This window comes from Marinomonas sp. TI.3.20 (genome assembly GCF_038155025.1).
Taxonomy (GTDB): Bacteria; Pseudomonadota; Gammaproteobacteria; order Pseudomonadales; family Marinomonadaceae; genus Marinomonas; species Marinomonas flavescens.
In genome coordinates, this window is sequence record NZ_JBAKAS010000019.1 from 1 (window position 1) to 57,671 (window position 57,671).

The 57,671-nt window shown below is 44.8% G+C and carries 64 protein-coding genes (1 of these 64 running past the window's edge); 7 read left to right on the plus strand and 57 right to left on the minus strand.

The features are described from left to right. Window positions 1–281 precede the first annotated feature (281 nt). The 6 genes from ispH to murJ all read right to left on the minus strand — a co-directional run bounded on the left by ispH (window position 282) and on the right by murJ (window position 7,645). Window positions 282–1,232: a 4-hydroxy-3-methylbut-2-enyl diphosphate reductase gene (gene ispH, locus V6259_RS16250; RefSeq protein ID WP_341585461.1), complete on the minus strand. Its 951-nt coding sequence runs from the start codon at window positions 1,230–1,232 to the stop codon at window positions 282–284. After that, window positions 1,229–1,660 carry an FKBP-type peptidyl-prolyl cis-trans isomerase gene (locus V6259_RS16255; RefSeq protein ID WP_341585462.1) on the minus strand — a complete coding sequence of 144 codons (432 nt, stop codon included), beginning with the start codon at window positions 1,658–1,660 and terminating at the stop codon, window positions 1,229–1,231. Before V6259_RS16255 ends, ispH begins: the two co-directional genes overlap by 4 nt. After that, window positions 1,657–2,163 carry a signal peptidase II gene (gene lspA / locus V6259_RS16260; protein WP_133013025.1) on the minus strand — a complete coding sequence of 169 codons (507 nt, stop codon included), beginning with the start codon at window positions 2,161–2,163 and terminating at the stop codon, window positions 1,657–1,659. Before lspA ends, V6259_RS16255 begins: the two co-directional genes overlap by 4 nt. Continuing rightward, complete coding sequence (ileS, locus tag V6259_RS16265; protein ID WP_341585463.1) at window positions 2,163–4,985, minus strand: isoleucine--tRNA ligase; 2,823 nt, start codon at window positions 4,983–4,985, stop codon at window positions 2,163–2,165. The genes lspA and ileS overlap by 1 nt, the downstream gene beginning before the upstream one ends. 39 nt (window positions 4,986–5,024) lie before the next feature. Then, entirely contained in the window at window positions 5,025–5,948 is a 924-nt protein-coding gene (ribF, locus tag V6259_RS16270; protein WP_341585464.1) for a bifunctional riboflavin kinase/FAD synthetase, read from the minus strand. Between the two features lie 128 nt (window positions 5,949–6,076). Continuing rightward, window positions 6,077–7,645 (minus strand): murein biosynthesis integral membrane protein MurJ, encoded by a 1,569-nt coding sequence (murJ, locus tag V6259_RS16275; RefSeq protein ID WP_341585490.1) that lies wholly within the window; start codon window positions 7,643–7,645, stop codon window positions 6,077–6,079. 227 nt (window positions 7,646–7,872) lie between these two features. Here murJ and rpsT point away from each other — a divergent pair, with 227 nt between their 5' ends. After that, window positions 7,873–8,136: a 30S ribosomal protein S20 gene (rpsT, locus tag V6259_RS16280; RefSeq protein WP_115898992.1), complete on the plus strand. Its 264-nt coding sequence runs from the start codon at window positions 7,873–7,875 to the stop codon at window positions 8,134–8,136. 54 nt (window positions 8,137–8,190) lie between these two features. On the opposite strand, the gene V6259_RS16285 is transcribed toward rpsT, so the two are convergent. The 5 genes from V6259_RS16285 to rplU all read right to left on the minus strand — a co-directional run bounded on the left by V6259_RS16285 (window position 8,191) and on the right by rplU (window position 11,686). Then, window positions 8,191–8,553 (minus strand): diacylglycerol kinase, encoded by a 363-nt coding sequence (locus V6259_RS16285; RefSeq protein ID WP_341585465.1) that lies wholly within the window; start codon window positions 8,551–8,553, stop codon window positions 8,191–8,193. A gap of 66 nt (window positions 8,554–8,619) precedes the next feature. Then, the gene (gene proB / locus V6259_RS16290; protein ID WP_133013020.1) at window positions 8,620–9,744 is read right to left on the minus strand and encodes a glutamate 5-kinase; all 1,125 of its coding nucleotides are present in this window, start codon (window positions 9,742–9,744) and stop codon (window positions 8,620–8,622) included. Between the two features lie 29 nt (window positions 9,745–9,773). Beyond that, complete coding sequence (cgtA, locus tag V6259_RS16295; RefSeq protein ID WP_133013019.1) at window positions 9,774–10,967, minus strand: Obg family GTPase CgtA; 1,194 nt, start codon at window positions 10,965–10,967, stop codon at window positions 9,774–9,776. A gap of 106 nt (window positions 10,968–11,073) precedes the next feature. Further along, the gene (rpmA, locus tag V6259_RS16300) at window positions 11,074–11,346 is read right to left on the minus strand and encodes a 50S ribosomal protein L27 (protein ID WP_133013018.1); all 273 of its coding nucleotides are present in this window, start codon (window positions 11,344–11,346) and stop codon (window positions 11,074–11,076) included. A 31-nt stretch (window positions 11,347–11,377) separates the two neighbouring features. Further along, window positions 11,378–11,686 (minus strand): 50S ribosomal protein L21, encoded by a 309-nt coding sequence (gene rplU, locus V6259_RS16305; protein ID WP_133013017.1) that lies wholly within the window; start codon window positions 11,684–11,686, stop codon window positions 11,378–11,380. 283 nt (window positions 11,687–11,969) lie between these two features. Between rplU and ispB the strand changes: the two genes are divergently transcribed. After that, complete coding sequence (ispB, locus tag V6259_RS16310) at window positions 11,970–12,950, plus strand: octaprenyl diphosphate synthase (protein ID WP_341585466.1); 981 nt, start codon at window positions 11,970–11,972, stop codon at window positions 12,948–12,950. Between the two features lie 59 nt (window positions 12,951–13,009). Here the strand turns inward: ispB and V6259_RS16315 are convergent, their stop codons facing one another. Beyond that, window positions 13,010–13,927 carry an alpha/beta fold hydrolase gene (locus V6259_RS16315; RefSeq protein WP_341585467.1) on the minus strand — a complete coding sequence of 306 codons (918 nt, stop codon included), beginning with the start codon at window positions 13,925–13,927 and terminating at the stop codon, window positions 13,010–13,012. Window positions 13,928–14,197: 270 nt separating this feature from the next. Here V6259_RS16315 and fabA point away from each other — a divergent pair, with 270 nt between their 5' ends. Both fabA and fabB read left to right on the plus strand, forming a co-directional pair. Next, complete coding sequence (gene fabA / locus V6259_RS16320; protein WP_133013014.1) at window positions 14,198–14,713, plus strand: bifunctional 3-hydroxydecanoyl-ACP dehydratase/trans-2-decenoyl-ACP isomerase; 516 nt, start codon at window positions 14,198–14,200, stop codon at window positions 14,711–14,713. A 26-nt stretch (window positions 14,714–14,739) separates the two neighbouring features. Then, a complete protein-coding gene (gene fabB / locus V6259_RS16325; RefSeq protein ID WP_133013013.1) occupies window positions 14,740–15,954 on the plus strand; it encodes a beta-ketoacyl-ACP synthase I in 1,215 nt (404 codons plus the stop codon). Window positions 15,955–16,062: 108 nt separating this feature from the next. On the opposite strand, the gene V6259_RS16330 is transcribed toward fabB, so the two are convergent. From V6259_RS16330 to smrA, 4 genes are all read right to left on the minus strand, one after another. After that, entirely contained in the window at window positions 16,063–16,803 is a 741-nt protein-coding gene (locus V6259_RS16330) for a lysophospholipid acyltransferase family protein (RefSeq protein WP_240537152.1), read from the minus strand. Between the two features lie 17 nt (window positions 16,804–16,820). After that, on the minus strand, window positions 16,821–17,927 hold the full coding sequence (locus tag V6259_RS16335) for a 1-acyl-sn-glycerol-3-phosphate acyltransferase (protein WP_341585468.1): 1,107 nt from the start codon (window positions 17,925–17,927) through the stop codon (window positions 16,821–16,823). Between the two features lie 35 nt (window positions 17,928–17,962). Further along, on the minus strand, window positions 17,963–20,884 hold the full coding sequence (locus V6259_RS16340) for an insulinase family protein (RefSeq protein WP_341585469.1): 2,922 nt from the start codon (window positions 20,882–20,884) through the stop codon (window positions 17,963–17,965). A 151-nt stretch (window positions 20,885–21,035) separates the two neighbouring features. Then, window positions 21,036–21,617 carry a DNA endonuclease SmrA gene (gene smrA, locus V6259_RS16345; protein WP_341585470.1) on the minus strand — a complete coding sequence of 194 codons (582 nt, stop codon included), beginning with the start codon at window positions 21,615–21,617 and terminating at the stop codon, window positions 21,036–21,038. A gap of 204 nt (window positions 21,618–21,821) precedes the next feature. Between smrA and V6259_RS16350 the strand changes: the two genes are divergently transcribed. Both V6259_RS16350 and V6259_RS16355 read left to right on the plus strand, forming a co-directional pair. After that, window positions 21,822–22,346: a TetR/AcrR family transcriptional regulator gene (locus V6259_RS16350; RefSeq protein WP_341585471.1), complete on the plus strand. Its 525-nt coding sequence runs from the start codon at window positions 21,822–21,824 to the stop codon at window positions 22,344–22,346. 13 nt (window positions 22,347–22,359) lie between these two features. Next, entirely contained in the window at window positions 22,360–23,430 is a 1,071-nt protein-coding gene (locus V6259_RS16355) for an alcohol dehydrogenase family protein (RefSeq protein ID WP_341585472.1), read from the plus strand. Window positions 23,431–23,520: 90 nt separating this feature from the next. Here V6259_RS16355 and cspE (V6259_RS16360) read toward each other — a convergent pair whose 3' ends face one another. From cspE (V6259_RS16360) to V6259_RS16380, 5 genes are all read right to left on the minus strand, one after another. Beyond that, entirely contained in the window at window positions 23,521–23,727 is a 207-nt protein-coding gene (gene cspE, locus V6259_RS16360) for a transcription antiterminator/RNA stability regulator CspE (RefSeq protein WP_133013008.1), read from the minus strand. A gap of 186 nt (window positions 23,728–23,913) precedes the next feature. After that, on the minus strand, window positions 23,914–24,120 hold the full coding sequence (gene cspE / locus V6259_RS16365; protein WP_133013008.1) for a transcription antiterminator/RNA stability regulator CspE: 207 nt from the start codon (window positions 24,118–24,120) through the stop codon (window positions 23,914–23,916). Window positions 24,121–24,402: 282 nt separating this feature from the next. Beyond that, window positions 24,403–24,774: a VOC family protein gene (locus V6259_RS16370; protein ID WP_341585473.1), complete on the minus strand. Its 372-nt coding sequence runs from the start codon at window positions 24,772–24,774 to the stop codon at window positions 24,403–24,405. Window positions 24,775–24,868: 94 nt separating this feature from the next. Further along, entirely contained in the window at window positions 24,869–25,591 is a 723-nt protein-coding gene (ssb, locus tag V6259_RS16375; RefSeq protein ID WP_341585474.1) for a single-stranded DNA-binding protein, read from the minus strand. Between the two features lie 33 nt (window positions 25,592–25,624). Continuing rightward, window positions 25,625–26,983 carry an MFS transporter gene (locus V6259_RS16380; RefSeq protein ID WP_133013005.1) on the minus strand — a complete coding sequence of 453 codons (1,359 nt, stop codon included), beginning with the start codon at window positions 26,981–26,983 and terminating at the stop codon, window positions 25,625–25,627. Window positions 26,984–27,143: 160 nt separating this feature from the next. On the opposite strand from V6259_RS16380, the gene uvrA reads away from it, so the two are divergent. Further along, window positions 27,144–29,981, plus strand: a complete 2,838-nt coding sequence (gene uvrA, locus V6259_RS16385; RefSeq protein WP_341585475.1) for an excinuclease ABC subunit UvrA — start codon at window positions 27,144–27,146, stop codon at window positions 29,979–29,981. A 117-nt stretch (window positions 29,982–30,098) separates the two neighbouring features. Here uvrA and rplQ read toward each other — a convergent pair whose 3' ends face one another. The 36 genes from rplQ to rplJ form a co-directional block, all read right to left on the minus strand. Then, entirely contained in the window at window positions 30,099–30,476 is a 378-nt protein-coding gene (gene rplQ, locus V6259_RS16390; RefSeq protein WP_133013003.1) for a 50S ribosomal protein L17, read from the minus strand. A gap of 42 nt (window positions 30,477–30,518) precedes the next feature. After that, window positions 30,519–31,523, minus strand: coding sequence for a DNA-directed RNA polymerase subunit alpha (locus tag V6259_RS16395; RefSeq protein ID WP_133013002.1), 1,005 nt, complete (start codon window positions 31,521–31,523; stop codon window positions 30,519–30,521). 33 nt (window positions 31,524–31,556) lie between these two features. Beyond that, complete coding sequence (rpsD, locus tag V6259_RS16400) at window positions 31,557–32,177, minus strand: 30S ribosomal protein S4 (protein WP_133013001.1); 621 nt, start codon at window positions 32,175–32,177, stop codon at window positions 31,557–31,559. Window positions 32,178–32,193: 16 nt separating this feature from the next. Continuing rightward, window positions 32,194–32,586 carry a 30S ribosomal protein S11 gene (gene rpsK / locus V6259_RS16405; RefSeq protein ID WP_012071913.1) on the minus strand — a complete coding sequence of 131 codons (393 nt, stop codon included), beginning with the start codon at window positions 32,584–32,586 and terminating at the stop codon, window positions 32,194–32,196. A 65-nt stretch (window positions 32,587–32,651) separates the two neighbouring features. Then, complete coding sequence (gene rpsM / locus V6259_RS16410) at window positions 32,652–33,008, minus strand: 30S ribosomal protein S13 (RefSeq protein WP_133004488.1); 357 nt, start codon at window positions 33,006–33,008, stop codon at window positions 32,652–32,654. Window positions 33,009–33,128: 120 nt separating this feature from the next. After that, complete coding sequence (gene rpmJ, locus V6259_RS16415; protein ID WP_133013000.1) at window positions 33,129–33,242, minus strand: 50S ribosomal protein L36; 114 nt, start codon at window positions 33,240–33,242, stop codon at window positions 33,129–33,131. An 18-nt stretch (window positions 33,243–33,260) separates the two neighbouring features. Continuing rightward, window positions 33,261–34,592 carry a preprotein translocase subunit SecY gene (gene secY, locus V6259_RS16420; RefSeq protein ID WP_133012999.1) on the minus strand — a complete coding sequence of 444 codons (1,332 nt, stop codon included), beginning with the start codon at window positions 34,590–34,592 and terminating at the stop codon, window positions 33,261–33,263. Then, window positions 34,593–35,027 (minus strand): 50S ribosomal protein L15, encoded by a 435-nt coding sequence (gene rplO, locus V6259_RS16425; protein ID WP_133012998.1) that lies wholly within the window; start codon window positions 35,025–35,027, stop codon window positions 34,593–34,595. A gap of 1 nt (window position 35,028) precedes the next feature. After that, the gene (rpmD, locus tag V6259_RS16430) at window positions 35,029–35,214 is read right to left on the minus strand and encodes a 50S ribosomal protein L30 (protein ID WP_012071918.1); all 186 of its coding nucleotides are present in this window, start codon (window positions 35,212–35,214) and stop codon (window positions 35,029–35,031) included. A gap of 6 nt (window positions 35,215–35,220) precedes the next feature. Continuing rightward, window positions 35,221–35,721 (minus strand): 30S ribosomal protein S5, encoded by a 501-nt coding sequence (rpsE, locus tag V6259_RS16435; protein WP_133012997.1) that lies wholly within the window; start codon window positions 35,719–35,721, stop codon window positions 35,221–35,223. Window positions 35,722–35,732: 11 nt separating this feature from the next. Beyond that, window positions 35,733–36,083 carry a 50S ribosomal protein L18 gene (gene rplR, locus V6259_RS16440; protein ID WP_341585476.1) on the minus strand — a complete coding sequence of 117 codons (351 nt, stop codon included), beginning with the start codon at window positions 36,081–36,083 and terminating at the stop codon, window positions 35,733–35,735. Between the two features lie 10 nt (window positions 36,084–36,093). Continuing rightward, window positions 36,094–36,627, minus strand: a complete 534-nt coding sequence (gene rplF, locus V6259_RS16445; RefSeq protein ID WP_341585477.1) for a 50S ribosomal protein L6 — start codon at window positions 36,625–36,627, stop codon at window positions 36,094–36,096. A gap of 8 nt (window positions 36,628–36,635) precedes the next feature. Continuing rightward, window positions 36,636–37,028 (minus strand): 30S ribosomal protein S8, encoded by a 393-nt coding sequence (rpsH, locus tag V6259_RS16450; RefSeq protein WP_133012994.1) that lies wholly within the window; start codon window positions 37,026–37,028, stop codon window positions 36,636–36,638. 128 nt (window positions 37,029–37,156) lie between these two features. Then, entirely contained in the window at window positions 37,157–37,462 is a 306-nt protein-coding gene (rpsN, locus tag V6259_RS16455; RefSeq protein ID WP_036163133.1) for a 30S ribosomal protein S14, read from the minus strand. Window positions 37,463–37,474: 12 nt separating this feature from the next. Next, window positions 37,475–38,014: a 50S ribosomal protein L5 gene (gene rplE, locus V6259_RS16460; protein ID WP_133012993.1), complete on the minus strand. Its 540-nt coding sequence runs from the start codon at window positions 38,012–38,014 to the stop codon at window positions 37,475–37,477. A gap of 17 nt (window positions 38,015–38,031) precedes the next feature. Next, window positions 38,032–38,349, minus strand: a complete 318-nt coding sequence (gene rplX / locus V6259_RS16465; RefSeq protein ID WP_133012992.1) for a 50S ribosomal protein L24 — start codon at window positions 38,347–38,349, stop codon at window positions 38,032–38,034. A 17-nt stretch (window positions 38,350–38,366) separates the two neighbouring features. Further along, window positions 38,367–38,735, minus strand: a complete 369-nt coding sequence (rplN, locus tag V6259_RS16470; protein ID WP_133012991.1) for a 50S ribosomal protein L14 — start codon at window positions 38,733–38,735, stop codon at window positions 38,367–38,369. A 52-nt stretch (window positions 38,736–38,787) separates the two neighbouring features. Continuing rightward, window positions 38,788–39,048, minus strand: a complete 261-nt coding sequence (gene rpsQ, locus V6259_RS16475) for a 30S ribosomal protein S17 (RefSeq protein WP_341585478.1) — start codon at window positions 39,046–39,048, stop codon at window positions 38,788–38,790. Window position 39,049: 1 nt separating this feature from the next. Beyond that, complete coding sequence (gene rpmC / locus V6259_RS16480) at window positions 39,050–39,241, minus strand: 50S ribosomal protein L29 (protein ID WP_133012989.1); 192 nt, start codon at window positions 39,239–39,241, stop codon at window positions 39,050–39,052. Continuing rightward, window positions 39,242–39,655, minus strand: a complete 414-nt coding sequence (gene rplP / locus V6259_RS16485) for a 50S ribosomal protein L16 (protein WP_036163123.1) — start codon at window positions 39,653–39,655, stop codon at window positions 39,242–39,244. A gap of 10 nt (window positions 39,656–39,665) precedes the next feature. After that, window positions 39,666–40,346 (minus strand): 30S ribosomal protein S3, encoded by a 681-nt coding sequence (rpsC, locus tag V6259_RS16490; protein WP_133012988.1) that lies wholly within the window; start codon window positions 40,344–40,346, stop codon window positions 39,666–39,668. 14 nt (window positions 40,347–40,360) lie between these two features. Then, a complete protein-coding gene (gene rplV / locus V6259_RS16495; RefSeq protein ID WP_341585479.1) occupies window positions 40,361–40,693 on the minus strand; it encodes a 50S ribosomal protein L22 in 333 nt (110 codons plus the stop codon). Between the two features lie 14 nt (window positions 40,694–40,707). Further along, window positions 40,708–40,983 (minus strand): 30S ribosomal protein S19, encoded by a 276-nt coding sequence (gene rpsS, locus V6259_RS16500; protein ID WP_115898955.1) that lies wholly within the window; start codon window positions 40,981–40,983, stop codon window positions 40,708–40,710. 15 nt (window positions 40,984–40,998) lie between these two features. After that, window positions 40,999–41,823: a 50S ribosomal protein L2 gene (gene rplB / locus V6259_RS16505; protein ID WP_133012986.1), complete on the minus strand. Its 825-nt coding sequence runs from the start codon at window positions 41,821–41,823 to the stop codon at window positions 40,999–41,001. Window positions 41,824–41,837: 14 nt separating this feature from the next. Continuing rightward, a complete protein-coding gene (gene rplW, locus V6259_RS16510; RefSeq protein ID WP_133012985.1) occupies window positions 41,838–42,134 on the minus strand; it encodes a 50S ribosomal protein L23 in 297 nt (98 codons plus the stop codon). Next, complete coding sequence (gene rplD, locus V6259_RS16515; protein WP_133012984.1) at window positions 42,131–42,736, minus strand: 50S ribosomal protein L4; 606 nt, start codon at window positions 42,734–42,736, stop codon at window positions 42,131–42,133. The genes rplW and rplD overlap by 4 nt, the downstream gene beginning before the upstream one ends. 12 nt (window positions 42,737–42,748) lie before the next feature. Continuing rightward, the gene (gene rplC, locus V6259_RS16520) at window positions 42,749–43,387 is read right to left on the minus strand and encodes a 50S ribosomal protein L3 (RefSeq protein WP_133012983.1); all 639 of its coding nucleotides are present in this window, start codon (window positions 43,385–43,387) and stop codon (window positions 42,749–42,751) included. 127 nt (window positions 43,388–43,514) lie between these two features. Further along, on the minus strand, window positions 43,515–43,826 hold the full coding sequence (gene rpsJ / locus V6259_RS16525) for a 30S ribosomal protein S10 (RefSeq protein WP_012071937.1): 312 nt from the start codon (window positions 43,824–43,826) through the stop codon (window positions 43,515–43,517). A 207-nt stretch (window positions 43,827–44,033) separates the two neighbouring features. Further along, window positions 44,034–45,257, minus strand: a complete 1,224-nt coding sequence (gene tuf, locus V6259_RS16530; RefSeq protein WP_341585480.1) for an elongation factor Tu — start codon at window positions 45,255–45,257, stop codon at window positions 44,034–44,036. A 35-nt stretch (window positions 45,258–45,292) separates the two neighbouring features. Continuing rightward, the gene (gene fusA, locus V6259_RS16535; protein WP_341585481.1) at window positions 45,293–47,386 is read right to left on the minus strand and encodes an elongation factor G; all 2,094 of its coding nucleotides are present in this window, start codon (window positions 47,384–47,386) and stop codon (window positions 45,293–45,295) included. A 21-nt stretch (window positions 47,387–47,407) separates the two neighbouring features. Then, window positions 47,408–47,881: a 30S ribosomal protein S7 gene (gene rpsG, locus V6259_RS16540; RefSeq protein ID WP_133012980.1), complete on the minus strand. Its 474-nt coding sequence runs from the start codon at window positions 47,879–47,881 to the stop codon at window positions 47,408–47,410. 99 nt (window positions 47,882–47,980) lie between these two features. After that, window positions 47,981–48,355, minus strand: a complete 375-nt coding sequence (gene rpsL / locus V6259_RS16545; RefSeq protein ID WP_012071941.1) for a 30S ribosomal protein S12 — start codon at window positions 48,353–48,355, stop codon at window positions 47,981–47,983. 137 nt (window positions 48,356–48,492) lie between these two features. Then, the gene (gene rpoC / locus V6259_RS16550; protein WP_341585482.1) at window positions 48,493–52,698 is read right to left on the minus strand and encodes a DNA-directed RNA polymerase subunit beta'; all 4,206 of its coding nucleotides are present in this window, start codon (window positions 52,696–52,698) and stop codon (window positions 48,493–48,495) included. A gap of 66 nt (window positions 52,699–52,764) precedes the next feature. Next, window positions 52,765–56,865 carry a DNA-directed RNA polymerase subunit beta gene (rpoB, locus tag V6259_RS16555; protein ID WP_341585483.1) on the minus strand — a complete coding sequence of 1,367 codons (4,101 nt, stop codon included), beginning with the start codon at window positions 56,863–56,865 and terminating at the stop codon, window positions 52,765–52,767. A 188-nt stretch (window positions 56,866–57,053) separates the two neighbouring features. After that, window positions 57,054–57,422, minus strand: coding sequence for a 50S ribosomal protein L7/L12 (gene rplL / locus V6259_RS16560; protein ID WP_133012977.1), 369 nt, complete (start codon window positions 57,420–57,422; stop codon window positions 57,054–57,056). An 82-nt stretch (window positions 57,423–57,504) separates the two neighbouring features. After that, a protein-coding gene (gene rplJ / locus V6259_RS16565) for a 50S ribosomal protein L10 (RefSeq protein ID WP_133012976.1) crosses the window boundary here: on the minus strand, window positions 57,505–57,671 show its final stretch. 334 nt of this gene lie beyond the right edge of the window; the window shows 167 of its 501 coding nt (coding positions 335–501); the start codon falls outside the window, past its right edge — the gene reads right to left on this strand; its stop codon occupies window positions 57,505–57,507.

The following is a 57,671-nucleotide window of genomic DNA, read 5'->3' on the forward strand; positions in this document are numbered from 1 at the left end:
TGTAGACTCTCGTAAGACTTCAATTTTTTTGATCAACTACCTTCCGGTAAAACCGAACGGCGATGATCTTCTGAAGACTCCAGCGAGCGCCCACACAAATTATCTGATTATCTATTTTAAAGAGCGTCTGACGTGTCGGTCGACTTACTTAGCAAGCTAAGTTGCAAACTGTTGTTTGTTTCGTTGTCCGTGTCAGTGGGTGCGTATAATACATCGTAAAAATTCTAGCGCAAGGGCTTTTTAATAAAAGATTCATTTTTTTAGAATAAATCTGAAAGAAACTATAATTCAACGATCCGAAGCTCTTTGGGCATAGAGAAAGATACATTCTCTTCTCTACCTTTAAGCTCTTCTGGCGCACTGCCGCCTTCTTGTATAAGGCGATCGATCACTTCATTAATCAACACCTCAGGAGCGGATGCACCTGCGGTAACACCGACACTACGAACACTGGCCAACCAATCGCTTTGGATCTCGTTCGCATTATCAATCAAATGGGCTTTTGCTCCCATTCTTTCTGCCAACTCCCGCAGACGATTTGAGTTCGAGCTATTTACCGAACCAACGACGAGCACCAGTTCCGACTCTTTCGCTAGTGTTTTCACTGCATCTTGCCGATTCTGAGTTGCGTAACAGATATCGTCCTTCTTTGGGCCTTTAATATTAGGAAAGTAATGACGTAAGGCATCAATAACGACAGAGGTGTCATCCATTGAAAGCGTCGTTTGCGTAACAAAGGCCAACTTATCAGGATTTTCTACCGTTAGCTTCGCCACATCATCTGGATTTTCCACAAGGTAAATAGCGCCGCCCTGTTTATTATCATACTGCCCCATGGTCCCTTCAACTTCAGGATGACCATCATGACCAATCAAAATACACTCTGCACCATCGCGAGAGTAGCGCACTACTTCTAAATGCACTTTCGTCACTAACGGGCAAGTGGCATCAAATACTTTTAACCCACGCTTATCCGCTTCATCTCGTACCGCTTTAGACACACCGTGAGCACTAAAAATAACAATGTTGTCATCCGGCACTTCATCTAATTCATTAACAAAGACAGCACCGCGCGCTTTAAGAGACTCAACGACAAACTTGTTATGCACCACTTCGTGACGCACAAAAATAGGCGCCTCGAACAAATCCAAACATCGATTTACGATATCGATGGCTCTATCAACGCCAGCACAAAAACCGCGAGGATTGGCTAATTGAATGGCAAAGCTCATGCGACCTCCTCTACCATGACGATTTGAACTCGATAGGTTAGGGTGCGACCAGACAACGGGTGATTGAAATCCACCAGCACTTCGTTATCACTGATCTCTGCAATTACGCCTGGCAATTCATTTTTGCTCGCATCCGCAAATGACACAACCATGCCCTCTTCTAAATCCATCGCGAATTGAGAGCGCGGCATACGCTGAATATTATTTTCATTACGCGCACCAAATGCTTGCTCTGGTGACATATCAAAACGGCCTTCTTGCCCAGCACTCATGCCAACCAGCACTTCTTCAAAAGCGGGCAGCAAGTTACCATCGCCAAAAACAAAACGCGCAGGTTCATGGGAAAAATTGGAATCGACTATTTGACCGTCTTCTAAAGACAACTCAAAGTGCAACGTTACCTGACTATTAGTGGTAATTAGATTCATTCTTTTGGGCCTTTTTGTGGCTTCGCCAGCACACTTTCTAACAACATCAAAATAACACCAATGGTGATCGCACTATCCGCCACGTTAAAGGCAGGGAAATACCAAGACTGATGCCAATGAAACTCTAGAAAATCGACAACGTGACCATAGACTAACCGGTCGTATAAATTGCCAACAGCACCACCTAAGATCAAACTTAAGGACAACGCTTCCCAACGATTTGTCGCCGCTACTTTTGCTAATCGCCAACTAATGCCGACAACAACCGCTAAGGCGATAAAAGAAAAGAACCATCGCTGCCAACCACCTGCATTTGCCAAGAAGCTAAAGGCTGCACCTGTGTTATAGCGTAGCGTTAAATCAAAGAAAGGAAGCACAGGAACAGTCTGACCATAAGCAATGCTCGCTTCGATGCATTGCTTAGTCAGCCAATCCACTGCAAATATAACAAGCGCCAGCGCCCACCAGCGCTGGACTTGTTGCCATACAAAACGAATGGTCATTAAGCGTAAAGGCGTTGTTCACCTTCCCCATCTGGCAAGTTAGAGATACAGCGATCACACAACTCTGGATGCTCTGTGCGCTGACCCACTTCTGGGCGGTGATGCCAACAGCGAACACACTTTGTGTATTTGCTTAGCTCAACATGAACTTTAAGCCCTTCAAGATCGGTTGCTACTGCATCGTCTCCGGCTTGCGCCAATGGCAATACTTTCACATCAGAGGAAATCAGTACGAAGCGTAACTCATCATCAAGACGACTCAAGGTCGTTTGCAAAGCGTCATCGCAATACAAAGTAATTTCTGCGCTTAGGCTGGCTTTCATCTTGCCTTCGCTACGCGCTGCTTCTAATACTTTATTAGTAGCCACTTTGGCTTCCAGTACATGCTTCCAGAAATCACGACCCATAGGCTCATCGCCGGCCAATGTTTCTAAACCTTCGTACCATGTTTCTAGGAAGACAGATTCACTTCGCTCGCCCGGCATTGCCTGCCATAACTCATCTGCCGTAAAGCTCAAGATTGGCGAGATCCAGCGAGTGAAGGCTTCCATGATATGGTACAAAGCGGTTTGTGCAGAACGACGCGCCAAGCTATTAGGCTGCGTGGTGTACTGACGATCTTTGATGATGTCTAAATAGAAACCACCTAGATCCACAGAACAGAAGTTTTGAATTTTCTGATTCACTGTGTGGAACTGGTATTCGTTGTAAGCCGTATCCAACTCTGTTTGTAACAAAGCAGCACGATCGACAATCCAACGATCCAACGCCAACATATCACTGCTTGGAACCACATCTGTCGCTGGGTTAAAGCCAGTTAAGTTAGACAACATAAAGCGCGCCGTATTACGAATACGACGGTATGAGTCTGCAACACGCTTCAGAATCTCATCAGACACGGTCATTTCAGTGGTGTAATCGGTTGCCGCTACCCACAAACGAATGATGTCCGCACCCAAGGTATCCATCACTTTTTGCGGCGACAAGACATTACCTAATGATTTCGACATCTTGCGACCATCGCCATCTACCGTGAAACCGTGCGTTAGTACTTGTTTGTAAGGTGGCACACCGCGAATCGCGATAGACGTTTTCAATGACGATTGGAACCAACCGCGATGCTGGTCAGAGCCTTCCAAATACAAATCGGCAGGGAAGCTTAACTCTTCGCGTTGATCGATAACGGAATAATGGGTGACACCAGAATCAAACCATACATCTAGCGTATCCGTTACCTTGCTGTATTTTGCCGCATCATCACCCAATAGGGTTTCAGCGTCCATTTCGAACCAAGCATCAATGCCTTCTTGTTCGATACGCTTTGCTACTTCTTCAATCAAACGTGGTGTTTCTGGGTGCAATTCTTGTGTTTCTTTGTTGATAAACAAAGCAATCGGCACGCCCCAGGTACGTTGACGGGAGACACACCAGTCAGGGCTGTTATTCAACATCCCTTCCATGCGATTTTGTCCCCAGCTTGGCACCCATTTAACACCTTCAACCGCATGCTTAGCAGCATCAAGCAAACCTTCTTTGGTCATACTGATGAACCACTGTGGCGTTGCACGGAAGATCAATGGTGTTTTAGTACGCCAGCAATGTGGGTAACTATGGAAGATTTTCGATTCGAACACCAAAGCGTTGTTGCGGTTTAGCGCATCCAGCACGGCACCATCGACCTTGTAAACATGCATGCCAGCAAACTCACCAGCCGCGTCTGAATAGACACCATTGTCTTGCACTAAATTAATGGTACCAATGCCATTTTCACGGCCAACGTTGAAATCGTCTACGCCATGATCTGGTGCAGTATGTACACAACCAGTACCAGCTTCTGTGGTTACGTGCTCGCCCAAGATAATGGGGATATCACGATCCAAGAATGGGTGATTCAAAACAGTGTCTTTTAACTCTGCACCAACCGTGCGACCAACAATAGCAAAGTCTGTCACACCGTAGCGTGCCATCAAACCTTCGACCATGTCTTCTGCAACGATCAAGCGCTCTTTACCTAAGCCCATATCCACTTCGACAAGAGCGTAGTTAAATTCAGGGTGTACAGAAACGGCTTGGCTCGCTGGAAGCGTCCAAGGCGTGGTTGTCCAAATAACAACAGACACCTTGCCTTCGCCCGCTACATCAGAGAATTTCGCCAATAACCCAGCTTCATCTTGAGGGGCGTAACGCACATCCAATGACAAGGACGTTTTGTCTTGATATTCCACTTCGGCCTCAGCCAGGGCGGAACCACCGACCACACTCCAGTAAACTGGCTTGAAGCCTTTTACTAGGTGACCGTTTTCAGCAATCTTACCCAAAGCACGAACAATGTTCGCTTCGGTTTGGAAGTTCATCGTCAGGTAAGGATTTTCCCAATCCCCCATAACGCCCAAACGGATAAAGTCTTTTTTCTGTGCTTCGATTTGCGTGTAAGCGTATTCGCGGCATTTTGCGCGAAACTCTTTGTACGACACTTTCGTACCCGCTTTACCTATCATCTGTTCGACTTTGTGTTCAATTGGCAAACCATGACAATCCCAACCAGGAATGTACGGTGCATCAAAACCACTAACGGTTTTAGACTTAACAATAATATCTTTGAGGATTTTGTTAACCGCGTGACCAATGTGAATACTGCCATTTGCGTACGGAGGGCCATCATGAAGAATAAAAGTTTTACGGCCTTTACTGACTTCGCGTACTTTGTTGTATAGATCCATATCCTGCCATTGCTTCAGCATTGCAGGTTCACGTTTTGCCAAGTCTCCACGCATTGGGAAATCTGTCTTTGGCAAATTAAGCGTCGGTTTATAATCACTCATGGTTTATCGATTTATCCTCAAAGATCATCAGTTCACTGATTAGGCAAAGAAGTGTATTGCTTCTTCTTTATCACATTGAATTTGTTTTTCCAGCGCATCTAAGCTGGCCATTTTTCGCTCTGCTCTAATAAAACAGCAGAAAGTAACCTGAACATATTTATCGTACAGATCACCATTAAAATTAAAAAGGTGTACTTCTAAAATTGGCGTCTTGCCTTGCACGGTGGGTCTCACGCCGACATTAGCCACTCCGTTATGTATTATGCCATCAACGGCAAGCTGTACCGCATACACACCAGACAATGCTGGCTGAGTCCCTTTTAAATGAACGTTCGCAGTCGGGAAGCCCAAGGTACGACCTAACTTTTGGCCACCTATGACTCGTCCACCCAAAATAACCGGATGTCCCATATTCTCTTGAGCCGAAGCGATATTTCCTGCTTCCAATGCTTGGCGCACTAACGTACTGCTAATACGCTCACCAGCATTGTTCAACACCGAGGGAGTGTTCTCTACATCAAAGCCATGCCCTTCACCAAATTGCTTAAGATAATCAAAATCCCCTTGGCGATCACAGCCAAAACGGAAATCGTCTCCTACCACTAAATGACGAACAGACAACCCTTGAAATAATATTTGCTGACAAAAAGCCTCGGCATCTAGCTGCTGAAGCTTAGGGTTAAACGGCAAACACAACACATAGTCGATGCCCTGCTCTTTCAAGAAAAATATTTTATCGCGCAATCTGCTAATACGCCCAGGGGCAGTAGCGGCAGCGAAAAACTCTCTTGGCTGTGGTTCAAAAATCATAATACCAGCAGGCACTTGATAATGTTCCGCAAGCGCTTTGACTCGATTCAAAATGGCATAATGCCCACGATGAACACCGTCGAAATTCCCTATCGTCAGCACACATTCTTTATGCTTTGAACGGATATTATGAATACCGCGTATTAACTCCATAGTACCTCGTTCAAGATAATTCCACCCAGCGCCGAAAAAATAACCGAGATTATATAGCAGATCACCAACCGAAGGTAGGCCAGAACTCGCACAACCTCAGTAACACAATCGACTAAAACACAAATCCATTAGTGCCTGAAGGCAGATGACCTTAATCCCATAGCCACTGCGGCAATACCATAAACAACCACACCACCCACAACAACAAGCAGAATCTCTCCTACTCGATATAAATCACTCATCTGAGTCCAAACCAATCCTTGCTGGAGAAAAAAGTAAATCCAAACAGCTAAAGCAGTCGTGGCGCCCAACAGAACACGAATAATCAGCTTCCATTGAGGTGAGAAGTGATGATGCCCTTGTTTCCTCAAACCTCGCCATAATAAAAACGCATTTAACGCGGCTGACAGACTAGTCGCCAACGCTAAACCGACATGCCCCAAAGGCCAAACGAAAATCAGGTTGAGCACCATATTGGCAACCATCGCAATAATCCCGATACGCACTGGTGTCCCTGTATCCTGACGAGCGTAATAGCCTGGAGCAAGCACCTTAATCAACATCATGAAAACCAAACCCAAAGAATACGCTTGTAAGCTTTGTGCCGCTTTCGTGACATCCAATACCGTCAACTCGCCACGATAAAAAATAGTAGCAATCAAGGGCTCAGCCAACATACACAACGCCAATGCCGATGGCACTGCAATTAGCAATAAAACACGCAACGCCCAATCCAACGTATTTGAAAACTCTTTCGAGTCTTTACCCGCGAAACTACGCGATAAAGAGGGCAAAATTACCGTACTAATCGCTATCGCAAAAATACCTAGCGGCAATTCGTACAGACGATCCGACAGGTACAGCCAAGTAATACTCCCGGTTTGCAGAAACGACGCCAACACCGTATCTAACAACAAATTTATTTGCCCAACCGAAACACCAAATAAAGCAGGACCAATTAATATCAAAATACGCTTCACACCTGGATGCCGAAATTGCAGCGACGGCATCGGCAATAATTTAAGGCGTGCCAAAAATGGCATCTGAAATAATAATTGGACCACTCCAGCACAAAACACACCCCAGGCTACCGAAGTTTCTGCTTCAAGCGCATTGCGTGCAAAGACCAAGGTGGCTATCAACAAGGTGATATTAAGAAAAATCGGAGTAATGGCCGGGACTGCATATTCGCCATGGGCATTTAAAATACCGCCAGCCAATGCCGTCAAAGAAATAAACAATAAATAGGGAAAAGTAATCGTCAACAACTCAGAAGCCAAGCGCGCCTGATCACCGCCCGTTGTAAAACCTGGCGCGAAGATATACACAACCCATGGGGCGCATACCATAAACAAAACAGTAATCAATAAAAGAATCAACGCTAACGATCCAGATACTGCCGATATTAACGCTCGCACCTCTTCTTTCGTATTGTTAACTCGATAATCGCTTAATACTGGAACAAAGGCTTGAGCAAATGCGCCTTCGGCAAATAATCGACGAAAAAAGTTCGGTATTTTGAAAGCCACGTAAAAGGCATCCGCTCCCGCGCTTGCTCCCAATACATAAGCCAATGAGGCATCTCGGGCTAAACCGAGTATGCGAGATAAAAAGGTACAAACAGCCACCAAGACACCAGATCGTAACAATGAACTACTTTTGGGTGTTTTTTTCGGGGTGATATTATTTTCTGACATAATGATTTTACTAACCATTCCAACAAATTGAGGCAAGAATACCACCGGAATACGCAACAAGGCAGGGAAATAAGCCAGTAGTTTTGGTGATTATTTGTATAATGGGGTTGTGGCAAGCTCAAAAACTGGTAAAATCCGCCGCGAGATTACGAAGTCATACTTGACATTCATTTCACGACGCAGCACAGTGCTGTGCCGTTTCCTAACATAACGAAAGGAGCCAGACTGTGGCAAATTCCGCCGGTTCAAAAAAACGTGCGCGCCAGGCGATCAAACGTCGCGCTCATAATGGTAGCCTGCGCTCTATGGTTCGCACATACTTGAAAAAAGTAGATGCGGCTATCGAAGCAGGTAATCAAGCTGATGCACAAGCAGCTTACGTTCTAGCAACTTCTAAGCTAGACAAAGCAGCTGATAAAGGCCTTTATCACAAAAACAAAGCAGCTCGTCATAAGAGCCGCTTGAGTGCTAAAATCAAAGCCCTAGCTTAATGCCTATAAAAAAACCGGCTTCTGCCGGTTTTTTTATATCTTATTCTTCTCTTTTTAACTTAAAAGAACCAAACACCACACCACTACGGCCAACACCAAAGTCAGCATAACCGCGGCTGACCCCAAATCTTTAGCACGGCCAGACAGCTCATGATGCTCATCACTGATTCTATCGACTACCGCCTCAACACTTGAGTTCAACGTTTCAACAATCAACACCATACCAACAGAAAAAATCAGCAGTGCCCGTTCAAGCGCAGAATCACCCAACCAAAGCGCAAAAGGAAGAGCCACAATAAACAAACACACCTCTTGGCGAAAAGCAGCCTCATGCTTCCATTGAGCTCGAAGACCTTGATACGAATAGCGAGATGCGCTCAACACTCGCGCTAAACCAGACTGTCCCGGCTTTGCCATTACAAACTCCTAACCATTCATTAAGTAATTAACCAATCAACTATTAGCCACTCAACCAGCAACGGTTTAAACAATCACTAGATTATCGCGATGTACTAATTCAGGCTCACCTTCGTAACCTAAAACACCTATTATTTCAGAAGAACAGCGACCAAGTAACTTCAGTGTTTCAGCCACACTATAGTTAACCAATCCACGAGCAACAACTACACCGTCCTCATCAACACACAACACCATATCGCCACGAGAAAAAGAACCTTCAGCGTCTTTTACGCCTACAGCCAGCAAACTAGTTCCCTCTTTACGAAGTGCCTTAACGGCACCAGCGTCAAGCGTCAAGGAACCTCGACTCTTAAGGTGCCCAGCCAACCACAACTTACGAGCGGCTTGTCGACAATGGTCAGGCTCTAACCAAGTGCCAATATTCTCACCCATCGCCGCCCTAATAATGACATTGTTTTCACGACCAGAAGCAATTAATGTGTCAGCTCCGGAACGGGCAGCCAATCGAGCCGCTCGAATTTTTGTCAGCATTCCACCACTACCTAACGCCCCTGAGCCACCACTCGCCATAGACTCTAGACGCTCGTCAGAAGCTGACACATGAGGCAATAAAACAGCATCACTATAATCGCGTGGATTTTTGTCAAACAAACCAAGCTGATCCGTCAGAATAATTAACACATCCGCTTCGACTAAATTCGCAACTAACGCGCCCAAAGTGTCATTATCCCCAAAACGAATTTCATCGGTTACAACCGTATCGTTTTCGTTAACAATGGGTACAACGCCAAAATCTAGCAAAGTACGCAACGAAGAACGTGCATTTAAATACCGCCGACGATTAGACAAATCATCATGTGTCAGTAAAATTTGTGCAGTACATAAATCGTGCTGCTCAAAATGGGATTCGTAAACCCCTACTAACTCCATTTGCCCAACAGCGGCTGCTGCTTGCAGCTCATTCACCTGGGTCGGTCGAGAAGAGAACCCTAAACGCTTCATGCCAGCCGCGATGGAGCCAGATGACACCAAAACCACTTCTTTGCCTTGCGCCCTTAGCTCTGCTATCTGAGCAACCCAAAGACCAATACGAGCGACATCAAGACCCTGACCATCATTGGTCAACAATGCACTGCCAATTTTAACCACTACACGGTGCGCTTTAGCAATTCTCTCTCGAATTTCCATGATACTGCTTTCTATCTCATCAAGCCTAATTAACGAACGTATTCTACGTCCACATCATAATCATCATCGTCAAAGTTTTCGTCATCATCTAACAGCTTACCTGCTTTACGACGATTTTCTCGAAGAGACAAGATACGATTGCGACCTTCTTCGTCGATCAACGTACGCATAGCCTCTTCTTTTTCACGAGCTTCATCATCATTTGCCAGCAATTCACGCTTCTCTTCAAGCGCCGTCATTAGATCAAGACACAACACTTCCGTACCTTCGCCAGAGATAGCCGAAATACGGTATGCTTTACCTTCCCATCCCAATGCGTCGATTACGCTTTGGCAACGCTCTTCAAGCTCATCATCTGGCACCATATCCGTCTTATTCAGAACTAACCAACGATCACGTTGAGCCAATGCTGGACTAAACTGGTGGAGCTCATTGACAGCAATAACAGCCGCTTCTGCAGGTGTAATTTCATCCCAAGGCGCCAAATCGACAATGTGAAGCAAAATACGGTTCCGCACTAGGTGCTTTAAGAAACGAATACCAAGACCCGCCCCTTCAGAAGCGCCTTCGATAATTCCCGGAATATCGGCAACAACAAAGCTCTGATGCTTTTTAACTTTTACCACACCCAAGTTTGGTACCAGCGTGGTAAACGGATAATCAGCTACTTTTGGCTTAGCAGACGATACGGAACGGATAAAGGTAGACTTACCAGCATTTGGCAGACCTAACAAACCCACGTCAGCCAATACCTTCATTTCTAATTTAAGCGAACGCTCTTCGCCTACCGTTCCCTTTGTCGTCTGACGCGGAGCACGGTTAGTACTAGATTTAAAGCGCGAATTACCCAAACCATGATGGCCACCCAAAGCAACTTTGAGCTTCTGACCGGCTTTTACAAGGTCACCTAAGGTTTCCCCTGTATCTTCATCAATAACAGTGGTCCCAACAGGCACTACGATCTCAAGATCCTGGCCTTTTGAGCCAGTCATATCACTACCTTGGCCACTTTCACCGCTTTCTGCGATGTATTTTTTAGTAAAGCGAAAATCAATCAGGGTATTTAAGGATTCATCAGCAACCAGCAAAACGCTGCCGCCATTTCCCCCATCACCACCATCAGGACCGCCCTTCGCTACGTATTTTTCACGCCAAAAGCTCAAACAACCATTTCCGCCTTTACCCGCTCTTACATAGATACTGGCTTCATCAACGAATTTCACAGATTCACCTCTTAGGTGCATTATCAGAATCAACAGATACTGATTATAGGATTTTTCCAAAAAAAAAGCCCCGCATAGCGGAGCTCTTTTTGAGTTTTTAGTAAAACTAAGCTGTAGCGACAGGTGCTGTAACAACAGACACTGTACGACGCTTCAATTTACCTTTAACTTCAAATTTCACTTGGCCTTCTACAACAGCAAACAAAGTGTGATCTCTACCAATTTTAACGCCTGCACCAGGGTGGAACTGAGTACCACGCTGACGAACAAGAATATTACCTGGGATCACAACTTGACCACCGAAACGTTTGACACCTAATCGTTTCGACTCGGAGTCGCGACCGTTATTAGTACTACCACCCGCTTTTTTATGAGCCATGACTTACTCCTTAAATTAGTTTAGTTAGGGCTTATTTAATGCCAGTTATTTTCACTTCCGTGAACCACTGACGATGACCCATACGTTTCATAGAATGCTTACGACGGCGGAATTTCAAAATTTTCACTTTGTCTCCACGGCCATGAGTAACAACTTCTGCTGTTACTTTAACGCCTTCTACAACAGGAGCGCCAATTTTAACGTCGTCGCCATTGCAAACAAGAAGAACGTCGTCGAATTGAACAACGCCACCTTCTTCAATAGCTAATTTCTCAACTTTAAGGGTTTGGCCTTCTTGTACTCGGTATTGCTTACCGCCAGTTTTAATTACTGCAAACATGTTCTTCTCCAATGAGATTTACCCGGCTACTAAATTGAGTTTTACCTACTTCTAGTGGTTCCCAAATTCTTATCAAAAAATGATAAAAATTCACTTACCATATGATAGGGAGCAAAACGTGGGCAAATCGGACGCGAGATTGTACAAAATCACACCACTCAAAACAAGAGAAAAGGTAGTGTATTGTATATTTTTCATATTTTGGGTTGACCGCGGCGCGGTGCTTACCTAGCATGGGCTGAACTTGCTGTTCAGCTTGAGACTTTTTAGCTTCGGAAATTGCATGCAATCCAAAAAAATCCATGATGTTGTAGCCAATGAATTTGGCCAGGTTAACGACTACATTGTGTCACAGCTTCGCAGTGACATTCCGCTTATTGAGCAAATTGGTTACTACATTATTAGTAATGGTGGTAAACGATTACGCCCTTTATTAGTTCTTCTTGCCGCGCGAGCAAGTGCAGATTTAGATTCTGACAAACTAGAAAAAGCCATCAAAATGGCAACTGTCATTGAATTTATCCATACATCCACACTGCTACACGATGATGTGGTGGATGAGTCTGATATGCGCCGAGGCAAAAAAACAGCTAACGAAGAATGGGGGAACGCCCCTAGCGTATTAGTTGGAGACTTCTTATATACCCGTGCCTTTCAATTGATGGTTAATATCCGCAGCATGGAATGTATGTCCATTTTAGCGGAAACGACCAACATTATTGCAGAGGGTGAAGTACAACAACTGATCAACTGTGGTGACCCTGACACAACGGAAGAGAGTTACTTAAAAGTCATTCAGTACAAAACCGCAAAATTATTTGAAGGGGCCGCGCTTTGCGGTGCCGTCATTGCGGATGCCGCCCCACACTATCAAACCGCCTTACAACAATATGGAATGTATGTTGGTACTGCCTTCCAATTGATCGACGATGTAATGGATTACACCAGCACCGCCGAAGAAATGGGCAAAAGTGTGGGAGATGACCTTTCGGAAGGTAAACCGACTCTGCCGTTAATATTCACCATGAAAAACGGCACTAAGGAAGCTGCAGTCCGAGTCAGGCAAGCTATTTTGACTGGTGGACTTGATCATCTTGATAAGATAATTGCGGATGTTCAAGCTTGTGGCGCCATTGAATTCACGCAACAACGAGCACAACAACAAGCCGACTTAGCCATTGAATCCATTGCGATCTTACCAGAATCAGATTATAAAAACGCATTGATTACAATAGCAAAAACATCGGTCAATCGTAGAGCGTAATCCCCTAGTTACATAGTCAAATAGGAAACAGAGCGCCTCAATTAGCGACGCTCTGTTTCCTATTTAGACTCTTTCCCTAGCAATCCTTTAATCAGTTGTGCTGTTTTTTCGGGGTGCTCCTGCATAAAACAATGACCACCCTCCACCTCAATGACGGTAATATTCGAATTTAAACGTTCGGCGAGTCGATACGCCTCTTTAAAGTAAGGGAACGAATGCTTACCCTGAATAATATATGTCGGCACAGAGATTGAACGAATTGCCTTCCATAAGCCTCTTGGGTAACTCGCAAAAATGTCAGACTCCATCCAAACGGGGCAAGATAGCTGATACAACCCACTACTTTCATCTTGCCTAATAGAATGCTGAATATAATCATCTAAGCATAAAGGATCCCAACCTTTAAATATGCCTCTTCCCGTAAAGCTGGCCTTCACTTGATCCATAGTTTCCCATTGAGTCCGACGACGTTTGGCTTGTTTCGCTAAAGGAATCTTTCCTTTTAGCCCAAACAAAGATGCACCCCGCAATAACCACAGAAGACGGGGCGGGGATAAGGCCGGATCAAGCAATATAAGCCGATCAAATACAGTGGGATCTTGCGCACTCATCAAAGTAGTCATACAGCCGCCAAAACTGTGACCGACGCCAATATTTTCAGTTTTTGGCAATGCCACTTCATGAGCCTTTAAACTTATTGAAAAGCGCTCTGCGGTTTCATTCCAACCAACAAAGCGCTCTCCGGTCGATGAGCCACCATGTCCAGCGGCTTCTTGTAAGATTAAATTATAATCCTCTGCAAAGCTTGCTAGGAAACGCTGATAGGAGCGGACCGCAAAACCATTACCATGCAAAAAATGTAAATTAGGGCGGTCAAACTTAAGCTGATTCGTATACGCCATCGTAAAACCGTCTTCGAAGTCATATCGCTGTGCACTCAACCACTCATTACTCTGTAGCAACGTAGACAAAATCATTTACCGCCTTATACAACACTCCAGTTTCGCTTTATCAAAAAGGGTTATCTATACCCCTTTTCGTCTCTAATTCTAAAATAACACGCCTTTTTATAAGTAGAGAGCACTAAATGGTCACTTTTTACGCAGTCTAAACGCTTTTTTTCCACTCAAACATTCATATTACTTGCTTGAGACGCTATAATTCGTTGGATTTTATACTGCTAACTGGACCACTCAACTCAGCATAGCTAAATCGAGTTATTCGCTGAATGTGGAAATAGGATTATAATGACTACAGCTTCCTCGTTTGAAAAAGACGAACTATTACAATGCGGCAACGGTGATATGTTTGGTGCAGGCAATGCTCAACTTCCAGTTGGGAATATGCTGATGATTGATCGAATTACTCATATTGCAACCGAAGGTGGCAAATACGGTAAAGGCGAAATCATAGCTGAGCTTGATATTCATCCAGACCTTTGGTTCTTCAAATGCCACTTTCCTGGTGATCCAGTAATGCCTGGCTGTTTAGGTTTGGACGCTATGTGGCAACTCGTTGGCTTTTTCCTAGGCTGGAAAGGCAACAAAGGCCGCGGTCGTGCGCTGGGTTCTGGTGATGTAAAATTCACAGGTCAAATCCTCCCAACCGCTAAAAAAGTTACCTTCCATATTCACCTTAAACGCGTCATAGAACGCAAGTTGATTATGGGTATTGCAGACGGAAGCGTATCTGTTGATGGTCGAGAAATTTATACTGCACAAGATTTACGTGTAGGTCTATTCTCTTCAACAGACAACTTCTAAAGATTAAGAGTAAAAGAGGCACATTTATGCGTCGTGTAGTAGTAACAGGTCTTGGTATTGTCAGTTGCTTAGGTAATGACAAAGAAAGCGTTTTGAACTCCTTGCGCGAGGGCCGTTCTGGTATTCGTTTCGCTGAAGATTACAAAGAAAAAGGCTTTCGTAGCCACGTTTGTGGTCGCATCGACTTAGATTCATCCAATATTGATCGTAAGGTTCGCCGTTTCATGGGCGATGCGGCAACATATGCATATGAATCCATGCAACAAGCTATAACGGATTCCGGCTTAACTGAAGAGCAGGTATCTAATATTCGCACTGGTTTGATTGCTGGTTCTGGCGGTGCATCCGCTCAAAACCTAGTAGAATCCGCTGACACTCTACGAGAGAAAGGCGTGAAACGTGTGGGTCCATACCGCGTAACCCAAACCATGGGAAGTACCGTTTCTGCTTGTTTGGCTACGCCATTCAAAATCAAAGGCGTTAACTACTCAATCACTTCTGCTTGTTCAACCAGTGCGCACTGTATTGGTAATGCTATGGAGCTTATCCAGCTTGGCAAACAAGACGTTGTATTTGCCGGTGGTGGCGAAGAAGAAAGCTGGGCGCAAACATGTATGTTTGATGCCATGGGTGCTTTGTCTTCTAAATACAATGAAACACCAGAAAAAGCGTCTCGTGCTTACGATTCAAACCGTGATGGTTTCGTTATCGCTGGCGGCGGCGGTATTCTAGTCATTGAAGAACTAGAACACGCTAAAGCTCGTGGTGCAAAAATCTATGCTGAGCTAGTAGGTTACGGTGCAACATCCGATGGCTACGACATGGTTGCTCCTTCTGGTGAAGGCGCGAAGCGTTGTATGCAAATGGCAATGAGCACTATTGACGGTGAGATTGATTACATCAACACTCACGGTACTAGTACACCTGCTGGTGACATGAAAGAACTACAAGCAGTGAATGAGACATTTGGTGATAACATCCCATCTATTAGCTCAACAAAATCACTGTCTGGCCACTCTTTGGGTGCGGCCGGGGTTCATGAAGCAATCTACTGCTTGCTAATGATGGAAAACAAATTCATCACAGCATCTGCTAACATCGATGATCTAGACGAAGCCGCAGGTAACATTCCTGTTGTAACAACTCGTCAAGACAACGTAGATTTGAACCTAATCATGTCTAACAGTTTTGGTTTCGGCGGCACCAACGCCAGCCTAGTATTCAAAAAATACGACGCATAATCTAATCTGACTGATCATTCAGTACAGAATCAAAAAAGCCGCATTTTATAATGCGGCTTTTTTTATGACACTTTACTCAGCACTTAAACAAGACCATGCATGGTTGTATTATTTTCCGTTGGGCAGCTTCGCCATTTCGGCACGCATCCACTGTTCCATTTCGTTATGCAACTCAGACGTTTTTTTCCCTTCTGATTCAATCACTGGCCCAATAACCAAACGAATCGAGCCCGGAAACTTAAAGAAACTCTTACTTGGCCACGCATATCCAGCGTTATGCACCACAGGCAAGATCGGCGCCTTGGCCGAGGTAGCCAACATGGCTGCGCCCTTATTAAATTCTTTGGTTTCTGTTGGCTTGGTGCGAGTGCCTTCAGGAAAGATCAACACCGAACGCCCGTCTTCTAGACGCTCCTTGCCCTGACTCATAATTTGTTTCAGTGCATTCGTTCGCTTAGAACGATCAATCGCAATAGGTTGCACCATACGCAACCCCCAACCAAAAAAGGGAACGGACAACAATTCTTTTTTAAGCACCGTAGAGACAGGCGCCATTAGAACTTGCAGTACATAGGTCTCCCACTCACTTTGATGATTCGCCACCAGCACCACTGGACGATTTTTATTAATGTGCTCACGGCCAATGATTTCGATCTTCACACCACACAAAATGCGAAACACAAACAACAAACCCTTGTTATGTTGGTTAAGCACTGGCTGGCGATAGTCTTTCGGCAATAGCACAGTTGCAAATGGCGCAAGTACGCCAAAAAAGACCGTCGACAACATATAATACACAAAGAAAATGGTTGAGCCGATCCACGACCTTAACAAGATTCCTAAACGCACAATCGATACCTCAACTTCTATTCATTTAGATATTTTTGTTGCTGCTTTAACGGGTTGGCATACATAGCGATGACCGTGTCACGCAACTCCGGTGGACAGCTTTCTAGATACGTAGAAAACGCGCTGTCTGTCGACGGCTTGCCTTGCTGAATGGCTAACGCCGCTTCGTTACTCGCTTGGATGGCGTAGCTTGTGATGATCTGTCGATCCACTTCCGCGACTAAAGCTTCAGGGGTATCAATGCCTTCTTTAAGCACATCTCCAAACGTCACGACGACTTTGCCCTTTTGCCCAACGATGCCATTTTTGATGCTATCGATGTCTTCAAACTCAGACTTTTCATAATTACCGGTAGTCGATTTTTCATGCAATTCACGTGCTTTATCAAACGCACATGGATCATATTCATAGGAAATCGACACAGGGACAATTTTTAAATTGGCCATGGCATCAGCAAAACTTACTTTCTCTTTTTTCTGACTCATGTACAACATCTTGATCAGCGCAGGGTCGGTTTGATCCACCCCATCTTTCGCTCGCCCTTCTTTCTGAGCAATCCAGATATTGCATTGGTCTTTCGTAAGAGAGTGCGTGATGTAACCTGACAACTGCCCAAAAGCGGCCATCATTTCACGAATACCATTCACCGAGCGTTTCACAATAAAGCTTTTGTTTAAACGCATCAGATCAGACACAAAAGGGCGACGCAATAAGTTATCACCAATGGCGATACGAACCGTGTTCAAACCCGCCAAATACAAGCCATAATTGACAAACGCAGGGTCCATCGCAATGTCTCTATGGTTGGACAAAAATAAATAACCTACCTCTTTTTCTAGCTTTTCAATACCTCGATATTCTACGTCAGTCGTCGTGGTTTTAATCATACGGTCCATGTAACCCGCAACACGCATCTGAAAGTCATGAACGTTTTTAATATTGGCCACTTGACGCTTTAGCGCCAATTTTACCGCAAACGCCAACGGCGCTTGCAGTAATTTCGGCCAACCCGCAAAGCGGAAGCCGACAATCGTATTAATAAAATCTGGCGTGTCTACCAGGTTGTGCAACACCTCAACGACTTCATCGTCGTTGTAAGGGCGTATATCATGAAACTGATCCATTTAATTTTCCGCTAGTAAAAACTGTCTCGTTTTTATTATAAAGTTTTAATGTCGAAGCCTAACGCTTCTAATTCCGCACGTTTCGAGGCGGATGTCACCACCGCCACGTTTTCGTTTCCTTTGTTTAGGTAGCTTTTCGTTACCGCTTTTAATTGCTCAATGGTCACTGCCAAAATACGCGCTCGAAACGCTTCGCGATAAGCTAAAGAACGACCATGCAATTGAACATAGAAATCACTCTGCGCTTCACCTGCTGGCGAGCCAGGTTTATCCATTGAACCAATAACGCCTAATATAGCTTCTTCCAACGCATCGCCTGTATGGCTTTCCGTTAGCATCCACTCAATGGAAGCATCGAAGTCAGCCAAGGTTTCTGTTAAACGAGGGTCACGGTATGAATAGAAACGGAAGGCACCATTAGTACCATCGAAGCTGGCACCACCGCCGTAAGCACCACCCTGTTCACGAATCACACGATGTAGGAAACCATTACGTAAGAAGCCGCCCAATACCGTTAAGGCGGCCACATCTGGGTGTTCGCCAGAGACCGTTTTATATGCCTTACTACAGAAGCTTACTTGCGTCGCGGTTAACCACGCCGTATTGACCTTGCTATCCACTGCTGGCAACACAAATGCGCTTGATGACATACCGTGCGGTAAGTCTGCAAACACCGGTTGTACAGCATCTAAAATGCTGGCTTCGTGCTGAGGTTCAGCCACCAGCAACATCTGCTTAGGCGCCGCCAGTAATTTAGCGTGCAAGCGAGAGAACACTGCAAATAAGTCTTTTACCGCCGCATCATCTGCCTTCATTGCATCGTCTAAAGCAATCGCCTTGCTAATACCTGTCATGCCGCCCCACTGCTCTTGTTGAGCGGACAATCCTGATATACCACTCGACGCAGCGGTCATAGCAAGAGAATGCCCCTGACCTGTAACCGATTGCTCACGACGTGAACGACGCTGTGCCACCAACTCTTTTACACGACTGATTTCGTCAAAGCGAACATTCAGCATAGTGTCTTTTAGTAATTCACTCATTGCCACAACATTCGGCACCAAGGCTTTAGACGACAACACGAAATACGCACTCACATTTTGACGATCTTGAATGCTGGCGCGAATCGAGCTCGACGCCCCCAAACCACCACAAACTTGAGCTTGGCGCTCTTGGATCGCAAGATAATCTTGCTCACCCACACCTAGCTCTGTGAGTAACGAGGAAAATAATGGCAAATGACTTGTTTCTTCTTCATCCAGCTCTGGCAAATCAATCACTAGCTGCTGGTAGACTAAACCGTTCGTGCCCTGTGGATAAAACGTCACCGGTAACTCGCCTGTTTTCTGATGATGTTCATATTCAGGCAAACGCGCAGGCACATCTTCAAGGCCAACTTTTGGCAAGATGCTCATGTCATCCACTTGTGATTGACGCATTTTTAATGCTTCGCTACGGGCAATGATTTCTGCTTTTTCTTCGTCAGACAAGGCCGCTTTGATTTTGCTTAAACGGTCTTTTTCTGACTGATTACGGCGCATTTCTAGGGCATCATCAGGGCTCAATGTAATTGTCACGCGATGCGCATTAGACAACAACAAGGTTTGAATCAAATTCGGAATGTAGTCTTTATCCTGCACTTTCTCACGCATGCTTTCGATCACAGGGTCCAGATCCAATTGCGCAATCACATCACCAGAATGAACCGCGGTTGATAAGCCGGCTAGAATAAGCTGTAACCCGTATGGGTAACTACCGCCACCGACTTCACGCTGACTTAATTCTAGCTGATGCAGCATGGCATCGACCATGTCTTGTGGAATACCATTGTTGGCGATGTCTTCAAGGGTCGATAGGATCAATGCTTCCACTTGAGCGGTGTTTTCACGCTTCACACCTTCAAGACCACACATGAAACTCATTTCTTTATTGCTGTCTTCAAGGCCACACAAAGGCGATGGAGCACGGCCTAGCTCGCTACTTTCAAGCACCCTGCGCAATGGTGATGCACTGTTGTCCAACAGCACACTCGATAGCAATTCTGCTTCGAACTGCTGCGCAAGATCGATACTCTCACCCAACAACCAACCAACGACCACATGGCTGCCGTCTTCTTTGACTTCATCAGCGGCGTAACCTTCTTCCACACGAACCGGAGAGAAGTAACGTTTGACATTTGGTACGCTGACTTGTGTGGCCAAGCGTTCAAAACGGCTCAGAACTTTATCTTCGAATTCCGCTTGCAGTGTTTCAGCGGGGATATCACCAAAGGTCATAAAGACCGCATTGGATGGATGGTAATGGGTGCGGTAAAAAGCCAATAGATCATCATAAGAAAGATCAGGGATGTCCGTTGGCTCACCACCAGAATTAAAGTGGTAAGTATTGTCTGGGAATAGGTATTTGGTCAGTGTCTGCCACAATACAGAGGTGGTCGAACTCATCGCCCCCTTCATTTCATTGAAGACCACACCTTTGTAGGTTAGCTCAGACTCTGGATTGGTTGGCTCAGCGAACTCAAGACGATGACCTTCTTGAGAGAAATCCAGCTCATCCAAACGCGAGAAAAACACCGCATCCAAATACACACCAAGCAGGTTATGAAAATCTTTTTTGTTCTTGCTGGCAAATGGATATGCCGTCCAGTCTGATGATGTAAAAGCGTTCATGAACGTATTCAAAGAACGACGAATCATCATAAAGAAGGGATCGCGAACAGGAAAACGTTCAGAGCCGCACAATACGGTGTGCTCTAGAATATGCGCCACACCACAAGAATCGGTTGGAACCGTTTTCAATCCGACCAAGAAAACGTTTTCGTCATTCTCTGATGCGATATGAAAATGTTTAGCGCCTGTAACTGTGTGCTCGAACTCTTGAACAGTCACGTTTAGAGCATCGATAAACTCGCTGCGAAGAAAAGTAAACGCAGGATGATGTGCGGTGCTATTAGTCATTCTCTACCTCTAGTGAATTAGAATACGGTGATTGGAATGTTTTGGGGCAGCCTAATGGAACTCAAGACCGCAAAGTGCCGGAATTATAACAAATTTGTGAGTTTTACTGCACGAATAAACCGTGATGCTTTTGTGGTGGTTATGTGAAACTTTAGCGTTTTTGGGTTTTTTCCCAGTTTTCAAGGCGTGCTTTTTCGCTTTTTTTGAAAAGCACATACACGGCACCCAAACCACCATGATAACGCTGCGCACTGTGGAAGGCCATGACACTGTCTAAATCACGCAACCACTTATTAATGTAACTTTTGATCATCGCTTGGTTGTCTGGGTTTGGCGTGCGATCACCCTTACCATGAACAATAATCGCCACACGAATGTCATTCCGCATGCAATCTTCAACAAACTGATAGACCAACTCTCGCGCTTGGGCGACCGTTCTCTGATGCAGGTCCAAACGAGACTCGATACCGTATTTCCCCTGACGCAGACGCTTAAACACGCCGTCTTGCACACCAGAACGCTTATACTCTAACACATCGTTTGGTTCGACTTTTTCAACGTAGTCATGCGACAAGTGATTACTGTCGGCTTCTTTCGCCATAATAGCCGCACGTTTACGCGCTTGAAAATCCACCGGCGCACCTTTCTTACCAAGATACACTTCGCTTTTTTCTAAAGGCTGAATGCCTGCAACTTCTTGAGCAAACAAAGATGCTTCATCGTCATCGTTCACTGTTCCAACCTCTTCCCTTGTGCTGTGCCTTTGAAGCACCTAGCTATGCGTCAAAAAGCAACAAGTATACCGATAAATCCCCGCTAGATATCGCCTCGATTCAAACAAAATTTGCTGAAATCAATGGCAGTGTATTGACAGAGGTAGAGTGTTAACTCTACCCTGCTAAGTAGAATAAACACTCTACTCTTTAGGAAAGCTACTTTGAAACAACAAATCGCAGCCAGCCTTGAGCTTGCCTTTAGCCAATATGGCTTTGCCGAGCCAAATGTGGATAAACTGAAAACAGCCTGTAACGTCAGTTTGCGCACTCTGTATAAACACTACCCGTCGAAAGAAGCCATGGTCGTCGCCGCGCTAGCGTATCGCCACCAGCGCTATCTTACTTACCTTGATAGTGCGCTATCAGCCAATGCTGAACAGGCAGTATTCGATATATTTCAACGCCTTGAGGTATGGATGGCAGAAAACGCCCCTCATGGCTGTTTGTCGATGAATGCCGTTGCCGCTTTTCCCGACAACGCGCTGATTAATAAAGCCGTCAAGGAACACAAAGAGGAAGTCCGCCAGTTCTTAGCTGAAAAAAGCCAAAGATTAGACTTAATCGACCCTTTGTTCTTGTTACATGAAGGTATTTCCAGTGCGTGGCCTATTTTAGGCGCACAAGCGGTCGTTGCGGCTCAAACCATACTGTCCGTTCTGATGAATACGACTCAAACATCTAACTAAAAGGCCAACCACTATGACATCCACTATTCCAAGCTCTATTCCAGACACAATGAGTGGCATCGTCCTGACCGGACATGGCGACACAGACAAATTACACTACCGCGATGATTTACCTATCCCCATTCTGAGCAGCCAAGACGTGTTGATTCACGTTGCTGCAGCAGGCGTCAATAATACGGACCTTAATACTCGATTAGCGTGGTATTCAAAAAAAGAAACCGATAGTACTGGCGCCAGCTGGTCAGGTCAGGCTTTGTCGTTTCCTCTTATTCAAGGGGCAGATGTCTGCGGCATCATAGTGGCCGTTGGCAGCAAGGTTAATCCAAAACGTATTGGAGAGCGTGTTCTTATCGAGCCCTGTCTGCAAGAAGCCAACGGTGAAGCCCTCAACCCACCAGGCTATTTCGGCTCAGAGTGTAATGGTGGTTTTGCGCAATATACCAAGGCGGCAGACAGGCACGCTTACGCTATTCAAAGTGACTTATCAGATTCTGAACTGGCATCCTTTCCGTGCTCCTATTCAACTGCAGAAAATATGCTCAGCCGAGCCAACGTCTGTGCTCAAGATCGCGTCTTAATTTCCGGTGCATCGGGTGGTGTGGGCTCTGCGGCGGTGCAATTAGCAAAAGCGCGTGGCGCTCATGTGATTGCCATTACCAGCGCGAGTAAACGCCAAGCCTTGACCGATATAGGCGCGGACCAAGTTGTTACCCGTGAAGATGATCTAGTGTCTGTATTGGGGGAGAATAGCGTCGATGTGGTGATTGATCTTGTTGCCGGTGAGCAATGGCCGACCTTCTTACAAGTGCTAAGCCCAGGTGGTCGCTATGCTGTTTCTGGTGCTATTGGCGGGGCATTCGTTGAGCTGGATGTGAGAACCTTGTATTTAAAAGATTTGAGCTTATTTGGTTGCACAGTCTTAGCGCCGAACGTATTTCAGAACTTGATTCACTACCTTGAGCAAGGAAAAATAAAACCACTGGTGGCGAAAACTTACCCACTAAAAGAGATCATTCAGGCACAAGAAGCGTTTCAGAAAAAACACCATTTAGGGAAAATAGTACTGACGGTTACCACGCGTTAATGCGTACTTATAATCTTTAATCCTAAGTTATGCGCCCTATAAAAACAAAAAAGCCCCTATAAAAGGGGCTTTGACGCTAACACAATGCTTTTAGATACAAACAATATTTTCTGCTTGTGGACCTTTTTGGCCTTGTGTCACGGTAAATTCTACACGTTGGCCTTCAGCCAATGTTTTGAATCCATCACTAACAATTGCGCTGAAATGAGCGAAAACGTCAGGGCCAGATTCTTGTTCGATGAAACCGAAACCTTTAGTTTCGTTAAACCATTTTACTGTACCAGTTGTTGTAGACATAATAGATATCCTAGAAATTAATAAAAGTGTGCCCAAAATAAGGCGATTAAGCATGAAGAAAACTGATATTTAACTGAGGATAACGCGATGAATTATTACTAATAACAACGTGGTACGTACAATAAACAGGTCTTTCTTTCAAACTAGTATTAACAAGTGGACTAAAAAGCCCACTAATTAAAAAATTTAGATACAAACAATATTTTCTGCTTGTGGGCCTTTTTGGCCTTGTGTAACAGTAAATTCTACACGTTGGCCTTCAGCCAATGTTTTGAATCCATCACTAACAATTGCGCTGAAATGAGCGAAAACATCAGGACCAGATTCTTGTTCGATGAAACCGAAACCTTTAGTTTCGTTAAACCATTTTACTGTACCAGTTGTTGTAGACATAATAGATATCCTAGATATTAATAAAGTTAAGTTGTGCCTATAAAATTAGGCGATTGAGTATCAAGAAAACAAATATTTAACTGAGGATAACGCGAAGAATTATTACTAATAACAACGAGGTACGTACAAATAAACAGGGCTTTCTATTGACCCACTGAAATTACAATAACATCAAGCGAGACTATATAGCAAGTTTTATCTAGAACCTTCGCCAGAGTAAATAGCTAACAACTCAAAATAAGCGTTAAAACCTACCCTAGAATACACTTAATACCGAAATAATTAATTCTCATACATAACGTGCAATTTATTACCGTCTAAATCCCGACAATAGGCACCAAAATAATTAGGGCGATAGCGATAACCTGGCGCGCCCTCATCGGTTCCACCACACGCTAATGCGGTACGATAAAATGCCTCGACTTCGTCATTATTCGACGCCTGAAACGTCACTTGCACACCATTACCGATTGTCGCCTGCTGTTTATTGAATGGCGTCAGCACCCAAAAGCAACTCGCACCGCCAACCACACCGTAACCTACTTCTCCATCAACCGTCATCGTTCTGACCATGTTAAGTGTTCTTAACACCGCATCGTAAAAGGCACTCGCCTTAGTGAGATTGTTCGTTCCGAGCGTGACACCTAAAAGCATGACTTAATCCTAAGTTTGAAAATGGCGATATGATACAAAAAAGTCCCTATAAAGGGACTTTCGAGTTAACTCTAGACTTTATGCATTCAGATATTCAGAAAGGAATATCGTCATCGAAGTCGTCAAAGTTTGGCGCTTGCTGAGGCTTTGGTTCAGGTGCTGGAGCACGCTGAGGAGCTGCTTGCTGTGGCGCACGTTGCTGTGGCGCAGCTTGTTGCGCAGGTGCTTGTTGTGGTGCATTACCCCAACTACCAAAAGATTGTGGCTGAGCTTGTGGCGCAGCTTGTTGAGGCGCTTGCTGAGCAGGTGCTTGGTTATAGCCACCTTGCTGTGGCTGATTAAAACCTTGCTGTGGTGCTTGCTGAGCGGGTGCTTGGTTGTAACCGCCTTGCTGAGGCGCTTGGTTGTTACTATAACCACCTTGCGAACCTGAATCATAACCGCCTTGCTGGCCGCCATTGCTGTTATCACCACGGCCATCAAGTAACTGCATTTCGTTTGCTACGATTTCTGTTGTGTAGCGTTTGATGCCGTCTTTTTCCCACTCACGCGTACGTAAAGAACCTTCTACGTAAACTTTTGAGCCTTTTTTGATAAAGTCACCCGCAATCTGACCTAAGCGGAAATTACCGCGGTCCATAAAGGCAACCCGGTGCCATTCAGTACGTTCTTGCATTTGTCCAGTTTGCTTATCGCGCCAGCTTTCTGATGTTGCTATGTTAACGTTTGCAACCGCTGCACCCGATGGCATAAAACGCACTTCGGCATCATTGCCAGCGTTACCAATTAAGATAACCTTGTTAATTCCACGTGCCATGACGCTCTCCAACTAAATAATTCATTATCATCTTTAAAGGTTTACTTGCGGCGCAAGGCGCTGCAATGTCTCTTTATCGAGTATTTTTTTGTCTACTTTAAGATAAGCTGTGCGCTCATCTATGAAAATCTGCATATCTTCCACGCCTTCCACATGGGAAAGCTGGTCTGCAAACAGTTTTATAGCCGCATCATCGCCTTCTGGTAGGCTAAATGCCATGCTGCTCAGTTGTTGTATTGTAGGCTGGTATAAGCAAACTATCGACCACAACAGCAATACTAATCCGACGACAAGAAATAAACTGTTGCTGGAAGAGTACTGTAATAGCCAACCACCACCAACGCCTCCGATAAAGGAACCTAAAAACTGATGGGTAGAAAAAACCCCCATAGCAGTTCCACGATAACCAACTGGGGCTAACTTACTAATTAAAGAAGGTAATGTTGCTTCTAAAGTATTAAAACCGACGAAATAAGCCCATAGAAGAAGTCCAAAAGCCCATAAATAGGGAGCCCATTGCAACAACAAAGTACTAAAGCCCAACAATACAACAACACCGAACACCACTTCTTTCATTTTACCTTTAGCTTCGGCAATTATTACCAATGGTACCATACCAACAAAAGCAAAACCCATGATCGCCAGATACAACCAACTATGATGAGCCAAAGGAAGGCCGAATCGAGTGATTAGTAAGTGAGGCACAGTGACAAATAATGCCGTGAGACTTGAATGCAGTAACAAGACGCTAATATTTAAAAAGCGCAACTTACTATCTTTAAGTACTTTTCCTAAGGCGATAGCACTGGGCGTCGTATCTCGACGGAAAGTATGCTGAACCACATTTGGCACCATGAAGAGCACTAACGCGATACCTAGGAAAGAAAAACCGAAGGATAAGTAAAACAGTCCTGACAAACCAATAAGATCGAATATCCAGGGGCCCAATACCAACGACAGCATGAAAGAGGCACCGATACTGATACCAACGGTGGCCATTGCCTTAGTTCGGTTTTGCTCCCGAGTGACATCGCTCAGCAACGCCATTAATGTACTGGCAATGGCGCCAGCGCCCTGCACGGCTCGACCGATAATGAGAACACTAATATCGGTCGCGTTGGCGCAAATCAAACTCCCCAAAGCAAACAATAATAAGCCAATAACAATCACACGCTTACGACCGATACGATCCGACCACATTCCCATCGGAATTTGTAGACAAGCTTGAGTGAAACCGTAGATACCAATTGCGGTACCAATTAAGGCAGCATCCGACCCTGTTAAGCCATCGGCGGCTACACTAATAACCGGCATAATAAGGAAAAGACCTAGCATTCTAAATAAATACACTGATGCTAGTGCGAGAACAGAACGACGTTCGAGTACATCCATAAGGAGATTACAACCACTCAACTTAGGGTTTAAAAAAGAAAGATGCCTATTTTACCTAAAATATCGTTGAAGCTCTATTTCAAGTACTGTAAAAATAGACAGTTATTCCACCAACAATAACGATGTTAATTTCTGTAGCTAAAAAACTATTTGGAGACTCATGGATACCATCACCATACGCGGAGCTCGCACCCACAATCTTAAGAATGTGGACTTAGACATCCCCAGAGACAAACTAGTGGTGATCACAGGACTGTCAGGTTCGGGTAAATCTTCTCTCGCCTTCGATACACTATATGCAGAAGGCCAACGACGCTATGTAGAATCCCTTTCGACATATGCTCGTCAATTTTTATCCATGATGGAAAAGCCAGATATAGATCATATCGAAGGACTTTCCCCAGCCATATCTATTGAACAGAAATCTACATCACATAACCCGCGCTCAACAGTCGGAACTATCACAGAGATTTATGATTACCTCCGCCTCTTATTTGCACGAGCAGGTCAACCACGCTGTCCTGATCATGGAGAACCTCTTGAAGCGCAGACCATATCACAAATGGTTGACAAGATAATCTCCCTACCTGAGGAAACTAAAATGATGTTGCTCGCACCGATCGTAAAGGATCGCAAAGGTGAGCACCTTCATATTCTTAGTGACTTGTTATCTAAGGGATTTATTCGCGCACGCATTGATGGAATCGTTGTCGATTTAGACGATGTTCCAGCTTTAGAAAAGAATAAGAAACATACTATCGAAGTTGTCATTGATCGATTTAAAGTTCGTAGTGACCTTAAATTACGTCTAGCTGAGTCCTTTGAAACCTGTCTGGCTCTGTCAGACGGCATCGCTAAAGTCCTCAATATGGACGACGACAAGGACATTCACATTTTCTCAAGTAAATTTGCTTGCCCTGTTTGTGGCTACAGCTTAACGGAGCTTGAGCCTCGTTTATTCTCATTTAATAACCCGAATGGAGCATGCCAAACCTGTGACGGCTTAGGCACTCATCAACTATTTGATCCAGATCGCATCATTCAAGACGGCACATTAACCCTTGCTGAAGGCGCCATTCGCGGCTGGGGACGACGCAGTATTTTTTACTACCAGCAATTGACAGCATTAGCAAAGCACTATGGCTTTGATGTAGAAGCTAAATTTAAAGACATTCCAATAGAATTTCAAAATAAAATTCTAAAAGGCTCAGGCAAAGATAAAATAGATTTTGTTTACATCAATGAACGCGGTGACAAAATGATTCGATCTCATGTCTTTGAGGGTGTATTACCGAACCTTCAGCGTCGCTATCATGAGACCGAGTCTGACAGTGTTAGAGAAGACTTGTCTCAATACATTAGTACTCAGTCGTGCCCAGATTGTCATGGCTCACGACTTAATCGCTCAGCAAGAAACGTATTTATTAATGAACAGACCTTGCCTGAAATAGTGACTTACCCAATTGCCGAATGCCTTCATTATTTTGAAGCACTTGAACTTCCTGGCGCACGCGGTGAAATCGCGTCAAAAATTCTCAAAGAAATTTGCGATCGACTGACCTTCTTAGTTAATGTGGGATTGGATTACTTAACCCTAGACCGAAAAGCCGACTCCTTATCAGGTGGCGAAGCCCAACGTATTCGCCTAGCGAGCCAAATTGGCGCTGGATTAGTTGGGGTTATGTATATACTTGATGAGCCTTCTATCGGGCTTCACCAACGAGATAATGAACGCTTGATTGAAACGCTGACTCGCTTACGAGATCTTGGTAATACCGTCATTGTCGTGGAACATGATGAAGATGCGATTCGTGTCGCTGATTTTGTCGTCGACATTGGCCCTGGTGCCGGCATTCATGGTGGCGAAGTGATTGTTAGTGGCACACCACAAGATGTAATGGATTGCGAGAACTCGGTAACCGGTCAATTCTTGACCGGCAAACGTAAAATTGAAATACCTTCCACCCGAAACAAAGCAAAAAATGGACAATCACTAAACTTAATTGGTGCGACAGGAAACAACCTAAACAACGTGGATCTAAAAATTCCCGTCGGTATCATGACCTGTGTCACCGGCGTGTCTGGCTCAGGTAAATCAACTCTGATAAACGGCACCCTATATCCATTGGCATCAACCGCATTAAATGGTGCAACCACCCTGAAAGCGGCGCCCCATGATCGTATTGAAGGGTTAGATCTGTTCGATAAATGCGTAGATATAAACCAAAGCCCCATTGGTAGAACACCACGTTCTAATCCAGCAACTTACACAGGCATCTTCACGCCGATGCGAGAGTTGTTTGCAGCCACTCAAGAAGCGCGTTCCCGCGGCTATAAGCCAGGACGTTTTAGCTTTAATGTGAAAGGTGGTCGCTGTGAAGCCTGCCAAGGCGACGGAGTGATAAAGGTTGAAATGCATTTCTTACCGGATGTCTATGTTCCTTGTGACATCTGTAAGGGGAAACGTTATAACCGTGAAACGCTCGAAATTCATTATAAAAACAAAAATATTCATCAATGTTTAGATATGACCATTGAAGATGCCAGAGACTTTTTCGATGCCGTTCCCTCTATTGCACGTAAACTGCAAACCTTGATTGATGTTGGCCTAGGCTATATAAAGCTAGGACAAGCCGCGACAACGCTATCTGGTGGTGAAGCACAACGTGTGAAGCTAGCAAAAGAACTGTCTAAGCGCGATACAGGTCAGACCTTATATATCCTTGATGAACCAACCACCGGATTGCATTTTGCCGATATAGAGCAGCTTCTGAAGGTATTACATCGCTTACGAGATCACGGCAATACCGTTGTCGTCATTGAACATAATCTAGATGTGATCAAAACGGCTGACTGGGTTGTAGATCTTGGACCAGAAGGCGGCAGCGGCGGTGGCTATATCATTGCAGAAGGGACACCAGAAGAGGTAGCAGAATCAACCCGCTCTCATACCGGTCGCTTCTTAAAAGGGATGCTAGCCGAGAAAAATAAACAATGAAGCATTAACCCCCATAATTCATTGAACAAAAAAGCGGCTATGCCGCTTTTTTTGACACAAATTTCAGACACAAAAAAAGCCGAGCTATAAGCTCGGCTTTTTTGTTACAAACTGATATTACTCAGCTGCTTCCGCAACTGGTCGATCGACCAATTCAACGTAAGCCATAGGTGCATTGTCACCTGAACGGAATCCACATTTTAAAATGCGAATGTAACCGCCAGGACGAGCTTGGTAACGAGGACCAAGTTCTGTGAACAATTTACCTACTGCATCTTTGCTACGAGTACGAGCAAAGGCAAGGCGACGATTCGCAACGGAATCTTCTTTCGCCAGGGTAATCAAAGGCTCTGCAACACGGCGAAGTTCTTTGGCTTTCGGCAACGTAGTTTTAATAACTTCGTGCTCGAACAAAGAAGCAGCCATATTTTTAAACATCGCTTTACGATGAGAGCTAGTACGGTTTAAGTGACGACCACTCTTACGATGACGCATTTTATATTCCTTACCAAACTACGGTGGTCAGGGAACAATGACCTAGCGAGCTAGTACCTTGCTATCGTCTTTCAAACTAGCCGGTGGCCAGTTCTCTAAACGCATTCCCAAAGACAAACCACGCTGTGCTAAAACATCTTTGATTTCAGTTAACGACTTTTTACCTAGGTTAGGCGTCTTAAGAAGCTCAACCTCAGTACGTTGAATCAAATCACCGATGTAATAAATGTTCTCTGCTTTCAAACAATTAGCACTGCGAACGGTTAACTCAAGATCATCAACCGGGCGTAGCAAAATTGGATCAATCTCATCCTCTTCTTCCACAACAGGCGCTTCGCTTTCGCTTTCAAGGGCGACAAAGACAGCGATTTGCTGTTGTAAAATAGTCGCTGCGCGACGGATAGCTTCTTCAGGGTCAATCGTACCATTTGACTCGATATCTAAAACTAGCTTATCAAGATCAGTACGTTGCTCAACTCGAGCATTATCAACACTGTAGGCTACACGACGAACAGGGCTGAACGAGGCATCCAGTTGCAAGCGACCAATAGGACGAGTCTCATCGTCGCTAGCAACACGAGCGTCAGCAGGCTCATAACCGCGACCACGAGCCACTTTGATCTGCATAGAAAGTTCAGCAGTATCGTCCAAGTGGGCAAGTACATGGTCAGGGTTAGCGATCTCTGCATCAGCAACTAACTGAATATCACCAGCTGTTACGATACCAGGACCTTTTTTACTTAAAGTAAGAGTTGCTTCATCTTGCCCGTGTAGAGCGATCGCAACTCCTTTCAGGTTAAGAAGAATTTCAATGACATCTTCTTTAACCCCTTCAATTGCGCTGTATTCATGCAATACACCGTCGATTTCAACTTCAACAATTGCACAACCAGGCATTGAAGACAATAGAATACGACGCAACGCATTACCTAAAGTATGACCAAAACCACGTTCTAGTGGTTGTAATGTAACTTTAGCTCGCGTTTTGCCTAATTCTTGAACTTCAATGTTGCGTGGGGTTAACAATTCGCTCACTGAACGCTGCATAGATCCACCTATTTCTTAATCCTAATCACCAACTTACTTAGAGTAAAGTTCGACAATTAGGTTCTCATTAATTTCAGCTGATAAATCGGCACGTTCTGGAACAGCTTTATAAGTTGCTTCCAGTTTAGTTGTATCAACTTCGATCCAATGGATCGATGTGCGATTTTTAGATAGCTCTAGTGCGCTTTGAATACGCAATTGCTTCTTAGCTTTTTCACGGATAGACACAACATCACCAGCTTGAACTTGGTAAGATGGAATGTTAACCGTAGCGCCATTTACTAGAATGCCTTTATGGCCTACTAGTTGACGAGCTTCCGCACGTGTAGAACCAAAACCTGCGCGGTAAACAACGTTATCTAAACGTGATTCCAAAAGTTGCAAAAGGTTCTCACCAGTCGCGCCTTTTAGACGAGCAGCAGATTTGTAGTAATTACTAAATTGTTTCTCAAGAACACCGTACATACGGCGAACTTTTTGTTTCTCACGTAATTGTAAGCCGTAATCAGAAAGACGACTGCGACGTGCACCGTGCACACCAGGAACCGTATCTGCTTTACATTTTGACTCAAGAGCGCGTGAACCGCTCTTCAATTGCAAGTCGGTGCCTTCACGACGAGACAATTTACAAGTTGGACCTATATAACGAGCCATGTATCTGTCTCCTCAGTTAAACGCGACGTTTCTTAGGTGGACGACAACCGTTGTGCGGGATTGGCGTCACATCTGTGATGTTATTAATACGCAAGCCCAATGCATTCAATGCACGAACTGCGGACTCACGACCAGGACCAGGGCCCTTAATCATTACGTCGACGTTTTTAAGGCCAAATTCTTGTGCGACAGTACCGGCACGTTCCGCTGCTACTTGAGCTGCGAATGGTGTACTTTTACGAGATCCGCGAAAACCAGAACCACCTGCAGTAGCCCAAGACAAAGCGTTGCCTTGGCGATCGGTGATAGTCACGATAGTGTTGTTAAATGATGCATGTACATGAGCAACACCATCAACAACCGTCTTTTTGACTTTTTTCTTGGTATTGCGCGTAGCTGGCTTAGCCATATTGCACTTTCCTATTTAATGCTCAGCTCTTGCTGTCTTAGCAGCTAGAGCGAAACGCGTTTATATTACTTACGAATAGGCTTACGAGGGCCTTTCCGTGTACGAGCGTTCGTTTTGGTACGTTGACCACGAACAGGTAGGCTGCGGCGATGACGAATACCACGATTACAGCCAAGATCCATCAGACGTTTAATAGACATGCTGACTTCACGGCGTAGATCACCCTCTACAGTATACTTAGCAACTTCACCACGAAGTTCATCAAGAATATCATCACTTAATGAACCGATTTTCGTAGTTTCTGCAACACCTGACGCGGCGCAAATTGCGCGCGAACGAGTGCGACCAATTCCGAAGATGTAAGTCAGAGAAATGACCGCATGTTTATTGTCAGGAATATTGACACCGGCTATACGAGCCATTCAATTTACTCCGTTGTTATGGATGATTAATCATCACTTTGCTTTCATGAGGGCGGCTGATTATGCCTATCTTTAGGCCATAAATCAACCACCCTTCCCTATCATTGAGCTAACTCGCAATTAACCTTGACGCTGTTTGTGACGAGGCTCAGAGCAAATCACTCGAACTGCACCGTTACGACGAACGATTTTACAGTTACGACAGATTTTTTTTACAGATGCACGTACTTTCATGTTCAACTCCAACCTATGCTATCGCATTAGGCCATTTTGACCATAACCAGTCAGATTAGACTTCTTCATTAACGACTCGTATTGATGACTCATCAAATGACTTTGAACTTGGGACATAAAGTCCATGACAACAACAACGATGATTAACAACGAAGTACCGCCAAAGTAGAATGGAACATTCCACGCAACAACAAAGAACTGAGGCATCAGAGACACTAGAGTGATGTATAAAGCACCAAACAATGTCAAACGGGTCATTACACCATCAATATATCGAGCTGTATGATCGCCTGGACGAATACCCGGTAAAAAAGCACCGGATTTTTTTAAATTATCTGCCACATCTTTAGGGTTGAACACTAGCGCTGTATAAAAGAAGCAAAAGAAAACGATTGCTATCGAAAACAACAACACATAGAGAGGTTGCCCAGGAGCGAGAGCCAAAGAAATATTTTGCAACCATTCCATTCCTTTGCCTTGACCAAACCATTGGCCGATCGAAGCAGGGAACAAAAGGATACTTGAAGCAAATATAGGTGGGATAACACCCGCCATATTCACTTTAAGTGGCAAATGACTCTTTTGTGCAGCAAACACTTTATTGCCTTGCTGACGCTTAGCATAATTAACCGTAATACGACGCTGACCACGTTCGATGAAAACAACGAGCGCGATAGTTGCCACGGCAATAATACCAATCAACAATAAGGCAAGAATATTAATATCGCCTTGACGAGCCGACTCAAATGAACGGCCTAGAGCAGAAGGTAAGCCGGCAACAATACCGGAGAAAATGATAATAGAAATACCATTACCAATCCCTTTCTCTGTCACTTGTTCGCCAAGCCACATCAAGAAAACCGTTCCAGCAACTAGAGTAACTACAGCAACGCCATAAAACTCAATACCATTACTAAACGAAATACCCTGACTGGCCAAACCGACTGCCATGGAGGCAGACTGAACAAGTGCCAAAAGAACAGTACCGTAGCGAGTGTACTGAGTTATCTTGCGACGACCCGCTTCACCCTCTTTCTTCAACTGCTCTAGTTGCGGACTCACAACCGTTAATAACTGCATAATAATAGAGGCAGAAATATAGGGCAGAATACCAAGCGCAAAAATACTCATACGCTCGAGCGCGCCCCCTGAGAATACGTTAAATAAACTCAGAATTGTGCCTTCATTTTGGTTAAACAGGGCAGACAATCTATCAGGGTTAATACCCGGGACAGGGATGTGTGCACCAATTCGGTATACAATAATTGCTATGAAAACGAAACGAATACGCGACCAAAGTTCGCTTAATCCGTTTTGCATTCCAGCTGGTAGTGAGCCACGCTTTGCCATCTATTCCTCGACTTTTCCGCCAGCAGCTTCAATAGCGGCACGAGCACCTTTAGTCACTTTAAGACCACGAACAGTAATTGCTTTGTCGATAGAACCTGACAAAATTACACGAGCTGTCTTAATTTGATGACCAAGAATGTCGGCGCTTTTAAGAGCTGCCAAATCTACAACTTCAGCATTTACAGCAGTAAGTTCGTTTAAACGAACTTCAGCAACATACTTTGCTTGACGTGAAGTAAAACCAAATTTTGGCAGACGACGCTGCAAAGGCATTTGACCACCTTCAAAACCAGGTTTTACTGAGCCACCAGAGCGAGATTTAAGACCTTTATGGCCTCGTCCGCCGGTTTTGCCCAAGCCGCTACCAATACCGCGACCAACACGTTTAGGAGCATGTTTGCTACCCTCAGCAGGACTAAGTGTATTTAAGAACATGTTATTCCCCTACCACTTTTACCATGTAATAAACTTTATTAACCATACCACGTACTGATGGAGTATCTTCCAACTCACGTGTTTGGCCAACTTTACGCAAACCCAAGCCTTTAACAGTTTCACGGTGCTTTGGAAGACGACCGATCGGGCTGCGGGTTAGTTGAACTGTGATGGTATTATTCGCCATAACACATTACCCCAAAATTTGATCGACTGACTTACCGCGTTTAGCCGCGATTTGCTCAGGTGCTTTCATATCTTGCAAACCTTTAATCGTAGCGCGAACTACGTTTACTGGGTTTGTAGATCCGTAACATTTTGCCAAAACGTTGTGAACGCCTGCAATTTCTAGAACTGCACGCATTGCACCGCCGGCGATGATACCAGTACCTTGAGAAGCAGGCTGCATGTAGACTTTAGAAGCCCCGTGCACTGCTTTAATAGGATACTGTAAAGTATCGCCATCAAGTCTTACTGAAACCATGTTGCGACGAGCTTGTTCCATCGCTTTTTGGATAGCCTGAGGGACTTCACGCGCTTTACCGCGACCGAAGCCAACCTTACCTTTTCCATCACCTACGACTGTCAAAGCTGTGAAAGAGAAGATACGACCGCCCTTTACAACTTTAGCAACGCGGTTTACTTGAACTAGCTTCTCTTGGAGGTCGCTAGTTTGTTGATCGTTAACTGCCATTTGCTACCCCTTTAGAACTCTAGACCGGCTTCACGAGCTGCGTCAGCAAGAGCTTGAACGCGGCCATGGTATTTGAAGCCAGAACGGTCAAAAGCGACCGAAGTGACACCTGCTTCTTTAGCGCGTGTAGCAATCAAAGTACCGACTTGTATAGCCGCTTCTTTGTTGCCAGTCGCTGTAGCACGTAGATTTTCTTCTAGAGTAGAAGCGCTTGCTAGCACTTTGCTACCACATGAAGATATCACTTGAGCATACATATGACGTGGTGTGCGATGTACAGTAAGACGATTCGCACCTAGTTCACGAATATGTAGGCGTGCACGACGTGCACGACGAATTCGAGATTGTTTCTTAGTGTTCATGAATGCTTACCTACTTCTTCTTAGCTTCTTTACGACGAATAGTTTCGTCAGCATAGCGAACACCTTTGCCTTTATAAGGCTCTGGTGGACGGAAACCGCGAACTTCTGCAGCGACTTGGCCAACGGCTTGTTTATCAACACCCCTGATCACAATCTCTGTCTGTGAAGTACATTCAGCTGTAATGCCTTCAGGTAGTTCATAGTCTACTGGGTGAGAAAAACCCAAAGACAGGTTAAGTACTTTACCTTTTAGGGCAGCACGATAACCAACACCTTGAAGAAGCAATTTTTTCTCAAAACCTTGGCTTACACCAACAACCATGTTGTTGACCAAAGCGCGAGTTGTACCAGCTAAGGCACGGCTTTGTTTTGCACCATCGCGGGCAGCGAAGGTGATAACATTTTCTTCTTTAGACACTTGTACGCTTGTGTGAACATTAAACTCTAATGAACCTTTGCCGCCTTTAACAACAACAGTTTGGCCATTTAGGGTTAGATCTACACCACTAGGAAGCGTCACGGGACTATTAGCAACTCGAGACATACTAACTCCTAGAATACTGTGCAGATTACTTCACCGCCGATACCAGCAGCGCGAGCTGCACGGTCTGTCATAACACCTTTAGAGGTAGATATGATTGCAACACCAAGGCCTGCTTCTACTTTAGGTAGTGCAGTGTGACCTTTGTATTGACGCAAACTTGGGCGTGATGCGCGTTTAATTTGTTCGATAACCGGCTTACCTTCGTAGTATTTCAACTCGATAGTAAGGGTCGGTTTAATCGCTTCGTCTACAGAAAAGTTACCTACGTAACCTTCTTCTTGTAGAACTGCAGCGACAGATGTCTTCATTTTTGATGAAGGCATGCTCACAGAGGTCTTTGCAGCCATCTGTGCATTACGAATACGTGTAAACATATCCGCAAGGGTATCTTGCATACTCATTAAAGAGCTCCTAATTAAAAACCATTGTGCAGCAAATAGAGCTCGCGCATAGTACACAGCAGCGGACAAGATGTCCAGCTTTTAGACACCCCACCCACTGTCATGTATTATGATCGTGCTCTACTTGCTTACCAACTAGCTTTCTTCAAGCCTGGTACATCACCGCGCATAGCCGCTTCTCGAAGTTTGATTCTTGATAAACCAAACTTACGATAAACACCATGTGGGCGACCCGTTATTTGACAACGGTTGCGCTGGCGAGAAGAAGACGAATCGCGTGGAAGCGCTTGAAGTTTCAAGCTAGCTTCCCACTTTTCATCGTCCGATGCATTAACGTCGCTAATGATCGCTTTTAGAGCAGCACGCTTTTCAGCATACTTAGCTACTAATTTGGTGCGTTTTGCTTCGCGTTGAATCATTGAGATCTTTGCCATGATTCCTACCTCTTATTTCTTGAATGGGAAACTAAAGGCGGCTAGCAAAGCACGACCTTCTTCGTCGGTACGAGCAGTCGTCGTAATGGTAATATCCATACCACGTACACGGTCCACTTTATCGTAATCGATTTCAGGGAAGATGATCTGCTCTTTAACGCCCATGCTGTAGTTACCACGACCATCAAAAGACTTAGGATTAAGTCCACGAAAGTCACGAATACGTGGAATAGCTACATCAACCAAACGGTCGAAGAAATCCCACATACGCTCACCACGTAGAGTAACTTTACAACCGATCGGGTAACCGTCACGGATTTTAAAGCCTGCTACTGATTTACGAGCCTTAGTTACTACAACTTTTTGGCCGCTAAGTGCTTCAAGATCGTTTACCGCATTTTCAAGAAGTTTCTTGTCTGCAATAGCTTCACCAACACCCATATTCAATGTGATTTTAGTGATTTTCGGCACTTCCATCACATTCTTGTATGCAAACTCTTCAGTAAGAGCAGATACAACATTATCTTTATAAACTTGCTTAAGTCTCGCCATGGCTATAATTCTCGCTCTTAGGCGTCGATCGCTTCACTGTTTGATTTAAAAATACGTACTTTCGTACCATCTTCATTCAATTTAAAGCCGACGCGATCCGCTTTGTCTGTAGCATTATTATAAATAGCTACGTTAGAAACCTGGATAGGTGCTTCTTTTTCAACGATTCCGCCAGTCGAACCCTTCATAGGGTTTGGCTTTTCGTGTTTCTTCATCATATTGATACCAGAAACAAGAACTCGGCTTTCGTCTACTACTTTAACAACTTTACCGCGTTTGCCTTTATCTTTACCTGCAATCACGATTACTTCGTCGTCACGTTTGATCTTACGCATAAATGTCCCCTTCCCTCTTACAGCACTTCAGGTGCAAGAGAAACAATTTTCATGAACTGCTCAGTTCGCAACTCACGTGTTACAGGGCCAAAGATACGAGTACCAAGTGGCTGTCCTGCAGCATTCAATAGAACCGCTGAGTTTACATCAAAACGGATTACAGAACCATCAGGACGACGAACACCTTTCTTAGTCCTAACGACAACTGCGTTCAGAACTTGCCCTTTCTTAACACGACCACGAGGGATCGCTTCTTTCACTGTGACTTTAATAATGTCACCGATAGCAGCATAACGACGATGTGAGCCACCCAGTACTTTTATACACTGAACACGCTTTGCGCCGCTGTTATCTGCAACATCAAGCATCGATTCTGTTTGAATCATTTCTGCTCTCCAATCAAATTAGATAACAAGTCTCACGAAGGAAAATTGCAGCTTAAATAGCTGCAGTTTTCTCAACAACTTGAACCAGGTTCCAAGTCTTAGACTTAGAGTAAGGACGTGTTTCAACGACCTTAACAGTATCACCGATCTGGCACTCATTGTTTTCATCGTGAGCGTGTAATTTAGTTGAACGACGTACATACTTACCGTACAACGGATGTTTTTCCGTACGTTCAACGAGTACTGTAATGGTTTTATCCATTTTGTCGCTGACTACTTTACCAGTAGCTATACGCGGTTTTGTCTCTGCCATCTTAGTTTCCTGCCTTATCATTTAGCACGGTTTTAACACGTGCAATATTGCGGCGGACTTGAGGAAGCAAATGAGTTTGCGTCAGCTGACCAGTGGCCTTCTGCATGCGCAATGTGAATTGCTCACGTAGAAGCTCAATCAAGGTCGTTTGTAGCTCTGCTACAGACTTTTCTTGCAGTTCTTTTGCTATCATCTACATCACCGTACGCGTTACGAAAGTTGTGGACAAAGGAAGTTTAGCAGCAGCCAAAGCAAACGCTTCGCGTGCAAGCTGTTCTGAAACACCCTCAACTTCATAAAGCATCTTGCCAGGTTGAATCTGTGCAACCCAGTATTCTACATTACCCTTACCTTTACCCTGACGAACCTCAAGAGGTTTCTGAGTAATCGGCTTATCAGGGAACACACGAATCCAGATTTTACCACCACGTTTGATGTGACGAGTCATTGCACGACGCGCCGCTTCAATTTGACGAGCAGTAAGACGACCACGTTCTGTGGACTTCAATCCGAATTCACCAAAGCTAACTTGGTTTCCGCGAAGAGCAAGACCGCGGTTACGGCCCTTCATCATCTTGCGGAACTTAGTACGTTTCGGTTGTAACATGACTTACCCCCTACTTAGACTTCTTCTTTTGTGCGCCTTTATCAGCACGCACTTGCTCAATACCGCCCAAGATTTCGCCTTTGAAGATCCACACTTTAACACCAATGATGCCGTAAGTTGTGTTTGCTTCATAAGGAGCGTAGTCAATGTCAGCGCGTAGAGTGTGAAGAGGCACACGGCCTTCTCGATACCACTCAGCACGTGCGATTTCAGCACCGCCTAGACGACCACTAACCTGAACCTTGATACCTTTCGCGCCTGCACGCATAGCGTTTTGTACTGCACGCTTCATCGCACGACGAAACATAACACGACGCTCTAATTGGCTAGCGATGTTTGCTGCAACCAATTTCGCATCCAATTCAGGCTTACGAATTTCTTCGATGTTGATGTGAACAGGAACGCCCATCATCTCAGAAACAGCATTACGCAGTTTCTCAACATCTTCACCTTTCTTACCAATTACAATGCCTGGACGGGCAGTGTAGATAGTAATACGGGCAGTTTGAGCAGGACGCTGAATCTCGATACGAGATACAGAAGCCTGGACCAATTTTTTCTCCAAGAACTTACGAACCTGAAGATCGTTTAGTAATAGCTTAGAATAATTTTGATTGTTCGCATACCAAGTAGAAGTATGGTCTTTAACAATCCCTAAGCGTATTCCAGTTGGATGAACCTTCTGACCCATTGGGTTTCTCCTAATTAGTCAGCGACTTTAACTGTAATATGGCAACCGCGTTTAAGAATACGGTCAGCACGGCCTTTAGCACGTGGCTTAATACGTTTCAGAGTCATTGCCTCGTCAACATACGCCGTAGAAACACGCAAGTCATCAATATCAGCACCTTCGTTATGCTCAGCGTTAGCTACAGCAGACTCTAGTACTTTTTTGACAATTACTGCCGCCTTCTTAGGACTGAACGCTAAGATGTTCAGTGCTTCGCTAACAGATTTGCCACGGATTTGATCTACAACCAAACGGGCCTTCTGCGCTGAAAGGCGAGCACCTTTTAATGAAGCTTTTACTTCACTCATATTAATACCCCTTGTTACCGTTTGGCTTTCTTGTCCGCAGCATGACCACGATATGTACGGGTCGGAGCGAACTCACCCAATTTATGACCGACCATGTCTTCAGTTACTAGAACTGGAACATGCTGGCGACCATTATGGACAGCGATAGTCAACCCTACAAAATCAGGGAAGATGGTAGAACGGCGTGACCAAGTCTTAATTGGACGGCGTTCATTTTTCTCTACCGCAGCCTCTACCTTTTTCAACAAATGAAGGTCGATGAAAGGACCTTTTTTTAGTGAACGTGGCACAGTCGTTTCCTCTTATTACTTAGTACGACGACGTACAATAAGTTTATCAGTACGCTTGTTGCTGCGTGTTTTGTACCCTTTAGTAGGTACACCCCATGGCGTAACTGGGTGACGACCACCTTTGCTACGACCTTCACCACCACCATGTGGGTGATCAACTGGGTTCATTGCCGAACCGCGAACGGTTGGACGAACACCACGCCAACGCGTAGCACCAGCTTTACCAAGAACTCGCAAGCTATGCTCAGAGTTTGATACTTCACCTAAAGTAGCGCGACATTCAGTCAATACTTTGCGCATTTCGCCAGAACGAAGACGAAGCGTTACGTAACGACCTTCACGAGCAACTAGCTGAGCAGAAGTTCCGGCTGAACGCGCAATTTGCGCACCTTTACCAGGCTTAAGCTCGATACAGTGAACCGTACTACCAACTGGAATATTTTGCAGAGGCAAAGTATTACCAGATTTGATAGGCGCATCTGCACCACTAGAAAGAACAGTACCAGCTACCATACCTTTAGAAGCGATAATGTAACGACGCTCACCATCAGCATATCTAACCAATGCTATATTTGCAGAACGGTTTGGATCATATTCCAAACGCTCAACTACCGATGTGATTCCGTCTTTGTTACGACGAAAATCAACCATACGATAATGCTGCTTATGACCACCACCTACGTGACGCGTAGTGATGCGTCCGTTATTGTTACGTCCACCCGATTTGCTTTTTTTCTCTAGCAAAGGTGCATATGGTGCGCCTTTGTGCAAATCGTTGTTGGTAACTTTAACAACGTGACGACGGCCTGCAGACGTTGGCTTACTTTTTACAACAGCCATTGACCTATCTCCCCTTATTCAGCGACCATGAAGTCAATTTCTTGGCCATCAGCCAAACGTACATACGCTTTTTTCACGTCACTACGTTTACCTAGACCACGAACTGTACGCTTTGTTTTACCTTTTTGGTTCAACGTGCGAACAGACTCAACATTGACTTCAAAAAGCGCTTCGATAGCTTTTTTGATTTCAGGTTTCGTTGCATCACCAGTAACACGAAAAACATACTGACCGTTTCCTTCGGATACGATAGTTGCTTTTTCGGAAATATGTGGACCCAACAGAACTTTATAAATGCGTTCGCCGATCATGCTAGTGCCTCCTCAACTTGTTTCAGAGCACCAACTGTCACCAACACTTTGTCGTAAGCAATCAAGCTAACAGGGTCGATAGACGCTGCATCACGCACATCTACGCTTGAAATGTTGCGAGCTGCTAAAAACAGATTATCATCCAATTCATGGGAAATAATCAGAGCATTCTCAATATTCAATTCTGTCATTTTGGCTTTGAAAAGCTTAGTTTTTGGAGATTCCAATTTAAGCTCTTCAACAACAACAAGGCGGTCTTGACGTACTAACTCAGACCAGATGGTGCGCATTGCTGCACGGTACATCTTCTTGTTTACTTTCTGAGAGTGATCTTGTGGTTTTGCAGCGAAAGTAACACCACCGGAGCGCCATAATGGACTACGGATTGTACCTGCACGTGCACGACCAGAACCTTTTTGTTTCCAAGGTTTACGGCCACCACCAGCTACTTCAGAGCGTGTTTTCTGAGCTCGTGAACCTTGACGACCGCCAGCCAAGTAAGATGTAACTACCTGGTGTACTAGCGCTTCGTTGTATTCACGAGCAAAGGCTACTTCAGAAACTTCGATAGTTCCTTCCGTGCCTGTAAGATTCAAGTTCATTGTCTACCCCTCTTAGCGAGCTTTAACAGCTGATTGAAGAATAACATCACCGTTAACAGCGCCAGGAACCGCACCCTTCACTAGGATAAGGTTACGTTCTGTATCAACACGTACTACTTCTAATGACTGAGTAGTAACTTGTGCTGCGCCCATGTGTCCTGCCATCTTTTTGCCTTTCCAAACACGACCAGGTGTTTGACATTGGCCAATAGAACCAGCAGAACGGTGAGACAATGAGTTACCATGCGTCGCGTCTTGCATGCTGAAATTATGACGCTTAATGGCACCTTGAAAACCTTTACCTTTAGATTGACCAGTTACATCAACCATAGAGATAGATTCGAAATCAGCAACAGTTAGCTCATCACCAACATTGATTTCTTTTTCGTCACCTGCCAGGCGGAACTCCCACAAACCACGACCTGCTTCAACTGTAGCTTTTGCAAAATGACCTGCAGCAGCTTTAGTGACGCGGCTCGAACGGCGAGTACCAACAGTTACTTGCACGGCTTGATAGCCGTCAGTTTCTGTAGTTTTCACCTGAGTAACGCGGTTCGGTTCAACCTCGATGACGGTTACTGGCACGGATGAACCATCTTCTGTGAAGATGCGTGTCATTCCGGCTTTGCGTCCGACTAATTGAATAGTCATTTTGTACCTCATTTGCCAGTTGTGTACGGGGCTATCACCCGCTATGGCTGGTCATTCCAGACCATTCCACTAATGTGCATAAGCCGACTGATAACCAGTCGGTTCTCGCACCCCAAACTTTAAGCTATTAACCTAAAGAAATTTGTACTTCCACGCCTGCCGCAAGATCTAACTTCATTAGAGCATCAACTGTTTTTTCTGTTGGCTCAACGATGTCTAGAACACGTTTATGTGTACGGATTTCATACTGATCACGCGCATCTTTGTTTACGTGTGGAGAAATCAATACTGTATAACGCTCTTTGCGAGTAGGAAGTGGAATCGGTCCACGTACTTGCGCACCTGTGCGTTTCGCTGTATCCACAATTTCTTGTGTTGAAGCATCAATCAGACGGTGATCAAATGCTTTCAAACGAATACGGATTTTTTGGCTTTGCATTTCCAACTCCAAATACATTGTTTTGATAACCTAACTGTACATTTATTAGGCTAACATCCTTTTTTTAAGGACGGCGAATATTAGCCATTCGAAAACTGGTTGTCAAGTAACCAATTTCTGAAAGGATACATTTACCAACAAATAAAAAAGGCCACTCGAAATTCGAGCGGCCCTTTTCTAGCTCTAAATAATTAATTGTAAAATTAATTATTTGATTACTTTAGCTACAACACCCGCACCAACTGTACGACCACCTTCACGAATCGCGAAACGTAGACCGTCGTCCATCGCGATTGGGTGAATTAGAGTAACAGTCATTTGAATGTTATCACCAGGCATAACCATTTCTACGCCTTCTGGAAGCTCACAAGCACCAGTTACGTCAGTTGTACGGAAGTAGAACTGAGGACGGTAGCCTTTGAAGAATGGAGTGTGACGACCACCTTCATCTTTACCAAGAACATATACTTCTGCAGTGAACTCAGTATGCGGAGTGATAGAACCAGGCTTAGCCAAAACTTGACCACGCTGAACATCATCACGCTTAGTACCACGTAGAAGAACACCACAGTTCTCGCCAGCACGACCTTCGTCTAGAAGCTTACGGAACATTTCAACACCAGTACAAGTTGTTTTCTGAGTATCACGGATACCCACGATTTCAACTTCTTCACCGATTCGAACAATTCCGCGCTCAACACGACCAGTAACTACTGTACCGCGACCTTGGATAGAGAACACATCTTCGATAGGCATGATGAATGCACCGTCGATTGCACGCTCTGGCTCAGGGATGTAAGTGTCAAGAGTTTCAACAAGTTTCTTAACAGCAGTAGTGCCCATTTCGTTGTCGTCTTCGCCGTTCAATGCCATCAAAGCAGAACCAGCAATGATTGGAGTATCATCACCTGGGAAGTCGTATTCAGTAAGAAGGTCGCGTAATTCCATTTCAACCAACTCAATCATTTCTGCGTATTCTTCAGAATCCGCGCCACCACAGTCTTCAGCCAACAAATCAGCTTTGTTTAGGAAGACAACGATGTAAGGAACACCTACTTGACGAGAAAGAAGGATGTGCTCACGAGTCTGAGGCATAGGGCCATCAGTCGCGCCACATACTAGAATCGCACCATCCATTTGAGCAGCACCAGTGATCATGTTTTTAACATAATCGGCGTGTCCAGGACAATCTACGTGTGCATAGTGACGACTTGGAGAATCATACTCTACGTGGGACGTAGAGATAGTGATACCGCGCTCGCGCTCTTCTGGTGCATTATCGATACCGTCAAAAGCAACAGCGGTTCCGCCGAAAACTTCTGCACATACACGAGTTAATGCTGCTGTTAAAGTTGTTTTACCGTGGTCAACGTGACCGATAGTACCAACGTTAACGTGTGGTTTATTACGTTCGAATTTACTCTTTGCCATGATACATACACCTTAAGAATTAGTAAGTATGATGATTAATCTTCATTTTTGATGATCGCGTCTGCCACACTAGCTGGTGCTTCAGCGTATTTCTCAAATTCCATCGCATAACTTGCACGCCCTTGCGACAAGCTACGCACGTCGGTTGCATACCCAAACATCTCGCCCAAAGGCACTTCTGCTCGAATAATTTTACCAGACGGGGAATCGTCCATCCCCTGTACAAGACCACGACGACGATTCAGGTCACCCATCACATCGCCCATGTATTCTTCAGGGGTAACAACTTCCACTTTCATTACAGGCTCAAGAACGCAAGGATCAGCATCAACTGCTCCTTTCTTTAAGCCTTGAGAAGCTGCAATTTTAAAGGCCATTTCATTGGAGTCAACATCATGGAATGAACCATCAAACAATACGACCTTGATACCCAGTAAAGGGAAACCAGCGATCACACCATTCTTCATTTGCTCCGAAACACCCTTTTCTATTGCAGGGATGTATTCTTTTGGAATAGCACCACCAACAATCTCGTTAACAAACTCAAGTCCTTCCTTATCGGTTGGAATTAACTTCATTACGACGTGACCATATTGACCACGACCACCAGATTGACGAACAAATTTGTGATCAATTATCACTTCTTTGCGAATTTTTTCTCGGTACGAAACTTGAGGCTTACCAATGTTAGCCTCGACCTTGAATTCACGACGCATACGGTCAATTAGAATTTCAAGATGCAATTCGCCCATACCAGAAATAATCGTCTGCCCGGTCTCTTCATGCGTTTCGACACGGAAAGACGGATCTTCTTGCGCAAGTTTACCCAGCGCAACACCCATCTTCTCTTGATCGGCTTGAGATCTAGGCTCAACCGCAACCGAGATTACAGGCTCTGGAAATTCCATGCGCTCAAGCACAACAACATCTTTCATATCACAAAGCGTATCACCTGTAGTGACATCTTTCATACCAATAGCGGCAGCGATGTCTCCAGCAAGCACTTCTTTGATCTCTTCACGATTATTGGCATGCATTTGAACCATTCGGCCGACACGCTCACGCTTCTGCTTAACAGAATTGTAAACCGCATCGCCTGTTTTTAATACACCAGAGTACACTCGAATAAAGGTCAGCGTGCCAACAAATGGATCTGTTGCAATTTTAAACGCTAACGCAGAAAAAGGAGCGCTGTCATCCGCTTCACGAGTGACAAGCGTTTCACCATCTTCAAGCGTGCCTTCTATCGCCTTAACTTCGACAGGAGAAGGCATATACTCAACAATGGCATCCAGAACAGCCTGAACACCTTTGTTTTTAAACGCAGAACCACATGTAACCAATACAATTTCATTAGCCAATGTGCGTGCACGCAAACCTGCTTTGATATCTTCAACAGACAATTCACCTTCTTCAAGATATTTGTCTGTTAATTCTTCATTAGCTTCTGCAGCCTCTTCAACCAACTTCTCACGCCATTCATTCGCCTCATCAAGAAGCTCACTAGGTATATCCTCTAAAGAGAATGTCATACCGTGATCTTCATCATTCCAGCGAATTGCCTTCATAAGAACCAAATCAACAACACCCTGAAAGTCTTCCTCAGAGCCTATATTGATCTGTATTGGAACAGCATTTGCACCCAAACGATCTTTAAGCTGACGCACAACAGAGAAAAAATCCGCACCAGTACGATCCATCTTATTGACGAACACCATACGAGGCACTTCATATTTATTTGCTTGACGCCAAACTGTTTCCGTTTGAGGTTGAACACCAGAAGAACCACAGAGCACAACCACCGCACCATCAAGAACACGCAAAGAACGTTCCACTTCAATCGTGAAATCTACGTGCCCCGGTGTATCGATAATGTTAATACGATGCTGATCAAACTGTTTACTCATACCACCCCAGAAGCAAGTTGTTGCCGCTGAAGTAATAGTGATACCACGCTCTTGCTCTTGTTCCATCCAATCCATTGTTGCGGCGCCATCATGCACCTCACCAATTTTATGAGACAAACCAGTATAGAAAAGAACGCGTTCAGTTGTCGTCGTTTTACCTGCATCAACATGCGCACAAATACCAATATTTCGGTAGCGGTTGATAGGTGTTTTACGTGCCACTGTCTTTGTTGCTCCGGTCTATTAGAAACGGTAGTGAGAGAATGCTTTGTTAGCTTCAGCCATACGGTGAACGTCTTCACGTTTCTTAACAGCAGAACCTTTATTCTCAGATGCGTCTAGAATTTCACCTGCTAGACGAAGCGCCATGGATTTTTCACCACGCTTACGAGACGCTTCTACCAACCAACGCATAGACAAAGCTACACGACGAGCTGGGCGTACTTCTACAGGGACTTGGTAAGTCGCACCACCAACACGGCGAGATTTAACCTCAACCATTGGCTGGATAGATTCTAGAGCTTTTTCGAAAAGACCCATTGGCTCTTCAGTTTTAGCGCGAGCTGCTACTGTATTCAGTGCATTATAAACAATGCTTTCTGCAACAGATTTTTTGCCACTAACCATTACGTGGTTAATGAACTTAGCAAGGAGCTGGCTTCCGTGTTTAGGATCCGGAAGGATCTCACGCTTTGCGACGACGCGTCTTCTAGGCATGTCTATATCCTCTTCAGGTTCGCCCGAGACAATACAATTATTGCTCGGCCTTACTGTATTAAAATTTCATATCCAAACGATCTATTAAGCAGTGTTAACTTACTTCTTAGGGCGTTTAGTACCGTATTTAGAACGGCCTTGCTTACGATTTTGTACGCCTGAAGTATCCAAGCTACCACGTACTGTGTGGTAACGAACACCCGGTAGATCTTTTACACGACCGCCGCGAATCAGCACTACGCTGTGTTCTTGCAGGTTGTGACCTTCACCACCGATGTATGAAGTTACTTCAAAGCCGTTCGTCAAGCGAACACGACATACTTTACGCAAAGCCGAGTTAGGCTTTTTAGGGGTAGTAGTATATACGCGTGTGCAGACGCCGCGGCGTTGCGGACAAGCTTGTAACGCAGGAACGTCACTCTTTGCCACTTTACGTTTACGTGGTTTACGAACCAACTGGTTAACGGTTGCCATTAAACAAGCTCCACAGATCCAATTCTCATGGCGGAAATCGCCAAAATTAAGGAGGCGCAAGTGTAATTTGCGCCTATAAAACAGTCAATAGGGAGGCGACTAAAAAATCACCTCCCTAGACATTTAACAACGAATATCTAGTCTTTTAGTGCTGCACTCAATGCTTCTTCTACTTCTGAAGCACTAATTGTTGCACTACCTTCATTCGCTGCTGCTAATGCAAGCTCTTTTTTACGCTTGCGTTCGCTGTGATAAGCCAAGCCTGTTCCGGCTGGAATCAGACGACCTACTACAACGTTTTCTTTCAAGCCACGTAAGTGATCTTTCTTACCAGTTACTGCACCTTCCGTTAAAACTCGAGTTGTCTCTTGGAAAGATGCTGCTGATATAAAGGACTCAGTAGCCAATGATGCTTTGGTGATACCTAGAAGCACGCGTTCAAACTTAGCAGTAAATTTACCTTCTGCTTCTGCTTTTTCGTTTGCATCTAGAAGTTTCGTTAACTCAACTTGGTCACCTTGGATAAGATCTGTATCACCAGACTCACCAACATCTACTTTACGCAACATCTGACGAACGATAACTTCAATGTGCTTATCGTTAATCACAACGCCTTGTAAGCGATAAACTTCTTGCACTTCATTAGTGATGTAATCAGCAAGCGCTTCTACACCTTTAAGACGCAAGATATCATGAGGGCTCATAGGACCATCGGAGATAATCTCACCTTTAGCCACTTCTTCACCATCGAAGATGTTGATTTGACGCCATTTAGGAATCAATGTCTCGATTGGATCACTACCATCTTGTGGCGTAACGACCAAACGGATCTTACCTTTTGTTTCTTTACCGAAGCTAACCACACCCGTAGTTTCAGCCATTACAGCTGGATCTTTCGGACGACGCGCTTCAAATAGATCTGCCACTCGAGGTAGACCACCGGTGATATCTTTGTTACCGATAGATTCTTGCGGGATACGTGCAAGAACTTCACCAGATTTTACCGTTGCCCCATGATCAAGGCTTAGCAATGCTTTTTCAGGCAGCATGTACTGAACAGGAGAATCAGTCCCTGGAATCAATACTGGATTACCTTCAGTATCAACAACCGCAATCATTGGGCGCAAATCTTTACCAGCTGTCGGACGGTCACGAATTTCCATAATTTCGATGGTAGTCAAACCCGTCATTTCGTCTGATTGACGACGAATAGTAACGTTTTCTTCCATACCACTAAATTCAAGACGACCTTCCATCTCAGATACGATTGGGTGTGTATGCGGATCCCAGTTAGCAACGATTTGACCCGCTGTAACTTGATCACCTTCACGCACGCTCAATACCGCACCGTAAGGAAGTTTATAACGCTCTTTCTCACGACCCGCTTCATCAGCAATCGCCAATTCAGAAGAACGAGAAGCAACAACCAAATGACCTGTATGACGTTCGATACTCTTCATTTTATTGAAGCGAACTGTACCAGCACTCTTAACTTGCACACTGTCTACTGCAGAGGCACGAGACGCCGCACCACCGATGTGGAATGTACGCATCGTTAACTGTGTTCCTGGCTCACCGATAGATTGTGCTGCCACAACACCGATCGCTTCACCAATGTTAACTTGATGTCCACGCGCCAAATCACGGCCGTAACATTTAGCACATACGCCATGACGAGTATCACAGGTAATAACAGAGCGGATTAACATCTCATCCACACTAGCCGCTTCGATGTCACGAACATTGTGCTCATCAATCAAAGTACCAGCAGAAAGAACAAGGTTACCCTTAACGTCCATTACGTCTTGAGCCACAACTCGGCCCAATACACGATGACCTAACGGCACAACAACATCACCACCTTCAATCATAGCCACAACGGAAATACCATTAGTGGAACCACAATCTACTTCAGTGATAACTAAATCTTGTGCAACGTCTACAAGACGACGCGTCAAATAACCGGAGTTAGCTGTTTTCAGTGCCGTATCGGCAAGACCCTTACGAGCACCGTGAGTGGAGGTAAAGTACTGAAGTACTGATAGACCTTCACGGAAGTTCGCAGTGATCGGTGTTTCGATGATGGAACCATCTGGTTTCGCCATCAAACCACGCATACCACCCAACTGACGCATCTGAGCAACACTACCCCGGGCACCGGAGTCAGCCATCATGTAAACCGAGTTAAATGATTGTTGCTCAACCGTTTCACCCGCTTTATTGACAGTGGTCTCTTTTGCCAAGTTTTTCATCATCGCTTCAGTTACGGTTTCGTTGGTACGAGACCATAAATCGATTACTTTGTTGTACTTCTCGCCTTGTGTTACAAGACCATCCGCATACTGGTATTCGATCTCTTTAACTTCTGCTTCTGCTTTCGCGATAATTGCGGCTTTCTCTGGTGGAATAACAAAATCATCCACACCAACAGAAGAACCTGAAATCGTTGCATAAGCAAAACCTGTGTACATCAATTGGTCAGCAAAGATACAACTCTCTTTCAAGCCCACTTTACGGTAACACTCGTTGATCAGGTTAGAGATCGCCTTTTTCTTCATACTCTGGTTAATAACAGAGAATGGTAGGCCATCAGGAACGATATCAAACAATAAAGCACGACCAACAGTAGTGTCGGCAATGAAAGTAGACGGCACTTTGTCACCATCAAGCGTTGTATCCACTTGGCTAACGCGTACTTTTACTTTCGCATGCAATTCAACTTGCTTGCTACCATACGCACGGTGTACTTCCTTGATGTCAGAAAATGCCATGCCTTCACCCTTGGCATTGATTTTCTCACGAGTCATGTAGTACAGACCCAATACAACGTCCTGAGAAGGTACGATGATAGGTTCGCCGTTCGCTGGAGATAGGATGTTGTTCGTAGACATCATTAAGGCACGAGCTTCAAGCTGCGCTTCAATTGTCAACGGAACGTGAACCGCCATTTGGTCACCATCGAAATCGGCGTTATAAGCCGCACACACTAGTGGGTGCAACTGAATCGCTTTACCTTCGATCAACATAGGTTCAAACGCTTGGATACCCAAACGGTGAAGTGTTGGTGCACGGTTCAACATCACTGGATGTTCGCGGATAACCTCTTCAAGGATATCCCACACTTCAGGTGTTTCACGCTCAACCATTTTCTTCGCTGCTTTGATCGTCGTCGCCATGCCACGAAGTTCAAGCTTAGAGAAAATGAATGGCTTGAATAACTCAAGTGCCATTTTCTTAGGTAGACCACACTGATGTAGACGCAGTGATGGACCTACTGTGATTACCGAACGACCAGAATAGTCAACACGCTTACCTAGCAAGTTCTGACGGAAACGGCCCTGTTTACCTTTGATCATGTCTGCCAAAGATTTAAGAGGACGTTTGTTAGAACCGGTAATCGCACGACCACGACGACCATTATCAAGCAATGCATCAACAGACTCTTGCAGCATACGTTTTTCGTTACGTACGATGATGTCTGGAGCAGAAAGCTCTAATAGGCGTTTTAGACGGTTGTTACGGTTAATCACACGACGGTAAAGGTCGTTCAAATCAGACGTCGCAAAACGGCCACCCTCAAGAGGTACCAATGGACGTAAATCTGGCGGAAGAACTGGTAATACTTCTAGCACCATCCATTCTGGGTTGTTACCAGAATGATAGAAAGCTTCAACTAGCTTAAGACGCTTAGATAGCTTCTTAATACGAGTTTCAGAATTCGTGCTGTTTAGCTCTTCGCGCATGCGATTGATTTCTTCAGGCATTTCTAAATCGCGAAGTAGCATCTGAACCGCTTCTGCACCCATGCGGGCATCGAATTCGTCGCCGAATTCTTCTAGCGCTTCAAAATACTGCTCGTCATTTAGCAATTGGCCTTTATCAAGCGTTGTCATACCTGGATCAATCACAATGAAAGATTCAAAATACAAAACACGCTCAATATCACGTAGCGTCATATCTAGGATAAGGCCAATACGAGATGGTAGAGACTTCAAGAACCAAATATGTGCAACAGGCGATGCAAGTTCAATATGCCCCATGCGCTCACGACGCACTTTAGAAAGAGCAACTTCAACGCCACATTTCTCACAAATAACACCGCGGTGTTTCAAACGCTTGTATTTACCACACAAACATTCGTAGTCCTTAATAGGACCAAAGATTTTTGCACAGAAAAGACCGTCACGCTCTGGTTTGAACGTACGATAGTTAATAGTCTCAGGCTTTTTAACTTCGCCATAAGACCATGAACGAATCATATCTGGTGACGCCAAGCCGATACGGATCGCATCAAACTCGTCAGATTGTCCCTGTGATTTTAGAAGACCTAATAAGTCTTTCATGGTTTATTCGCCCCACTCATAAGGCCGGGGAGTCTTGCTCCCCAGCAGGTCAAATGTGATTCGTACTTAATCAGCTACCAACTCGATATCGATACCAAGAGAACGAATCTCTTTCACCAATACGTTGAAGGACTCAGGCATACCAGGTTCCATTCTGTGATCACCATCGACGATGTTTTTATACATCTTCGTACGGCCATTCACGTCATCAGACTTAACTGTTAGCATTTCTTGAAGCGTGTAAGCAGCACCGTATGCTTCTAGTGCCCATACTTCCATCTCCCCGAAACGCTGACCACCAAACTGAGCTTTACCGCCCAATGGCTGCTGAGTTACCAAGCTGTAAGAACCAGTAGAACGTGCGTGCATTTTGTCATCAACCAAATGGTTCAACTTAAGCATGTACATATAACCAACCGTCACAGGGCGCTCGAAAGAATCACCTGTACGACCGTTAAACAACTTAATTTGTCCACTTTCATTGATGCCAGCTAGACGCAACATACGTTTGATTTCAGACTCTTTTGCACCATCAAAGGCACCAGACGCCATTGGAACACCACCTTTCAGGTTTTGTGCCAATGTTAAGATTTCTTCGTCTGTAAAGCCGTCAAGATCTTCCGTACGAGCGCAACGCAAATCGCCTTCATAACCATTGTAGATTTCACCAAGGAAACTACGTAGTTCTGCAACTGCTTCTGCTTTCTCACGCTCTACTGCTAGCATTTCGTTGATCTTACGACCCAAGCCTTTAGAAGCAGCACCTAAGTGAGTCTCCAAGACCTGACCAACGTTCATACGCGATGGAACACCAAGCGGGTTCAACACGATATCAACTGGATCACCATTCTCATCGTATGGCATGTCTTCAACTGGCATAATCTTAGAGATTACACCCTTGTTACCATGACGACCGGCCATTTTATCACCAGGCTGGATACGACGCTTGATAGCAACATAAACCTTAACGATTTTAAGAACGCCAGGCGCTAAATCATCGCCTGTTTGCAATTTGCGTTTCTTATCTTCAAATTTAGCATCTAGCTCTTTACGACGCTCAACCAATGCCGCTTGCGCTTTTTCAAGCTGCTCACTGGCTTCTTCATTCGCGACGCGAATCTTAAACCATTCTGGATGATCAAGATTAGCTAAGAACTCTTCAGTAATGACCGCATTGCGAGCTAGTCCAGGACCACCTTCTGCTTGCTGACCCACTAAGGTTTCCGCTAGACGTTCGAACGTCGCTTTTTCAACGATGCGAAACTCTTCATTCAAGTCTTTACGAACCTGATCAAGTTGCGATTTTTCAATCGATTTAGCGCGCTCATCTTTTTCAATACCATCACGAGTAAAGACCTGAACATCGATAACAGTACCGTATGTTCCCGTCTTAACACGCTGAGACGTGTCTTTCACGTCGGACGCTTTCTCACCAAAGATAGCTCGCAAAAGCTTCTCTTCAGGCGTTAGCTGTGTTTCACCCTTAGGCGTCACTTTACCAACTAGAATATCGCCAGGCTCTACTTCAGCACCGATGTATACGATACCGGACTGGTCTAACTTAGAAAGCGCACCTTCACCCACGTTCGGGATATCAGATGTGATTTCTTCAGGCCCAAGCTTAGTATCACGAGCAACACACGTTAGCTCTTGAATATGGATCGATGTAAAGCGATCTTCTTCAACAACGCGCTCAGATACAAGGATGGAATCCTCGAAGTTAAAACCATTCCAAGGCATGAAAGCAATACGCATGTTTTGACCAAGAGCCAATTCACCCATATCAACAGAAGGACCATCTGCCATAATATCGCCAGATGCTACTTTCTCGCCTTTCATAACCAAAGTACGCTGGTTAATACAGGTATTTTGGTTAGAACGTACATATTTGGTTAAGCTGTAAATGTCGACACCCGCTTCACCGGCAATCGTTTCTTCGGAATTAACACGAACAACAATTCGGCTAGCATCAACAGACTCAATCACACCACCGCGAGAAGCGACGATACAAACACCTGAGTCTTTCGCGACATTTTTCTCCATACCAGTACCAACAACAGGCTTATCGGCCTTAAGTGTTGGTACAGCTTGACGTTGCATGTTCGAACCCATCAAAGCTCGGTTAGCATCATCGTGCTCTAGGAACGGAATCAAAGATGCCGCTACAGACACGACCTGACGTGGAGAAACGTCCATCAAATCTACTTTTTCTTTTGGAATCAAAGTGGTTTCGTGCATATGACGCACCTGAACCAACTCGTCAACCAAACGCCCATCTTCATCTACGTTTGCAGATGCTTGGGCAATAACATATTTCGCTTCATCAATCGCAGAAACGTAAACTGTTTCATCAGTCTGCTTGCCATCTACAATCTTACGGTAAGGCGTTTCCAAGAAGCCGTAGCTGTTGGTACGCGCGTAAGTAGACAACGAGTTAATCAAACCGATGTTTGGTCCTTCCGGCGTTTCGATCGGACAAACACGACCGTAGTGAGTGGCGTGTACGTCACGTACCTCAAAGCCCGCGCGTTCACGAGTAAGACCACCAGGCCCTAATGCAGAAACACGACGCTTGTGAGTCACTTCCGAAAGCGGATTGTTCTGATCCATAAACTGAGACAGCTGACTAGAACCAAAGAACTCTTTGATTGCCGCAGCCACAGGCTTAGCATTCAAAAGATCTTGTGGCATTAGGCCATCCGCTTCTGCCATAGACAGACGCTCTTTAACAGCACGTTCAACACGAACCAAACCAACACGGAATTGGTTTTCAGCCATTTCACCAACAGAACGAACGCGACGGTTACCCAAGTGATCGATGTCATCAACCATGCCATTGCCGTTACGGATATCTAGCAAAGTTTTAAGAACAGCGACGATATCGTCGTTATCCAAAATCCCAGGGCCAGTATCTTCATCACGACCTAGACGGCGGTTGAATTTCATTCGACCAACACCAGAAAGATCATAACGATCTTCATTGAAGAATAAGCCTTGGAATAACCCTTCAGCAGATTCTTTGGTTGGTGGCTCACCAGGACGCATCATGCGGTAGATTTCTACCAATGCTTCTAGCTGGTTGTTTGTTGGATCGATGCGAAGCGTGTCAGAAATGAATGGACCATTGTCCAAATCATTTGTGTATAAAGTATCAATTTCTGCGATGCCTGCTGAAACCAATGCTTCTAGCAACTCAACAGAAAGCTCAGTATTCGCTTCCGCAATTAGTTCACCGGTAGCCGGATGAACTAGATTTTTCGCCGTCACTTTGCCAAGCATATACTCTAGCGGTACAGACAAGCGCTCAAGACCCGCCTTCTCCATAACACGAATGTGCTTAGCCGTAATTCGACGACTTTCTTCTACGATAATCTCTCCATTGGCATCAGCAATATCAAATAAAGCCGTTTCACCACGAAGACGATTAGCAACTAATTCCATTTCAAAACCATCACGGGTTAAGAAGAAACGCGTTGTTTCGAAGAAAGTATCAAGTATTTGTTCTGTTCCAAAACCCAAAGCGCGCAGTATGATAGTAACTGGCAACTTACGACGACGGTCAATTCGAACGAACACGCAATCTTTTGGATCAAACTCGAAGTCCAACCAAGAACCGCGATAAGGGATTACGCGAGCAGAATGAAGCAATTTGCCTGATGAGTGAGTTTTACCACGATCGTGGTCAAAAAACACACCAGGAGAACGGTGTAATTGAGAAACGATAACTCGTTCCGTACCGTTAATTACAAATGTACCATTATCTGTCATGAGTGGAATTTCACCCATGTAGACTTCTTGCTCACGAATGTCTTTGATAGCCTTGTTAGAGGACTCTTTATCATAAATAATGAGTCGAACTCGAACACGTAGAGGCGCAGCGTAAGTAACACCACGCAACTGGCACTCTTTAACATCAAATACTGGTTTGCCTAAACGGTAATCGACGTATTCAAGCGCCGCGCTGCCAGAAAAGCTAACCATTGGAAAGACAGATTTAAAGGCCCCATGCAGACCTAATTCCCCACGCTCTGCAAGGCTTTTGCCTTCTTGCAGAAAATTACGGTAGGACTCAAGCTGTATTGCCAGCAAGTATGGCACATCCAAAACGGGCGGCAGTTTACCGAAATCCTTACGGATACGTTTTTTCTCAGTATATGAGTAAGCCATCAGCATTCCCCAGCTTGTGCACATTGACGCAAAAGGCCCAAATCAGGCCTTACCATATATGGGAGCATTATCTCCCACTTGAAAATTCTTTTATGTTTTATTTGAGTTTTTAGAAACCCAAAAAGGCCGGTGACATAATGTCACCAGCCATTTCGACTATAGGTCGAAATCTGGAAATACAAGTATCATTACTTGATTTCGACAGATGCACCAGCTTCTTCAAGAGCCGCTTTAAGTGCGTCAGCATCTTCTTTAGAAATGCCTTCTTTAACAGCTGCAGGTGCGCTATCAACGATGCCTTTAGCTTCTTTCAAGCCAAGACCAGTTGCTGCACGAACTGCTTTGATTACGTTAACTTTCTTATCGCCAGCAGCAGTAAGAACAACGTCAAATTCAGTTTGAGCTTCAGCAGCAGGACCAGCTTCAGCAGCAGGACCAGCAGCAGCAACAGCTGCAGTTACACCGAATTTTTCTTCCATTGCAGAAATTAGTTCAACAACGTCCATTACAGACATTTCTGCTACTGCATTGATGATATCTTCTTTAGTTAGAGCCATGACTCAGATTCCTAGCATTCTTTAAAATCACCCGTAGGCGATAATATAAATTTTTTATCAAGAAGGGATACGGAAAACCGTATTACGCTGCTTCTTGCTCTTTTTGATCGCGAACCGCTGCGAGAGTACGTACAAACTTGCTTGTTGCGCCCTGCATAACACTCATCAGTTTCGCAATAGCTTCGTCGTATGTAGGCAGTGTTGCCAATCGATCAATGTCGCCTGCTGGGATCAACTCACCGTTGAACG

Bases quoted from the DNA above. Each gene is read 5' to 3' on its own strand.
- rplW (WP_133012985.1), bottom strand. From the start codon at position 42,134: ATGATCGGCGAACGCATTTATAAAGTTCTGTTGGGTCCACATATTTCC.
- rpsE (WP_133012997.1), bottom strand. From the start codon at position 35,721: ATGGCAGTTAACGATCAACAAACTAGCGACCTCCAAGAGAAGCTAGTT.
- rplX (WP_133012992.1), bottom strand. From the start codon at position 38,349: ATGCGTAAGATCAAACGTGACGACGAAGTAATCGTGATTGCAGGTAAA.
- rpsL (WP_012071941.1), bottom strand. From the start codon at position 48,355: ATGGCAACCGTTAACCAGTTGGTTCGTAAACCACGTAAACGTAAAGTG.
- ribF (WP_341585464.1), bottom strand. From the start codon at position 5,948: ATGGAGTTAATACGCGGTATTCATAATATCCGTTCAAAGCATAAAGAA.
- fabB (WP_133013013.1), top strand. From the start codon at position 14,740: ATGCGTCGTGTAGTAGTAACAGGTCTTGGTATTGTCAGTTGCTTAGGT.
- V6259_RS16355 (WP_341585472.1), top strand. From the start codon at position 22,360: ATGACATCCACTATTCCAAGCTCTATTCCAGACACAATGAGTGGCATC.
- rpoB (WP_341585483.1), bottom strand. From the start codon at position 56,865: ATGGCTTACTCATATACTGAGAAAAAACGTATCCGTAAGGATTTCGGT.
- V6259_RS16335 (WP_341585468.1), bottom strand. From the start codon at position 17,927: ATGGATCAGTTTCATGATATACGCCCTTACAACGACGATGAAGTCGTT.
- rplE (WP_133012993.1), bottom strand. From the start codon at position 38,014: ATGGCGAGACTTAAGCAAGTTTATAAAGATAATGTTGTATCTGCTCTT.
- V6259_RS16340 (WP_341585469.1), bottom strand. From the start codon at position 20,884: ATGACTAATAGCACCGCACATCATCCTGCGTTTACTTTTCTTCGCAGC.
- rpsJ (WP_012071937.1), bottom strand. From the start codon at position 43,826: ATGCAAAGCCAAAAAATCCGTATTCGTTTGAAAGCATTTGATCACCGT.
- rplU (WP_133013017.1), bottom strand. From the start codon at position 11,686: ATGTTTGCAGTAATTAAAACTGGCGGTAAGCAATACCGAGTACAAGAA.
- rpsN (WP_036163133.1), bottom strand. From the start codon at position 37,462: ATGGCAAAGATCTCAATGATTCAACGCGAAGCAAAACGCACCAAATTA.
- lspA (WP_133013025.1), bottom strand. From the start codon at position 2,163: ATGACCATTCGTTTTGTATGGCAACAAGTCCAGCGCTGGTGGGCGCTG.
- rplD (WP_133012984.1), bottom strand. From the start codon at position 42,736: ATGAACTTGAATCTTACAGGCACGGAAGGAACTATCGAAGTTTCTGAA.
- rpsQ (WP_341585478.1), bottom strand. From the start codon at position 39,048: ATGGCAGAGACAAAACCGCGTATAGCTACTGGTAAAGTAGTCAGCGAC.
- proB (WP_133013020.1), bottom strand. From the start codon at position 9,744: ATGGAAATTCGAGAGAGAATTGCTAAAGCGCACCGTGTAGTGGTTAAA.
- rplV (WP_341585479.1), bottom strand. From the start codon at position 40,693: ATGAGTGAAGTAAAAGCTTCATTAAAAGGTGCTCGCCTTTCAGCGCAG.
- rpsH (WP_133012994.1), bottom strand. From the start codon at position 37,028: ATGAGTATGCAAGATACCCTTGCGGATATGTTTACACGTATTCGTAAT.
- rpsM (WP_133004488.1), bottom strand. From the start codon at position 33,008: ATGGCTCGTATAGCCGGTGTCAATATTCCTGACAATAAACATGCGGTC.
- V6259_RS16315 (WP_341585467.1), bottom strand. From the start codon at position 13,927: ATGATTTTGTCTACGTTGCTACAGAGTAATGAGTGGTTGAGTGCACAG.
- rplC (WP_133012983.1), bottom strand. From the start codon at position 43,387: ATGACTATTCAATTAGTCGGACGCAAAGCCGGAATGACACGCATCTTC.
- rpmD (WP_012071918.1), bottom strand. From the start codon at position 35,214: ATGGCGAATAATACCATCACAGTTCAACTAACCCGCAGCCCGATCGGT.
- rplB (WP_133012986.1), bottom strand. From the start codon at position 41,823: ATGGCTGTTGTAAAAAGTAAGCCAACGTCTGCAGGCCGTCGTCACGTT.
- rplN (WP_133012991.1), bottom strand. From the start codon at position 38,735: ATGATTCAAACAGAATCGATGCTTGATGTTGCAGATAACAGCGGCGCA.
- cspE (WP_133013008.1), bottom strand. From the start codon at position 24,120: ATGTCTACAACAACTGGTACAGTAAAATGGTTTAACGAAACTAAAGGT.
- tuf (WP_341585480.1), bottom strand. From the start codon at position 45,257: ATGGCAAAGAGTAAATTCGAACGTAATAAACCACACGTTAACGTTGGT.
- rpmJ (WP_133013000.1), bottom strand. From the start codon at position 33,242: ATGAAAGTACGTGCATCTGTAAAAAAAATCTGTCGTAACTGTAAAATC.
- rpmA (WP_133013018.1), bottom strand. From the start codon at position 11,346: ATGGCTCATAAAAAAGCGGGTGGTAGTACTAATAACGGTCGCGACTCC.
- ispB (WP_341585466.1), top strand. From the start codon at position 11,970: ATGCAATCCAAAAAAATCCATGATGTTGTAGCCAATGAATTTGGCCAG.
- rplQ (WP_133013003.1), bottom strand. From the start codon at position 30,476: ATGCGTCATCGTAAGAGTGGTCGTCACTTAAACCGTACTAGCTCTCAT.
- murJ (WP_341585490.1), bottom strand. From the start codon at position 7,645: ATGTCAGAAAATAATATCACCCCGAAAAAAACACCCAAAAGTAGTTCA.
- ssb (WP_341585474.1), bottom strand. From the start codon at position 25,591: ATGGCACGTGGAATTAACAAGGTTATCTTAATTGGTAACGCTGGCAAT.
- secY (WP_133012999.1), bottom strand. From the start codon at position 34,592: ATGGCAAAGCGTGGCTCACTACCAGCTGGAATGCAAAACGGATTAAGC.
- rplR (WP_341585476.1), bottom strand. From the start codon at position 36,083: ATGAACACTAAGAAACAATCTCGAATTCGTCGTGCACGTCGTGCACGC.
- rpsD (WP_133013001.1), bottom strand. From the start codon at position 32,177: ATGGCTCGTTATATAGGTCCAACTTGTAAATTGTCTCGTCGTGAAGGC.
- V6259_RS16380 (WP_133013005.1), bottom strand. From the start codon at position 26,983: ATGGATGTACTCGAACGTCGTTCTGTTCTCGCACTAGCATCAGTGTAT.
- ileS (WP_341585463.1), bottom strand. From the start codon at position 4,985: ATGAGTGATTATAAACCGACGCTTAATTTGCCAAAGACAGATTTCCCA.
- fabA (WP_133013014.1), top strand. From the start codon at position 14,198: ATGACTACAGCTTCCTCGTTTGAAAAAGACGAACTATTACAATGCGGC.
- rpsC (WP_133012988.1), bottom strand. From the start codon at position 40,346: ATGGGTCAGAAGGTTCATCCAACTGGAATACGCTTAGGGATTGTTAAA.
- rpoC (WP_341585482.1), bottom strand. From the start codon at position 52,698: ATGAAAGACTTATTAGGTCTTCTAAAATCACAGGGACAATCTGACGAG.
- rplO (WP_133012998.1), bottom strand. From the start codon at position 35,027: ATGTTCTTAAATACACTTAGTCCTGCTGAGGGTAGCAAACATGCTCCT.
- V6259_RS16370 (WP_341585473.1), bottom strand. From the start codon at position 24,774: ATGCTTTTAGGTGTCACGCTCGGAACGAACAATCTCACTAAGGCGAGT.
- uvrA (WP_341585475.1), top strand. From the start codon at position 27,144: ATGGATACCATCACCATACGCGGAGCTCGCACCCACAATCTTAAGAAT.
- V6259_RS16255 (WP_341585462.1), bottom strand. From the start codon at position 1,660: ATGAATCTAATTACCACTAATAGTCAGGTAACGTTGCACTTTGAGTTG.
- rpmC (WP_133012989.1), bottom strand. From the start codon at position 39,241: ATGATAGCAAAAGAACTGCAAGAAAAGTCTGTAGCAGAGCTACAAACG.
- rplP (WP_036163123.1), bottom strand. From the start codon at position 39,655: ATGTTACAACCGAAACGTACTAAGTTCCGCAAGATGATGAAGGGCCGT.
- rpsK (WP_012071913.1), bottom strand. From the start codon at position 32,586: ATGGCTAAGCCAGCTACGCGCAATACCAAGAAAAAAGTCAAAAAGACG.
- V6259_RS16395 (WP_133013002.1), bottom strand. From the start codon at position 31,523: ATGCAGCGTTCAGTGAGCGAATTGTTAACCCCACGCAACATTGAAGTT.
- rplF (WP_341585477.1), bottom strand. From the start codon at position 36,627: ATGTCTCGAGTTGCTAATAGTCCCGTGACGCTTCCTAGTGGTGTAGAT.
- ispH (WP_341585461.1), bottom strand. From the start codon at position 1,232: ATGAGCTTTGCCATTCAATTAGCCAATCCTCGCGGTTTTTGTGCTGGC.
- V6259_RS16285 (WP_341585465.1), bottom strand. From the start codon at position 8,553: ATGGCAAAGCCGGGACAGTCTGGTTTAGCGCGAGTGTTGAGCGCATCT.
- rpsG (WP_133012980.1), bottom strand. From the start codon at position 47,881: ATGCCTAGAAGACGCGTCGTCGCAAAGCGTGAGATCCTTCCGGATCCT.
- cspE (WP_133013008.1), bottom strand. From the start codon at position 23,727: ATGTCTACAACAACTGGTACAGTAAAATGGTTTAACGAAACTAAAGGT.
- rplL (WP_133012977.1), bottom strand. From the start codon at position 57,422: ATGGCTCTAACTAAAGAAGATATCATCAATGCAGTAGCAGAAATGTCT.